The 54,508-nt window shown below is 60.0% G+C and carries 60 protein-coding genes (2 of these 60 only partly in view); 30 read left to right on the top strand and 30 right to left on the bottom strand.

Features of this window, described 5'->3' with window-relative positions:
- A protein-coding gene (gene dcp, locus AC6CWS_RS13740) for a peptidyl-dipeptidase Dcp (RefSeq protein ID WP_080901508.1) crosses the window boundary here: on the top strand, positions 1–605 show its final stretch. Its footprint begins 1,441 nt before the window's first position; 605 of the gene's 2,046 nt are visible here — the last part of the coding sequence; its start codon lies off the left edge, out of view; it ends in the stop codon at positions 603–605.
- Positions 606–658: 53 nt separating this feature from the next.
- Here dcp and AC6CWS_RS13735 read toward each other — a convergent pair whose 3' ends face one another.
- Positions 659–823: a hypothetical protein gene (locus AC6CWS_RS13735; RefSeq protein WP_158238024.1), complete on the bottom strand. Its 165-nt coding sequence runs from the start codon at positions 821–823 to the stop codon at positions 659–661.
- 30 nt (positions 824–853) lie between these two features.
- Here AC6CWS_RS13735 and AC6CWS_RS13730 point away from each other — a divergent pair, with 30 nt between their 5' ends.
- Positions 854–1,456 (top strand): LysE family translocator, encoded by a 603-nt coding sequence (locus tag AC6CWS_RS13730; RefSeq protein WP_065882325.1) that lies wholly within the window; start codon positions 854–856, stop codon positions 1,454–1,456.
- Here AC6CWS_RS13730 and AC6CWS_RS13725 read toward each other — a convergent pair.
- The gene (locus AC6CWS_RS13725) at positions 1,451–2,344 is read right to left on the bottom strand and encodes a LysR family transcriptional regulator (protein ID WP_023289591.1); all 894 of its coding nucleotides are present in this window, start codon (positions 2,342–2,344) and stop codon (positions 1,451–1,453) included. The two genes, AC6CWS_RS13730 and AC6CWS_RS13725, sit on opposite strands and share 6 nt — an antisense overlap.
- 206 nt (positions 2,345–2,550) lie before the next feature.
- On the opposite strand from AC6CWS_RS13725, the gene AC6CWS_RS13720 reads away from it, so the two are divergent.
- A complete protein-coding gene (locus AC6CWS_RS13720; protein WP_023289592.1) occupies positions 2,551–3,087 on the top strand; it encodes a GNAT family N-acetyltransferase in 537 nt (178 codons plus the stop codon).
- Positions 3,088–3,166: 79 nt separating this feature from the next.
- Here the strand turns inward: AC6CWS_RS13720 and AC6CWS_RS13715 are convergent, their stop codons facing one another.
- Together AC6CWS_RS13715 and AC6CWS_RS13710 are read right to left on the bottom strand one after the other, a co-directional pair.
- A complete protein-coding gene (locus tag AC6CWS_RS13715) occupies positions 3,167–3,838 on the bottom strand; it encodes an SOS response-associated peptidase (RefSeq protein ID WP_498256406.1) in 672 nt (223 codons plus the stop codon).
- A gap of 340 nt (positions 3,839–4,178) precedes the next feature.
- Positions 4,179–4,283, bottom strand: a complete 105-nt coding sequence (locus AC6CWS_RS13710) for a YnaM/YnfT family protein (protein ID WP_022065603.1) — start codon at positions 4,281–4,283, stop codon at positions 4,179–4,181.
- Between AC6CWS_RS13710 and AC6CWS_RS13705 the strand changes: the two genes are divergently transcribed.
- From AC6CWS_RS13705 to AC6CWS_RS13695, 3 genes are all read left to right on the top strand, one after another.
- On the top strand, positions 4,234–4,359 hold the full coding sequence (locus AC6CWS_RS13705) for a hypothetical protein (protein WP_369821819.1): 126 nt from the start codon (positions 4,234–4,236) through the stop codon (positions 4,357–4,359). The genes AC6CWS_RS13710 and AC6CWS_RS13705 overlap by 50 nt on opposite strands.
- A 412-nt stretch (positions 4,360–4,771) precedes the next feature.
- On the top strand, positions 4,772–5,245 hold the full coding sequence (locus AC6CWS_RS13700) for an Hsp20 family protein (RefSeq protein ID WP_023289594.1): 474 nt from the start codon (positions 4,772–4,774) through the stop codon (positions 5,243–5,245).
- 168 nt (positions 5,246–5,413) lie between these two features.
- Complete coding sequence (locus AC6CWS_RS13695) at positions 5,414–5,926, top strand: 2-oxo-tetronate isomerase (RefSeq protein WP_023289595.1); 513 nt, start codon at positions 5,414–5,416, stop codon at positions 5,924–5,926.
- Positions 5,927–5,946: 20 nt separating this feature from the next.
- On the opposite strand, the gene AC6CWS_RS13690 is transcribed toward AC6CWS_RS13695, so the two are convergent.
- Complete coding sequence (locus AC6CWS_RS13690; RefSeq protein ID WP_065882330.1) at positions 5,947–7,164, bottom strand: diguanylate phosphodiesterase; 1,218 nt, start codon at positions 7,162–7,164, stop codon at positions 5,947–5,949.
- 397 nt (positions 7,165–7,561) lie between these two features.
- Here AC6CWS_RS13690 and AC6CWS_RS13685 point away from each other — a divergent pair, with 397 nt between their 5' ends.
- Positions 7,562–7,681 carry a small membrane protein gene (locus tag AC6CWS_RS13685; protein ID WP_137910593.1) on the top strand — a complete coding sequence of 40 codons (120 nt, stop codon included), beginning with the start codon at positions 7,562–7,564 and terminating at the stop codon, positions 7,679–7,681.
- Between the two features lie 29 nt (positions 7,682–7,710).
- On the opposite strand, the gene kbvR is transcribed toward AC6CWS_RS13685, so the two are convergent.
- The gene (gene kbvR, locus AC6CWS_RS13680; protein WP_065882332.1) at positions 7,711–8,322 is read right to left on the bottom strand and encodes a LuxR family transcriptional regulator KbvR; all 612 of its coding nucleotides are present in this window, start codon (positions 8,320–8,322) and stop codon (positions 7,711–7,713) included.
- Between the two features lie 311 nt (positions 8,323–8,633).
- Between kbvR and AC6CWS_RS13675 the strand changes: the two genes are divergently transcribed.
- The gene (locus AC6CWS_RS13675; protein WP_044522848.1) at positions 8,634–9,542 is read left to right on the top strand and encodes a helix-turn-helix domain-containing protein; all 909 of its coding nucleotides are present in this window, start codon (positions 8,634–8,636) and stop codon (positions 9,540–9,542) included.
- Between the two features lie 26 nt (positions 9,543–9,568).
- On the opposite strand, the gene AC6CWS_RS13670 is transcribed toward AC6CWS_RS13675, so the two are convergent.
- The 5 genes from AC6CWS_RS13670 to ltnD are packed head-to-tail and all read right to left on the bottom strand — an operon-like array spanning position 9,569 to position 14,569.
- Positions 9,569–10,933: a GntP family transporter gene (locus AC6CWS_RS13670; RefSeq protein ID WP_023289599.1), complete on the bottom strand. Its 1,365-nt coding sequence runs from the start codon at positions 10,931–10,933 to the stop codon at positions 9,569–9,571.
- 56 nt (positions 10,934–10,989) lie between these two features.
- A complete protein-coding gene (locus tag AC6CWS_RS13665; RefSeq protein ID WP_065882334.1) occupies positions 10,990–11,772 on the bottom strand; it encodes an HPr family phosphocarrier protein in 783 nt (260 codons plus the stop codon).
- Positions 11,773–11,776: 4 nt separating this feature from the next.
- The gene (gene otnC, locus AC6CWS_RS13660; RefSeq protein WP_023289601.1) at positions 11,777–12,397 is read right to left on the bottom strand and encodes a 3-oxo-tetronate 4-phosphate decarboxylase; all 621 of its coding nucleotides are present in this window, start codon (positions 12,395–12,397) and stop codon (positions 11,777–11,779) included.
- Positions 12,390–13,655, bottom strand: a complete 1,266-nt coding sequence (gene otnK, locus AC6CWS_RS13655) for a 3-oxo-tetronate kinase (RefSeq protein ID WP_065882336.1) — start codon at positions 13,653–13,655, stop codon at positions 12,390–12,392. Before otnK ends, otnC begins: the two co-directional genes overlap by 8 nt.
- 11 nt (positions 13,656–13,666) lie before the next feature.
- Positions 13,667–14,569 (bottom strand): L-threonate dehydrogenase, encoded by a 903-nt coding sequence (gene ltnD / locus AC6CWS_RS13650; protein ID WP_064154652.1) that lies wholly within the window; start codon positions 14,567–14,569, stop codon positions 13,667–13,669.
- Positions 14,570–14,830: 261 nt separating this feature from the next.
- Here ltnD and AC6CWS_RS13645 point away from each other — a divergent pair, with 261 nt between their 5' ends.
- A complete protein-coding gene (locus AC6CWS_RS13645; protein ID WP_023289604.1) occupies positions 14,831–15,592 on the top strand; it encodes a DeoR/GlpR family DNA-binding transcription regulator in 762 nt (253 codons plus the stop codon).
- A 20-nt stretch (positions 15,593–15,612) separates the two neighbouring features.
- On the opposite strand, the gene AC6CWS_RS13640 is transcribed toward AC6CWS_RS13645, so the two are convergent.
- Positions 15,613–16,473 carry a broad-spectrum class A beta-lactamase OKP-A-11 gene (locus AC6CWS_RS13640; protein WP_063860898.1) on the bottom strand — a complete coding sequence of 287 codons (861 nt, stop codon included), beginning with the start codon at positions 16,471–16,473 and terminating at the stop codon, positions 15,613–15,615.
- A 181-nt stretch (positions 16,474–16,654) separates the two neighbouring features.
- Here AC6CWS_RS13640 and AC6CWS_RS13635 point away from each other — a divergent pair, with 181 nt between their 5' ends.
- The 3 genes from AC6CWS_RS13635 to AC6CWS_RS13625 all read left to right on the top strand — a co-directional run bounded on the left by AC6CWS_RS13635 (position 16,655) and on the right by AC6CWS_RS13625 (position 18,203).
- Positions 16,655–16,786: a hypothetical protein gene (locus AC6CWS_RS13635; protein WP_023289606.1), complete on the top strand. Its 132-nt coding sequence runs from the start codon at positions 16,655–16,657 to the stop codon at positions 16,784–16,786.
- A complete protein-coding gene (locus tag AC6CWS_RS13630) occupies positions 16,770–17,030 on the top strand; it encodes a hypothetical protein (RefSeq protein WP_004205993.1) in 261 nt (86 codons plus the stop codon). The genes AC6CWS_RS13635 and AC6CWS_RS13630 overlap by 17 nt, the downstream gene beginning before the upstream one ends.
- Positions 17,031–17,114: 84 nt before the next feature.
- The gene (locus AC6CWS_RS13625) at positions 17,115–18,203 is read left to right on the top strand and encodes an AAA family ATPase (protein WP_048334864.1); all 1,089 of its coding nucleotides are present in this window, start codon (positions 17,115–17,117) and stop codon (positions 18,201–18,203) included.
- 29 nt (positions 18,204–18,232) lie between these two features.
- Here the strand turns inward: AC6CWS_RS13625 and AC6CWS_RS13620 are convergent, their stop codons facing one another.
- Both AC6CWS_RS13620 and AC6CWS_RS13615 read right to left on the bottom strand, forming a co-directional pair.
- Entirely contained in the window at positions 18,233–19,498 is a 1,266-nt protein-coding gene (locus tag AC6CWS_RS13620) for an MFS transporter (RefSeq protein WP_048334863.1), read from the bottom strand.
- A gap of 54 nt (positions 19,499–19,552) precedes the next feature.
- On the bottom strand, positions 19,553–22,660 hold the full coding sequence (locus tag AC6CWS_RS13615; protein ID WP_065882341.1) for a beta-galactosidase: 3,108 nt from the start codon (positions 22,658–22,660) through the stop codon (positions 19,553–19,555).
- 195 nt (positions 22,661–22,855) lie between these two features.
- Between AC6CWS_RS13615 and AC6CWS_RS13610 the strand changes: the two genes are divergently transcribed.
- Together AC6CWS_RS13610 and AC6CWS_RS13605 are read left to right on the top strand one after the other, a co-directional pair.
- Entirely contained in the window at positions 22,856–23,920 is a 1,065-nt protein-coding gene (locus tag AC6CWS_RS13610; RefSeq protein WP_065882344.1) for a LacI family DNA-binding transcriptional regulator, read from the top strand.
- A gap of 264 nt (positions 23,921–24,184) precedes the next feature.
- Entirely contained in the window at positions 24,185–24,625 is a 441-nt protein-coding gene (locus AC6CWS_RS13605; RefSeq protein WP_023289611.1) for a GNAT family N-acetyltransferase, read from the top strand.
- Positions 24,626–24,679: 54 nt separating this feature from the next.
- Here the strand turns inward: AC6CWS_RS13605 and AC6CWS_RS13600 are convergent, their stop codons facing one another.
- Both AC6CWS_RS13600 and ftrA read right to left on the bottom strand, forming a co-directional pair.
- On the bottom strand, positions 24,680–24,895 hold the full coding sequence (locus AC6CWS_RS13600; protein WP_004205985.1) for a DUF4177 domain-containing protein: 216 nt from the start codon (positions 24,893–24,895) through the stop codon (positions 24,680–24,682).
- Complete coding sequence (ftrA, locus tag AC6CWS_RS13595; RefSeq protein WP_065882346.1) at positions 24,864–25,961, bottom strand: transcriptional regulator FtrA; 1,098 nt, start codon at positions 25,959–25,961, stop codon at positions 24,864–24,866. Before ftrA ends, AC6CWS_RS13600 begins: the two co-directional genes overlap by 32 nt.
- Before the next feature lie 67 nt (positions 25,962–26,028).
- On the opposite strand from ftrA, the gene AC6CWS_RS13590 reads away from it, so the two are divergent.
- The 7 genes from AC6CWS_RS13590 to urtE all read left to right on the top strand — a co-directional run bounded on the left by AC6CWS_RS13590 (position 26,029) and on the right by urtE (position 33,335).
- A complete protein-coding gene (locus tag AC6CWS_RS13590; protein WP_065882348.1) occupies positions 26,029–26,427 on the top strand; it encodes a rhodanese-like domain-containing protein in 399 nt (132 codons plus the stop codon).
- Positions 26,428–26,575: 148 nt separating this feature from the next.
- A complete protein-coding gene (locus AC6CWS_RS13585) occupies positions 26,576–27,679 on the top strand; it encodes a cobalamin-independent methionine synthase II family protein (protein WP_065882350.1) in 1,104 nt (367 codons plus the stop codon).
- A 170-nt stretch (positions 27,680–27,849) separates the two neighbouring features.
- Positions 27,850–29,121, top strand: a complete 1,272-nt coding sequence (gene urtA, locus AC6CWS_RS13580; RefSeq protein WP_004205981.1) for an urea ABC transporter substrate-binding protein — start codon at positions 27,850–27,852, stop codon at positions 29,119–29,121.
- A 61-nt stretch (positions 29,122–29,182) separates the two neighbouring features.
- Positions 29,183–30,757 (top strand): urea ABC transporter permease subunit UrtB, encoded by a 1,575-nt coding sequence (urtB, locus tag AC6CWS_RS13575; protein WP_065882352.1) that lies wholly within the window; start codon positions 29,183–29,185, stop codon positions 30,755–30,757.
- Positions 30,757–31,830 carry an urea ABC transporter permease subunit UrtC gene (gene urtC, locus AC6CWS_RS13570; RefSeq protein ID WP_044522890.1) on the top strand — a complete coding sequence of 358 codons (1,074 nt, stop codon included), beginning with the start codon at positions 30,757–30,759 and terminating at the stop codon, positions 31,828–31,830. The genes urtB and urtC overlap by 1 nt, the downstream gene beginning before the upstream one ends.
- Positions 31,830–32,627 carry an urea ABC transporter ATP-binding protein UrtD gene (urtD, locus tag AC6CWS_RS13565; RefSeq protein WP_023289616.1) on the top strand — a complete coding sequence of 266 codons (798 nt, stop codon included), beginning with the start codon at positions 31,830–31,832 and terminating at the stop codon, positions 32,625–32,627. Before urtC ends, urtD begins: the two co-directional genes overlap by 1 nt.
- A gap of 9 nt (positions 32,628–32,636) precedes the next feature.
- Positions 32,637–33,335, top strand: a complete 699-nt coding sequence (gene urtE / locus AC6CWS_RS13560) for an urea ABC transporter ATP-binding subunit UrtE (protein WP_032452769.1) — start codon at positions 32,637–32,639, stop codon at positions 33,333–33,335.
- 33 nt (positions 33,336–33,368) lie between these two features.
- Here the strand turns inward: urtE and AC6CWS_RS13555 are convergent, their stop codons facing one another.
- A complete protein-coding gene (locus AC6CWS_RS13555) occupies positions 33,369–33,851 on the bottom strand; it encodes a helix-turn-helix domain-containing protein (RefSeq protein ID WP_065882448.1) in 483 nt (160 codons plus the stop codon).
- Positions 33,852–33,980: 129 nt separating this feature from the next.
- On the bottom strand, positions 33,981–35,177 hold the full coding sequence (gene ydeE / locus AC6CWS_RS13550) for an efflux MFS transporter YdeE (protein WP_065882354.1): 1,197 nt from the start codon (positions 35,175–35,177) through the stop codon (positions 33,981–33,983).
- Between the two features lie 195 nt (positions 35,178–35,372).
- On the opposite strand from ydeE, the gene eamA reads away from it, so the two are divergent.
- Complete coding sequence (eamA, locus tag AC6CWS_RS13545; RefSeq protein WP_023289620.1) at positions 35,373–36,272, top strand: O-acetylserine/cysteine exporter; 900 nt, start codon at positions 35,373–35,375, stop codon at positions 36,270–36,272.
- A 48-nt stretch (positions 36,273–36,320) separates the two neighbouring features.
- Here eamA and marB read toward each other — a convergent pair whose 3' ends face one another.
- The 3 genes from marB to marR are packed head-to-tail and all read right to left on the bottom strand — an operon-like array spanning position 36,321 to position 37,409.
- Positions 36,321–36,539 carry a multiple antibiotic resistance protein MarB gene (gene marB, locus AC6CWS_RS13540; protein WP_048297476.1) on the bottom strand — a complete coding sequence of 73 codons (219 nt, stop codon included), beginning with the start codon at positions 36,537–36,539 and terminating at the stop codon, positions 36,321–36,323.
- 34 nt (positions 36,540–36,573) lie between these two features.
- Positions 36,574–36,954, bottom strand: coding sequence for an MDR efflux pump AcrAB transcriptional activator MarA (gene marA, locus AC6CWS_RS13535; RefSeq protein ID WP_004205971.1), 381 nt, complete (start codon positions 36,952–36,954; stop codon positions 36,574–36,576).
- Between the two features lie 20 nt (positions 36,955–36,974).
- On the bottom strand, positions 36,975–37,409 hold the full coding sequence (marR, locus tag AC6CWS_RS13530) for a multiple antibiotic resistance transcriptional regulator MarR (RefSeq protein ID WP_004143563.1): 435 nt from the start codon (positions 37,407–37,409) through the stop codon (positions 36,975–36,977).
- Positions 37,410–37,670: 261 nt separating this feature from the next.
- Here marR and AC6CWS_RS13525 point away from each other — a divergent pair, with 261 nt between their 5' ends.
- On the top strand, positions 37,671–38,339 hold the full coding sequence (locus AC6CWS_RS13525; protein WP_004205969.1) for a MarC family NAAT transporter: 669 nt from the start codon (positions 37,671–37,673) through the stop codon (positions 38,337–38,339).
- Positions 38,340–38,407: 68 nt separating this feature from the next.
- Here the strand turns inward: AC6CWS_RS13525 and AC6CWS_RS13520 are convergent, their stop codons facing one another.
- Positions 38,408–39,607, bottom strand: coding sequence for a sugar transporter (locus AC6CWS_RS13520; RefSeq protein ID WP_032452773.1), 1,200 nt, complete (start codon positions 39,605–39,607; stop codon positions 38,408–38,410).
- A gap of 201 nt (positions 39,608–39,808) precedes the next feature.
- Between AC6CWS_RS13520 and AC6CWS_RS13515 the strand changes: the two genes are divergently transcribed.
- Positions 39,809–40,600: a PhzF family phenazine biosynthesis protein gene (locus AC6CWS_RS13515; protein ID WP_023289623.1), complete on the top strand. Its 792-nt coding sequence runs from the start codon at positions 39,809–39,811 to the stop codon at positions 40,598–40,600.
- A gap of 50 nt (positions 40,601–40,650) precedes the next feature.
- Here AC6CWS_RS13515 and AC6CWS_RS13510 read toward each other — a convergent pair whose 3' ends face one another.
- From AC6CWS_RS13510 to AC6CWS_RS13485, 6 genes are all read right to left on the bottom strand, one after another.
- Positions 40,651–41,328 (bottom strand): SDR family NAD(P)-dependent oxidoreductase, encoded by a 678-nt coding sequence (locus AC6CWS_RS13510; protein WP_065882356.1) that lies wholly within the window; start codon positions 41,326–41,328, stop codon positions 40,651–40,653.
- Positions 41,325–41,798 (bottom strand): NanQ anomerase/TabA/YiaL family protein, encoded by a 474-nt coding sequence (locus AC6CWS_RS13505; protein ID WP_065882361.1) that lies wholly within the window; start codon positions 41,796–41,798, stop codon positions 41,325–41,327. Before AC6CWS_RS13505 ends, AC6CWS_RS13510 begins: the two co-directional genes overlap by 4 nt.
- On the bottom strand, positions 41,795–42,961 hold the full coding sequence (locus AC6CWS_RS13500; protein ID WP_065882363.1) for a sialidase family protein: 1,167 nt from the start codon (positions 42,959–42,961) through the stop codon (positions 41,795–41,797). The genes AC6CWS_RS13505 and AC6CWS_RS13500 overlap by 4 nt, the downstream gene beginning before the upstream one ends.
- Before the next feature lie 3 nt (positions 42,962–42,964).
- A complete protein-coding gene (locus AC6CWS_RS13495) occupies positions 42,965–44,374 on the bottom strand; it encodes a sodium:solute symporter family protein (protein ID WP_065882365.1) in 1,410 nt (469 codons plus the stop codon).
- A 76-nt stretch (positions 44,375–44,450) separates the two neighbouring features.
- Positions 44,451–45,335, bottom strand: coding sequence for a dihydrodipicolinate synthase family protein (locus AC6CWS_RS13490; RefSeq protein ID WP_065882368.1), 885 nt, complete (start codon positions 45,333–45,335; stop codon positions 44,451–44,453).
- A 14-nt stretch (positions 45,336–45,349) separates the two neighbouring features.
- Positions 45,350–46,498 carry an iron-containing alcohol dehydrogenase gene (locus AC6CWS_RS13485; RefSeq protein WP_065882370.1) on the bottom strand — a complete coding sequence of 383 codons (1,149 nt, stop codon included), beginning with the start codon at positions 46,496–46,498 and terminating at the stop codon, positions 45,350–45,352.
- A gap of 184 nt (positions 46,499–46,682) precedes the next feature.
- Between AC6CWS_RS13485 and dtnK the strand changes: the two genes are divergently transcribed.
- The 3 genes from dtnK to AC6CWS_RS13470 are packed head-to-tail and all read left to right on the top strand — an operon-like array spanning position 46,683 to position 49,660.
- Positions 46,683–47,918 carry a D-threonate kinase gene (gene dtnK / locus AC6CWS_RS13480; RefSeq protein ID WP_065882372.1) on the top strand — a complete coding sequence of 412 codons (1,236 nt, stop codon included), beginning with the start codon at positions 46,683–46,685 and terminating at the stop codon, positions 47,916–47,918.
- A complete protein-coding gene (locus tag AC6CWS_RS13475; RefSeq protein ID WP_032452794.1) occupies positions 47,911–48,897 on the top strand; it encodes a D-threonate 4-phosphate dehydrogenase in 987 nt (328 codons plus the stop codon). The genes dtnK and AC6CWS_RS13475 overlap by 8 nt, the downstream gene beginning before the upstream one ends.
- 1 nt (position 48,898) lies before the next feature.
- Complete coding sequence (locus AC6CWS_RS13470) at positions 48,899–49,660, top strand: DeoR/GlpR family DNA-binding transcription regulator (RefSeq protein ID WP_023289632.1); 762 nt, start codon at positions 48,899–48,901, stop codon at positions 49,658–49,660.
- Positions 49,661–49,681: 21 nt separating this feature from the next.
- Here AC6CWS_RS13470 and AC6CWS_RS13465 read toward each other — a convergent pair whose 3' ends face one another.
- Positions 49,682–50,626, bottom strand: a complete 945-nt coding sequence (locus tag AC6CWS_RS13465) for an L-lactate dehydrogenase (protein ID WP_065882375.1) — start codon at positions 50,624–50,626, stop codon at positions 49,682–49,684.
- A 145-nt stretch (positions 50,627–50,771) separates the two neighbouring features.
- Between AC6CWS_RS13465 and AC6CWS_RS13460 the strand changes: the two genes are divergently transcribed.
- A complete protein-coding gene (locus AC6CWS_RS13460) occupies positions 50,772–51,254 on the top strand; it encodes a GNAT family N-acetyltransferase (protein WP_065882377.1) in 483 nt (160 codons plus the stop codon).
- On the opposite strand, the gene ptrR is transcribed toward AC6CWS_RS13460, so the two are convergent.
- Positions 51,208–52,086, bottom strand: a complete 879-nt coding sequence (gene ptrR / locus AC6CWS_RS13455; protein WP_023289635.1) for a putrescine utilization regulator PtrR — start codon at positions 52,084–52,086, stop codon at positions 51,208–51,210. The two genes, AC6CWS_RS13460 and ptrR, sit on opposite strands and share 47 nt — an antisense overlap.
- Before the next feature lie 106 nt (positions 52,087–52,192).
- Between ptrR and sad the strand changes: the two genes are divergently transcribed.
- Positions 52,193–53,578 (top strand): succinate-semialdehyde dehydrogenase, encoded by a 1,386-nt coding sequence (gene sad / locus AC6CWS_RS13450; protein WP_065882378.1) that lies wholly within the window; start codon positions 52,193–52,195, stop codon positions 53,576–53,578.
- Positions 53,579–53,658: 80 nt separating this feature from the next.
- Positions 53,659–54,508 carry the 5' portion of a glutaminase B gene (gene glsB / locus AC6CWS_RS13445; protein ID WP_050534214.1) on the top strand. 77 nt of this gene lie beyond the right edge of the window, so the window shows 850 of its 927 coding nt (coding positions 1–850); the start codon lies at positions 53,659–53,661; its stop codon lies beyond the right edge, outside the window.

The raw sequence follows: 54,508 nt of genomic DNA, 5'->3' as shown, positions 1-54,508 counted from the left end.
CCAGCCAGCGCTATGCCAGCCTCTCCGGGACCAATACCCCGCGGGATTTTGTCGAGTTTCCGTCGCAAATCTTCGAACACTGGGCCAGCCATCCGCAGGTATTCGCCCACTATTCGAAGCACTATCGCTCCGGAGATCCGATGCCGGAGGCGCTGCGCGACAATATGTTGCGTGCGGCAACCTTCAATAAAGGGTATGACATGAGCGAGTTGCTAGCCGCCGCGCTGCTCGATATGCGCTGGCACACGCTGTCGACCACCGGATTTCCGGACGAGGTGGACACATTTGAGCAGAGGGTACTCCGGGAAGAACACCTCGATCTGGCGGCCGTTCCCCCGCGCTATCGCAGCAGCTACTTCTCCCATATCTTTGGCGGCGGCTATGCGGCAGGCTATTACGCCTATCTGTGGACCCAGATGCTGGCCGACGACGGTTATCAGTGGTTCGTGGAGCAGGGCGGTTTGACCCGTGAGAACGGTCAGCGCTTCCGCGACGCGATTTTATCTCGCGGCAATAGCGCTGATTTAGCTGAACTGTATCGCCAGTGGCGCGGGCACGATCCACAGATTGAGCCGATGCTGAAAAATCGCGGGTTGAGCGCATAGGCCATCGGGCGGTGAGAAGCGATCGATTGGGTGTTTTCCTTATCAGGCGCTTTTCACTGGCCATGCTTTGATCGCAGGGGATTGCGCCAGGCGCCGGTCAGGAGAAATAGCGCGAAAATAATCAAATACACATTTAGATAAAAGCCACTTAATCCCGTTGCGATATCGAGGTAGTCTTTCAATAACGTCATGCAGGTGGTAATAAAACCACCTGCCACGATATCTCTCCCTGGAAAACGGATAAATAAATGGTTTTGATCGTTACTATGCTTATGTTTGCGCTGGCCCTGTCATTTTCGCCAGGTCCGGTTAATATGGTTATTATCTCTTCCGGCGCTGCGCATGGATTCAGAAAAACATTTTCTTTCGTCTCGGGCGCCACTATTGGTTTTACATTGTTACTGGTTTTTATTAGTTTTGGACTGTACGCGGCCATCGCAACGCACCCCTGGTTTTTTAGCTATCTGAATATCGTTGGTTCGTTATTTATCTTGTTTCAGGGCTATAAAATTGCTACTTCACATCCGGAATGGACACTGAAAAAAGCACAGGCGCCGGGGTTTGCGCAGGGTTTTTTAATGCAATGGCTCAATCCTAAAGCCTGGGCTGCCTGTGCCTCTGGCGTCGCCTTGTTTTCTGAACCCTCGTCGCGCCTGAGTATATCGCTATTTATTATCATCTACTTTTTTGTCTGCTATCTGTCCCTGGCGGCCTGGGCGATATTCGGTGATAAAATGTCAGCGATTCTCAAAAGCAGAGCACAGATCCGCCTGTTTAATCTGGTGATGGGCGGATTATTGTGCATGACTGCGGGTTACATACTGTATTCGCAGTATATTACCTATTCATAGCGGCTGATGTTCAATGGCATTATAGATATAATTAATCAGTTTATAGGCCGCGCCGCTAACTGAAATATTGCCAGGCCATAGGGCATACACTTTTAGCGGGGCTAATGACCAGTCAGGAAGTAGTTCCTGCATGTCGCCGCGGCGGATATCCTTTTCGCAGAGAAAACGCGGCGGAGCGGCCAGGCCAATTTGTTGTCTGGCAAGGGCATAGGCGGCTTCAACACTATCGACATACACGCCGGGTGTATACTTTATTATCGCCTGTTCGCCGTTGCGATGTCTGAACTCGCGCACATTCTCCCTCATCGTCAGCCCAATCCACGGCATTGATTCAAGCATAGCGGGATGATCAATGGGGGGATAGCGCAGGAGAAAGCCCTTTGCTGCCACCAGCTTTCGCGGCAGAACAAACAGGTGCCGTGCCTTGAGAGCGCTATCGGGGAGCTCGCCAATGCGAAAGGCGACATCAATACTGTCGGCAATAATGTCCTCGCGCAGGTCACTATAAGAAATGCTCAGAGCAATATCCGGGTTCTCTTTAATGAAATTTGCAAGATGGTGAGTGAATGGGCTGTTTAAAAAAACGGCAGGTATGGAAATACGCAGCTTACCGGCTGTGGATACCGAACGTTGCTTAAACTCAATGACGCCTTTTTCATAAAGCTCGAGCATCGACCTGGCGGTCTCCAGCACACTTTCGCCATCTTGTGTTAGAGAAAGCTTTCGGGTATTTCTGTAGAGCAAAGCGCTGTTAAGGTTTTTCTCAAGCCTGGATAAATGTGCGCTTGCTGTTGCGGTCGACAACCCTAACGCCGCGGCGCCGCCTGAAACAGAACCGCTCTCGACAATTTTGGCAAAGACTATCAGGTAGCGGATGTCATCGATCATTTACAGTCCTGTTTTCACTCGGTAACGATATGCGTGGCGCCGACAAAAGGGGATCCCGTTTCCGGATTAACATATCCTATTTTTATTGCCGGAAGTATCTGTTTAATCGCGCTTCTCAGGTCCGCTTGAACAAGTCCCAGGCATCCACCACGGCATGGAGGGTTCGCGAAGCGTCGCGGGCCACCTCACTCGTCAAGGAGATACGTTTGCATATTGAGACTCATCGCCTGCGTCTTCGCCCAGTCATGGCTGAAGATGTCGCCGATCTTTACCGAATTTATGGCGATCCGGCGACTAATACCTTTAACCCCGCAGGACCCTACCCGGATATTGACTATGCCAGTACGGTTCTCCAGCGCTGGCTTGCCCACTGGCACGATCGCGGGTTTGGCAACTGGGCCATATCGGCGCGTGATGCTCCGGAAAAAATCATTGGCTTTGGCGGCTTAACTATTCGTCGCTATAACGATGTCATCCTCAACAATCTTGGCTATCGATTCGCAACAGAAGCATGGGGAAAAGGGCTGGCCACCGACCTCGCGACCTCGGCGGTAAGATATGGCTTCGAGGCGATCAAACTCACGGAGATTTCAGCGGTGGTGAGGGCGAATCACCTGGCCTCGCGAAAAGTGCTCGAGAAAGCAGGCTTGAGGTTCATCAACGAGATTGCCGATATAGAAAATGCGCCGCCGAGTCTGCTTTATTCGTTGACCTTAAGCGAGTGGTTAAGCCAGTCGGGATAACCCGCGGGGGCTTATTGGCAAGGCTGGATCGCACCGCAGCCGGCGCATCAGGCGGGGGATCGGCCACAGAGTTAGGCGCTCACTCTACTGGCTCAATTAACGCTGGCCCCTGATTGTTCAGATTGCCGACCGCCCGCGATACCGCGTGCCAGGTGAAATCGTCGGCGGAGACGCTTCCGTCCCTGGCAATCTCCTCCGCTTCCGCGCCGGTGAGATCCTGCCTCATCCATTCCCGGGCGGCTTCCGACGTCAGGACCAGCGGCCGGCGGTCATGTATATCGACAAGACCGCGATCGGCGGCAGCGGTCACCAGCAAAAATCCTTCGGCGCTGTCCCCGCGTTCGAAGGAGGTGCTGCCAATAGCGGCCATAAATATCGGCTGGCCATCCTTTCGCTGAATGAAGTAGGGCTGCTTTTTGCCTCCGACCTTTTTCCATTCAAACCAGCCATCGGCGAAGCAGATCGCCCGCCCGTGCTGCCACAGCGGTTTGAACATCCTGCTGGTGGCAGCGGTTTCAACCCGGGCATTAATCAGCGGTGATTTATCCCACCATCCCGGCGCATAGCCCCAGTGAACGGGATCGAGGTGGAGTTGCTCATTCCTTTCACTCAGGAGTAACACTTTTGTCCCTGGCGCGACGTTATACCGCCCAATGGGCTCCGGGTCCCAGGGGATATCGCGTTCGGCCTTTTCTGCGAGAAACGCCAGGTATGCTTCCCGCGTCTGCGCTTGCGCAAAACGTCCGCACATCGCCACCTCCAGCCAGATATCTGAAGGAAAGTATAGTTCAGCAGGGAAGGGGCGTGGTTAGACATGATTTTGAAATCATGCGATTGTGAATTCTTTTCGCAGGCTTATAGCTGACGCTTAGGCACATACTACTTAAGTTGCCTACATTGCAGGCCTTAATTCTGGCCTGAACTATATTAATTGAAGTTACACATTCGCCATGTGAATTTTTATTTCGAAAAAGGGTACGCGGGCGCAAATACTGAGTATATGTCGCCTGAACAAGAAGTGTGGATGGGGTAGAGGGTGGTGTATTGACCCGCCGCTGCATCAGGTGAATGGCAACGGCGTCCAAAAAGGATTAGTTATCCGGGTTGTTGGAGATGCCTTTCCATACCATCCCCAGACCGATCAACATCGACGCGAAGAGGGCGAACAGGGTGGTAGAGATAAAAATGCCGGTCATAGTGATGCCTCAGAAAGTGCGTATGCAGGTTATTAGGCACGGAGGGATGAGAAAGGTTCCTTCCCTGACGGCGTAAATTTTCGCCAGTGTCTTCCAACTGGCGCCAGCGAGGCCAAAGTGATGTCGAGGCCGCCGCTGTTGGCGAAACGATCGTCAGGGGAACCGCATTTCTCGTGGCGCTATTGCAGGGCGACGGGTGAGGCAACGCGATTCGGTCGTTGACATCCCCTTGAACAAGTAATATATACATGACGCTTCTGTTTATTGAATGTTAAACAGCATCAGTTATGGGACTCAGAAGCACCCCAGCCCCCGCCGTCTGGCGGGGGGCACTTTGCCACCTGACCTGGTTATTTCTGTCTGTGACTGACGAAGAAATTTTTTTATTTCAGGTCTTGAAAAACGCGCTTTAGCTATTATTTTATAAAGCGGACAAGCAATGCTTGCCTTCATGTTGAGCTTTTGAATGGATATTCAGGAGGTTAATTATGGCACTCAAAACCTTGTCAGCACTCCCGGTATTTGCTGATTCCCTTTTTGCCGATCGCTTTAACCGTATCGACCGTCTTTTCAGCCAGTTAACGGGCGATACGCCGGTGGGGACCTTACCAGCCTACGATTTACAGAAAGTGGATGACAGTAATTTCCTGCTCAGCGTCAGCGTGCCTGGCTGGAAAGATGATGAACTGGAAATAGAGACCGTAGGCGGTAATCTGCATATTACCGGTAAACGCGCGCAAACCGAAAATCATTCCGGAAACAGCCAGGGCTGGATTTATAAAGGCATTCGCCGGGCTGATTTCCAGCTTAGTTTTTCGCTTCCCGAACACGCCCAGATTAATCAGGCGCAGCTGGAGAGCGGGATCTTAAAAATTGCTATCCATCAGGAGATCCCCGAGAGCGAAAAACCGCGCAAAATTGCCATTGAGAACCAGGGGCGGGTGATCGAACACAAAGTGTGATTCCGCTTCTGTGCCGAGGTAGTTCCTTTCAAGGCCCGCGCTGCGGGCCTTTATTTTATCCACTCAAGGTGGCGTAAACGGCCTCCAGGCGACGAGAGAAATCACTATGCTATCCTGTTAACAGGGCAGTGAGGCGGTGATACTTTTCAAATTCGGCGAGGAGTGAGAATGGCTGACGAGATCGATAAAGACGCACAACATACTCATCAACTGACCGCCGAGGTGGCCCGGGCGCTTATCGCGCGCGGCTGGCGGCTCACCACTGCGGAATCCTGCACCGGCGGCAATCTGGCGGCTGCGCTCTGTGCTCAGGCTGATACTGCGGCCTTTTATGATACCGGCGTGGTCACCTTCAGCGATGAAGCCAAGCGCAATGTGCTGCAGGTGCGCGCGGAAACCCTGGCGGAACACAGCGCTGTCAGCGAAGCGTGCGTGAAGGAGATGTCCAGCGGTATGCTGGCGATAGCCGGGGCCGACATCGCCATCGCCATCAGCGGCTATGCGGGACCGGAGGGGGGAGAGGATGGTACCCCCGCCGGCACGGTATGGTTTGCCTGGAACTTTCGCGGCCAGATCGAAACTCAACGGCTGCGCTTTACCGGCGACTGCGAGACAGTGGTGGCGAAAGCGGTGCGCTTCGCCCTGGCGGCGCTGGGTGAAAAGCTCCCCCACTGGCAGTGACGCTGCCGACTACCGCGGCCTTACAGATCCGTTGCCTGACGCGCTATCGGCCAGCAAATTTCCCCGATGCCGTTCAGGCACGGTCGGGAGAAAAGGAACCCCTGAAACAGGCGAATGCCCACCGACTGCAGCCAGCACCACTCTTCCAGGGTTTCGACGCCTTCCGCCACCACCGTGATGCCCAAATCCTCGCAGCAGCGCACGACCGAGGCGACAATCGCCTGCTTGGCGCCGCTGATATGAATATTGCGCACCAGCTCCGCATCCACTTTGATTTTATCGGGCTGAAAGCGGGTCAGTAACGACAGGCCGGAGTAACCCGCGCCAAAGTCGTCGATGGCCAGCTTCATGCCCGCGACGCGCAGCGCTTTGAGCACCTTGCGGAACTGGTCAAAGCAGGTGATCACCTCCGTTTCGGTAACCTCTATCAGCACCTGGTCCGGTCGGAGGCCGGCCGCCAGCAGGCTGTTCATCAGCCAGCCTACGGCGTCAGGGTGGTTATACAGCGAACCGGGCAGCAGGTTAATGGCCAGTTGGTGTTTACCAAGCGGTAACTGACCGGCGAGAGAGAAGGCATACGCTTTGCTCTCGAGGTCGAAACGGTAGCGATCCTCCGCCGGGATGGCGGCAAACATCTCTACAGGAGATCCGCCGGTGGGGCTGCGGATCAGCGCTTCAAAGGAAGAGACCCGCTTTTTGGCCGGCTCGACGATGGCCTGCAGGGCAAACTGGCAAGGTTGATCGGGCAGGTGGCGCGCGATGGCAGTGGCCGGGGCAGGCATCATCGTCCAGCGAGAAGGCTGCAGCGGCTCGGGCAGACAATAGCGCCCACCGTCGGCGATAAAGGCGCTAATCAGGCGGAACATCCGGTCGTTGACCGGATCGGTGACCCCAAACGAGCTAAAGCGCAGGAGCTCCTCCAGCGCGCTGTCGGCTTCGAAAAGACGAAGATCCAGCAGGCGCATTCCGGTGTCGTGAAAACGACGGTAGGCCGAATAGTCGCGCATCAGTTCCACCACGTCGCGATGGCGCGGATCGCTCTGTATCTCGTGGAATAACGACTCAAGATCCTCCTCGCTTCCCTCCAGCACCTGGAAGAACTGCAGCCCGTTAAACAGCAGAATACCGGTGATGCCAAGAGGCATGTTTTTCCCGCTGGCGCGATGAATTAAAGCGTCGAGATCGGTGGGCGGGCGGGCAGGATTAACCTGGCTGCGGTATATCAGGGTGGTTAGCATAATCATTCCGGTCGCTGCGGCAGCGCGTGATGGTCCGCACAGCGCGTATTGAGGGAGGTATGGCCAGACCCCCAGAGAAGTGTGGCTGTTTTTTCTGACATTTAACCAACCGTGATGTCCGCTACGCGGAACGGGAGCTTCACTTTGTGATTACCTTCACTCTACAGGGAATCTGAGGTTTAGCTATCTTTTTCTCATTTACAATGCAAAAGGGGGAATCAGGCCGCTCACTCCTCCTGTGGTATAGGCCCACCTCCTTAAATTATCGGTTAACATTCGCCACCAGGAATTATCCTGCCATTATATTACCCGCTCTCAAAAAGAGATGCTGGTCTTGCCTGATTAAAAGCAAATCCATATTATCAACGTAAGTTTAATTCCTTTTTTCAGGTCTGATATGAGCGACTTATTTATTATTTTGTGTCTGATTTTTTGTCCCGTCATTTCTTTGTGGAGTGGTCTTTCTTATATTCAGGAAAGACGCAAAAGACGCTACGTCTTCCGTTCCAGAAGATAATCTGCAGAGGTAATATAATGACGATTGTATTAACGTCTGGCGAGTAGTTTTACGAGGTTGTTAAATTGCTGGCGGCTGTGCAAATTGAACTTGCTCATAATATTCTTTTTATGCGAGTGAATGGTTTTGTGGCTAATTTTTAGCGCCGCGGCGACTTCATGCGGACTTAGACCAATACTGAACGCGTAAATGACTTTGGTTTGCGCATCGCTGACCGACTTGCAGGCGCAATTGATGCAACGCCGCAGCCGATTGAAGGAGGGGTCATGATGAGGTGGCAGGGAGCGCTGAATCGCGCTGGCTATCTCATCTTTAAGAAGCTGAACGGGAGCGTGGGGAGGCATAAACACCGCCTGACGCAGACAGTTGGGTAAACTCTCTTCGGCGGTAGCTTGTTCATTGTCCTGAAAAATAAAAAGCGTGTATTGCTCTGGGGCATGCTGAAACAGGTCATGACACAGGTACCATTCTCCCGCCACCATTTCCGTGAAGATCACATTAGCTTGCGCCATCCCATCCGCGTTCCATTGTTGAGAAAACTGATACGCTGATCCCCCGTAGGTCTTCATCGCTTCATCCACCAGCTCCGCAATAGCGACTCGCAAATAGTGATTTTTTATATTGATCAAAAAATTCGTCATATAACTTCCCTGTGGGGTATGAAAAAAAGTGTCAGAATAAATTAAAGAATATAATGGTGATGCGCAGGCCTTTTTTAGCTGGGGTAATCTAAGGGATGTTTTTCATTAATGCAATATCTGCCAGGAAAAGTGAGATAACGGTGTGTTGGTATGCGAAAGTTCCTAATAAACAAAATGATAAGTCTATATTAGATGGCGTTTTAAGCGCTTTGGTAATTTTTTATTTTTGCGATGCATAAAAAGCTTAGTGGCAGCCAGTATCTGTTGCTAAAATTAGCGGAGGACAAGATTACAGGAAGTATGTGGTGCTTATGAAGCAAATGCTCTATTTAAAAATGCTGGCGTGGCTGGAGGATAATATCTACTGTAACCCGGCGATCGATGACCTGGCGCAGTATATGGGCTATTCGCGTCGGTTTGTGTACGAGGTGTTTTATCAATATGGCCGGTTACCCATCGGGCAGTATATTCGCCTGCGGCGGCTGACCATCGCAGCGGTCAGTCTGCGTTTAACGCGGCAACCGATCGCCGCCATAGCCTGGCAGTTAAGTTACGATTCGCCGCAGACCTTCTCCCGGGAGTTTAAGAAACGTTTCTCGCTTTCGCCACGGGAGTACCGCTGCGCGGCGCACTGGGACACGGCAAAACTGTTAAAAAAATTCCCCACGGATGATGAGAGCCTGCCTTTGGCTCGGATCTGTTCCCTGCCGGAGCGGGTCTATTATGGCTACCCGATGAAGTATGAACTGCGCCTGTCGGATATGGTGTTGCAAAGTACCGCCAAGACGGCTATCAGACAAAAGGTTGACCGTTTTTTCGCCGCTGGAGGCGGTTCGCTTTCCATACTCTCCGATTACGCGGCAGCGAGTCAAAATGAGCTTAACGTCGAGGTTAACGCCTTTGTCGGTTGTCACGAGGCGCGAAAGCCGTCGTCCGCGTTGACCACCCGGTCGGGGCTGTATGTGGGGGTTGAATTCTACGGCAGCTGGTCACGCTATGCCCGTTTGTCCAGCGATCTCTATCTGGAACAGTTGCCAACGCTGGGGGTAAGCCGTCGGGATGGGCATGACATTGAATGCTTTATGACGCGTCATGCGGAAGGAGGAGAGGCCGAGGAGAAGCGCTATCACGTACGCTATTTTATACCGGTGACGCTGTCAGCGGGAGGCCAGCTGCCGGGCAGCGATAATGAGTTAGTCCCCGCGAAGGGGACACGATAAGGTGGCCGGAGCCACCCGGGTGAATATTACAGTACAAACCACAGCAGCCAGGTGATCAGGAAGCCTGTCACCCCCATGATGGTGGTCAGTACGGTCCAGGTTTTGAGTCCGTCCGGCACCGAGAGCCCGAGATAGCGCGTGACCACCCAGAACCCGGCGTCGTTAACATGCGATAACCCGAGCGAGCCGAAACAGGTCGCCAGCGTCACCAGCACCAGCTGCAGCGGCTCCAGCCCGACAACCGCCTGTGACAGCAGGCCGGAGGTGGTGAGGATCGCCACGGTGGCCGAGCCCTGCGAGGCCCGAAGCACCAGCGACAGCAGGAAAGCGGCGGGCATCAGCGGCAGATGAATCGTCTCCAGCGCCTCGGCTAAGGCATTGCCGATGCCGGAGGCGACCAGCACCCCGCCAAAGGCGCCGCCGGCGCCGGCGACGAGGATCACGTCCGCCGAGGAGGGGATCGCGCTGCCGGTGACTTCTCCCAGCTTTTTCAGGTTCATCCCCCGCCGGATGCCCAGCGTCCAGCTGGCCAGCCCCAGGGAGATCAGCAGGGCGACGGGCGGGGTGCCAATGACGGTCATCAGCTGGCGAATCGCGTTATCCGGCAGCAGCAGGGCCTGACACAGCGTTCCGGAAACAATCAGCACGATGGGCACCACGATCAGCCCGCCGATAACCAGCGCATTCGGCGGCGCCAGTCGGGTCTGCTGGGCGTTGACGGAGAGGTCGGGCACCTCGGCCGTTTGCTGCTGTTCCAGCACGTTAATCGACAGATGATAATGGCGCTGATTGATAGACCGGGCGACAAAATAGCCCACGATACCCACGACGATCGACACTCCAATTCCCGCCAGCATCAACCAGCCGACATCGCTATGCAGAATACCTGCCGCAGCCGCCGCGCCAGGGTGGGTTGGCAATGCCACATGGACGGTTAACATCACTCCGGCCATCGGCAGGCCAAATTTCAGCGGCGACAGATGGGCGACTTTACTGAAGCCGTAAATTAACGGAATGATGATAATAAAGCCGACTTCAAAGAAGACTGGCGTGCCGAGAATAAAAGCCACGATGGTTAAGGCGGCAATAGTCCGTTTAGAACCCAGCACGCCGGTCAGCGTTTTCGCCAGCGATTCGGCGCCGCCGGATATTTCAATAAGCACCCCCAGCATTGATCCCAAAATAATTATGCTGGCGATGTGGCCGAGCAGGCCGCCCATGCCTTTTTCAATGGTGGTAATGATTTTATCCGCCGGAATGCCGGTGGCGAACGCCACCAGCAGGCTGACGATCAGGAGCGCCACAAAAGGATGCGCTTTCGCTTTGATCACCAGCAGGAGCAACAGCACTACGCTGGCTAACGCAATAAGTAACAGCGCCGATGTCGACATAGTTTTGCCTCGGGTATTAACAGGTGTACAGAGAGTTATATTTTTAGAACCGCGCTTTATTTTTTCCGGTAGGGCGAGAACCATTCCAGTCCGGAAAGGGTATCCGCCCTGGGGATATATTCGCAGCCGATCCAACCGTCATAGCCGACGTTATCCAGCAACGCATAGATCCATGAATAATTAATCTCGCCCTCGTCCGGTTCATGGCGGTCGGGCAGGGACGCTATCTGAATATGGCGGTACTGACCGGCATACTCGGTAATAAGATGGCTTAAATTGCCGTCCACTTTCTGCGCATGAAACAGATCTAACTGCACGGCGATGTTTGGCCGGTCGACCCGCTGCGCTATCTCCAGCGTCTGATATTGACTGTGGTAGAAATAGCCCGGTTTGGTCTGCGGATTCAGGGCTTCAATAAGCGCCCGCTTGCCGTGGCGGGCAAAGCACTCGGCGGCGTAGCGCAGGTTATCGAAAAGCTCCGCCTCGCAGGCCGCGCGATCCATCCCCGGCTGCACCACGCCGGCCATAATATGCACCTGCGGACAATCCAGCTGGCAGGCATACTCCAGCGCCAGCTCGATATCACGCCGGGCCTCGGCGCTCCTGCCCGGTAGGGCGGCGAGTCCCCATTCCCCGGCGTTAACGTCGCCGGGCGGGGTATTGAACAGCACCAGCTGCAGCTGGTTTTCCTGCAGGCGCTGTTTAATTTCCCCGGCGGCATACTCATAGGGGAACAGAAACTCCACGGCTTCGAAACCAGCGCGGGCGGCGGCGGCAAAGCGGTCCAGGAACGGCAGTTCGGTAAACAGCATGGATAAATTTGCAGCGAATTTTGGCATGGTTTTATCTCAGTTCATCCACTTCGTCAGCGGTCAGGTAACGGATCTCGCGATTGCCGAGGGTAAACATCAGCCGCGCGGTCTCTTCCAGCTCTTCGGTATTATTGGTGGCTTCGCGCAGCGATGAGCCAGTGACCACCGGACCATGGTTGGCCAGTAAAAAGGCGTTATAGCGCGGCGCCAGGCCGGCCAGCGCCTCGGCAATGCGGTCGTCGCCCGGTCGGTAGTAGGGAACCACCGGGACGTCGCCGACCCGCATCACCACGTAGGGAGTAAAGGGGCGAATACAATTCTGCGGATCGAGCCCCTGCAGGCAGGAGAGCGCGGTCAGATAGTGGCTATGCAAGTGGACGATCGCTTTGCAGGCCGGGTTATGCAAATAGACCGCCCGGTGAAAAGCGATCTCTTTCGACGGTTTGTCGCCGGCGATCCATTCTCCTTGCAGGGTGACCACCGACAACCGCTGGGCCTGCAGCTCGCCCAGGCAGGAGCCGGTCGGCGTCGCCAGCAGGTTGCCGTCCGGCAGCAGGAGCGACAGATTGCCGGCGGAGCCGGTGGCATAACCGCGGTTAAACAACGAGGCGCCAATCTGCACCATCTCATCTCGCAGCTGTTGCTCAGTCATGACAAAACTCCTGCTGGGCACGGGCAAAGAACTGGATATCGCCGAAATTACCTGACTTCAGCGCCAGGGAGAGCGGCTGGCGGGTGTCACGCACCCAGGGAACCCCAGGGGAGATCGTCGGCCCGATATGGAACGCCTCGACCCCCAGCGTCTGCGCCACAATGCTCGACGTTTCCCCTCCGGCCACAATAAACCGGGTGAATCCTTTCTCCTTCAGCGCGGCGGCGAGGGCGGCGAACAGCTGTTCCACCCGTTCGCTGCTGGCCTTGTCGCCATACTGCGCCTGGATCCGCTGCAGCGTTTGCGGCTCAGTCGTGGCATAGACCATCGGCGCCAGCGGCGAATCGCGGTTTGCGTCCACCCAGGCCGCCAGCGTCCCGGCATAGCCCTCCAGATCGGTAAAGCAGGCGCTTAAGTCGACGGCGCGGGCGGGAGCCTGTTCACGATAGGCCGCCACCTGGCTGTTGGTCATCAGCGAACAGGAGCCCGAGAGCACTACCGCCGGGCCGGGCAGCGGCATGCCCGCCTGGGATCCCTCACCCTGGGTTCCGTGGCGCTGCGCCCAGTCGCGGGCGATGCCGATGGCGAGACCAGAGCCGCCGGAGACCAGCTTCATCTCCCGCAGCGCCGCCCCCTGGGTCAGCAAATGCTGTTCACTGAGGGCGTCGAGCACCACATAGCGCACCGCCGGGTCGCTGATTGCCGCCAGCGCTGCAGCGACCGCCTCCGGCCCCTGATCGATAATCGGCCAGGCGATCAGCGCCGCTTTTCCGCCGCCCTGGCGCTCGATTAAGCGGCCCAGGTGGGCATCCTCCATCGGCGTCACCGGATGGTGGCGCATCCCTGACTCATTGAGTAACTGCTGGCCGACAAACAGATACCCCTGATAGACCGTGCGGCCGTTTACCGGCAGCGCCGGGGAAATCACCGTCCGGGTCTCGCCCAGCTCTGCCAGCAGAGCATCCAGTACCGGGCCAATGTTGCCCTGCGCGGTGCTGTCGAACGTGGAACAATACTTAAAATAAAATTGCTGACAGCCCCGGGCCTGCAGCCAGCGCAGGGCCGCCAGCGACTGGCTGACGGCGGTTTCCACCGGGCAGGAGCGCGTTTTCAGGCTGATCACCACCGCTTCGCTGGTCAGCGGCAGTTCGTGGGGCGGTACGCCGTTTAGCTGCACCGTCGCCATGCCGTTGCGTACGAGGAAGCTGGCAATATCCGTGGCGCCGGTAAAGTCATCGGCAATGACACCAAGCTGCATCTTGTCTCTCCTCACTGTTTATGGCCCGGCAGGGTAATGCCGTTGAAGATCTTGATCACCGCGCTGTCATCTTCCCGGCCGAATCCGGCGTTGCTGGCGGAGGTGAACATATTCAGCGCGGTGGTGGCGAGCGGCAGCGGGAAGGTCAGCGCCCGGGCGGTGTCATTCACCAGGCCGAGATCTTTGACAAAAATATCGACGGCGGATTTTGGCGAGTAATCGCCATCCAGGACGTGCTGCATACGATTCTCAAACATCCACGAATTACCCGCCGCGTGGGTCACCACGTCGTACATCGTCTCCAGCGGGATGCCGGCGCGGGCGGCGAGGGCCATCGCTTCGGCGGCGACGGCGATATGCACCCCGGCCAGCAGCTGATGGATGATTTTTACCGTCGAACCGAGGCCAATGTCGCTCCCGATGCGATAGACTTTGCCGGCCACCGCGTCCAGCACTGGCGCGAGGCGGGCGAAGGCGGCATCGCTCCCGGAGGCCATCACCGTCATGTCGCCGGCGGCCGCTTTCACCGCGCCGCCCGATACCGGCGCGTCGAGCATCAATAGCTGGTATTCCGCCAGCGCCGCGGCAATCGCCTGGGCATCGGCGGAGGCGATGGTTGACGACACCATCACCGCGGTTCCCGGCTTCAGATGGGCGGCGAGGCCGCTCTCGCCGAACAGGATCCCCCGAACCTGGGCGGCATTGACCACCAGCAGCACGACGGCATCCAGCTCAGCGGCGAAAGGCACTGCGCTGGGGCCTGCGCCTTTGGCGCCCGCCTCCAGCAGCGCGCGGCAGTTGTCGGGATTGATGTCCACCCCCCAGGTGTTCAGGCCCGCCTGCAGGCAGGCGCGGGCGGCGCCCATGCCCATCGAACCCAGTCCAATCACGCAGACGTTAGTGTGTGCAGTCATGCCGGTCTCCTTGTGAATATTCGTTAATTAATGTGATTTAATGATAGAATAAAGCGTTGCCATGTGAAATTATGTGAGAGTTATCACGAATAACCCACATGAATATAAAAAATTCACAGACGGAAAGTGGCTGCGCGACGGCGATTCTTGCCCTAAAATAGCGTAAAAACAGCGGTCAAGCAGCGATAACAGCACAGGGGATCTTCAGGTTCCCGGCGTGAGTGGTAAACTCTGGTGTGAAAAAATGGTAAGGGGAGAGCGGTGATTCCAATAGAACGTCATCAGCGTATTTTAGCCCTGGTGGAGCAGCGCGGGGCGGTGAGCATTAATGAGCTGACGGAGATCCTCGGCGTGTCCCATATGACTATCCGTCGCGACGTCAGTAAGCTGGAAGAACAGGGGCTGCTGGTCAGCGTCTCGGGCGGCGTGCGCGCCGTCAGCCGGCTGGCCGCAGAGCCCAGTCATCTGGTGAAAAGCACTCTACAGAGTGAGGAGAAACAGGCCATCGGCGCGCTGGCGGCCAGTCACATCGCCAAAAACAGCTGCATCTATCTCGATGCCGGCACCACCACCCTGGCGCTGGCGCGGGCGATCCTCGACCGGGACGACCTGCAGGTGGTCACCAACGATTTTGAGATAACCCAGCTGCTGATCGATGCCAGCCAGTGCGGCGTGATCCACACCGGCGGCACCCTGTGCCGGGAGAACCGCTCCTGCGTCGGCGAGTCGGCGGCGCGGACCTTGCGCCACCTGGCTATCGATACGGCCTTTATCTCCGCCAGCGGCTGGGACAGCCGCGGGATTTTCACCCCTGATGAGAACAAGGTCACCGTCAAGGAGACCGTCAGCCAGGTCAGCGCCAGAAGCATCCTGCTGTGCGACAGTTCGAAATACAATCAGGTGGCCACGTTTATGGCGTTACCCTTGACCCGCTTTACCACCATCATTACCGACCGGCATCTCTCCGATGCTGCCGCCACACATATCGCCCGGCACGCTTGCGAGGTGCTGCGCGCCGGGTAAGGCACGTGACCTTCGCCGGACTAGCGCTGCCAGTGCTCGATCAGCGCCGCGCCTATTCTGGCGATCTGCTGGTTACGCTCGGCCATGGTCGCCGGCGTATCCCGCAGATAGATCACCACGATGCGCTCCGCTTTGCCGTTCGGGCCGAGCAGGGCGACAATGCCGCGTGAGCCCCGCTCGCCGGCCCCGGTTTTATCGGCGATAAACCAGCCCGCCGGCAGCACGGCGCGGATCAGCGGACCGGCCACCTGGTCGTCCACCATCCACTGCAGCAGCTGCTGCTGCGAACGGGCGCTCAGCGCGTGGCTGGTTAGCAGCTTGCGCAGGGTGGCGGCCATGCTGGCTGGGGTGGTGGTGTCGCGCACGTCGCCGGGAAGCGCCTCATTGAGCTCCGTTTCCCAGCGGTCAAGGCGGGTGACGTTGTCACCGATCTGGCGCAGAAAAGCGGTCAATCCCGCGGGGCCGCCAACGCTCTTCAACAGCAGATTGCCGGCGCTGTTGTCGCTCATGGTGATGGCGGCGGCGCAGAGTTCGCCAACGGTCATCCCGTCGGCAAGGTGTTTTTCGCTGACCGGGGAGTAGTCCACCAGATCCTGCTGGCGGTAGCGGATCCGCCGATCCAGCTGTTCGTCTCCGGCATCCACCCGGGCCAGCACCGCGCCGCAGAGCAGCACTTTAAAGGTGCTCATCAGCGGAAAGCGCTCACTGGCGCGCCAGGCGGCCAGCGTGCGGCCGCTGGCCAGATCCATTTCAACATAGCCCACGCGGCCCGCCAGCTGACTTTCGCTGCGTGTAACTTGCTCGAGCGGCGGAGGGCTGGCGAATGCCGCCAGTGGCAGGGCGGCAATCAGGGAGATAAGGCACAGGCGAACATAACGCATAACCGCAATACTTCCTTGAATCAGGGCCATTAAAGGCGAGTAGAGGAGTGATAAAATAGAATAACCTGGCGTTTTGCTGATTCACAATTCCTCTTTTTTCCTTCATCATTTGTCATCTTTTATTTCGAATAATCAATATTTAGCTCAGCCTAAGCACGCTATTTTTTGACTCAAGGCCGCAATGAACTATAAGAAAGTACTTAAGACCGCACTCTGGCTGGCGCCGCTGTTTGCTGACGATACGCCCGCCGCGCTGCGCGGTTTGCCAATGATCTATGCCATCCCGGGAGGAACTGGTGCACCCGATAATTAAGGTCATGCTGGTGGGCGGTAAGGCGGATGGACTGCTGGTCAGCGTCGCCGACGATGCGACCGAGGTCTCAGTGACGCCTGCGCAATACGGTGCGCCGTCCGGCCAGCCGCTCAGCTATCGTATCGTGAGTCAAACCATTGACGATGAACGCTATTTCTTTGGCGTTTTCAGTGACGCCCATCAGGATAGCGATAAGCTGACGCGGGTGGCGCTGACCCGCGGAATGAAAAAAATGTTCTGTTAAACCCGGTCGGAGAGAGGGGGCGATAGTATCCCTGCCGCGGCTTTGCTACTGTGGCAGCCTTCTCTCACCGGGCCAGGACGCATCATGATTCAGTACATCCGTATTCAAAACTTTCGCTCAGTCAGGGATATCGCGCTGGAGCTGGGGCCGCTGAACATTGTCTTCGGCCCTAACGGCTGCGGCAAATCCAATATTTACAACGCTATCCATCTGTTGAGCGCGGCTGCCGACGGCAGGCTGTCGGGATTTATCAGCGAAGAGGGGGGCCTTGAAAATATGATGTGGTCCGGAGATCGTTCTCCCCTCGATCGCCATCCCCGCCGGCTGCAAATCGCCTGTCGGACGGAGAGCTTTGATTATGAACTGCAGGTTGGTTTCCCGGAAAAATTGCCCTATCCGACGCAGTTCATGCTCGATCCCATCGTCAAAGAAGAGAACATCTGGCTGGCGGGCTATTCCCGTCGGCCTTCCTCCCGCGTACTGCAGCGTAAGAATCAGGCGGCGTTCCTCGTCGATGTCGCCGGGGAGAAAAGCACCTTCACCGAGAGTATTTATGAAAACGAGTCGGTGTTCGGTCAGCTTGGCGAGCCGCACCGTTTTCCTGAGGTGTCGCGGGTGCGCGAGACCCTGCGCCGCTGGCGGTTTTACCATGAATTCGCTATCGGCCGCCATTCACCGCTGCGCCAGCCGGCCGTCGGCTACCGTTCGCCGGTGCTCGACAGCGACGGCCATAATCTGGCGGCCGCCTTTCAGACCATTGTCGAGATCGGCGCGGAGGAGATTTTGCACGAGATCCTCGCCGACGCCTTTCCCGGCTGCCAGTTTTACTGTGAAAACGAGCACTCGCGTTTCGCGCTGAAAATGCGCCGGGAGGGGATCCGCCGCCCGCTGCTGGCGGCGGAGATGTCCGACGGCACGCTGCGTTTTCTCTGCCTCGCCGTCGCGCTGCTCAGCCCGCGCCCACCGGCCTTTCTGGCGATCAATGAACCGGAAAACAGCCTGCATCGCGACATGCTCCCGGCGCTGGCCAGGCTGATCGTCGAGGCCTCCCGCTACAGCCAGATCTGGCTGACCAGCCACTCGGCAGAGCTGGCGGATCTCATCGCCGCCGGGGCTGCCTGCCAGCGCTATGCGCTGGAGAATAGCGGCGGAGAGACGCGCATTGTAGAGTGAACCCCGTCATCCCTGACGGGCGCGCCCGGTCAGGCGGGGGTCTGCGTCTCCGCTGTCGGCAGCAGGCTTTTGCCGCCGCGTAAGGTGATGAACGAGAGCAGGGTAAAGCTCAGGGTGATGCAGCCGAGGATCAGATAGGCCTGATGGAAGCCGACGGTGTCGTACATCCGGCCCACCCAGGCGGAAAGTACCACCCCGGACAGCTGTTTCGACAGGTTAAAGCCGATCAGAAACAGGGTGGCTGAGAGCCGCGGGTTAAAGGCGGAGGAGATATATTTAAAGGTCCCGACCAGCAGGAAGGGGATCTCAAACATATGCAGCATCTTGAGGATCACCACTTCCACCGCCGATGAGGCAAAAGACGACCCGAGAATACGCACCGACATGATCATCCCCGCGGTCAGCAGGGCGTTTTTGGCCCCGATACGGTTAACGATGGCCGGGGCGCAGAACATGATCACGGCATTGAGCAGCTCGCCACCGGTGGTGACGAAGCCAAACACTTCGGTACCGCGCTGCGGACTGGCGAAGAAGCTTTTGAAAAAGTTAGCAAATTGCTGGTCAAACACGTCGTAGACGCTGGCGACCCCCACCACATAGACGATAAAGCCCCAGAAGCGCGGCATACGCAGCAGCTCTGCCGCCGTACGCAGCGAAAAGGCCTGGCGATTGGCCCCGAGCGCCTCGATAACCTGGGCGCTGTTGCTGCTTTCCGGACGCGACAGCCAGAGCAGAAGACCCAGCACCAGCGCAAAGCCGGAGGCGATCCAGAAGGTAATATTGGGGTCGATGCCGAACAGCACGCCGGTTATCGAGGCGCACAGCGCCCAGCCGACGCAGCCAGCGACCCGCACTTTGCCATATTCAAAGCGGTTTGCCCGGCTGACGCGCTCGATATAGGCTTCCACCGCCCCGGAGCCGCTGGAGAAAACAATCCCCAGGTAGATCCCGCCCACCAGCGAACCGGCGATAATATTCATCTGCAGCAGCGGGGAGAAAACGAAAATAAAGAACGGCGCGAACAGAATTAACAGCACCGTAATAGTCCACAGCAGATGTTTGCGCAGGCCGAGCTTATCCGACATTAAACCAAATACCGGCTGAAAAATAATCGCGAACAACGAGATGGAGGAGAAGACGATCCCGGTTTCCGTTTTGGTTAAATGGTTAACGTCCGCCAACCACACCGGGAAAAACGGAAAATAGGCCGACATAATGAAATAGTAAAAGAAAAAGAACAGCAGGAAATAGACAAAATTATGCCGTTCTCGCGGCGCCAGTTCAGAGAATTTCATCACCATGATCCCTTGTTATTCTGTTTGTAGGGTGGGGGCTGCCGCCCCCACGGATTAAAGGCAACGCAATGAGACCTCGTACTGCCAGCGCGTTTGGGTCAGGAGCCACTGCGGCAGCACGCTTGGGGTCCAGGAGTCATCGCCTCCCACCCCCATATGCAGGCCGTCAAGGGTGATCCACACGCCGTCTTCGGCCTCCATCTTGTGCCAGTGGTCGGTCTCCATCAGCTGACGGGTGCTCCACGGCTGAACGGAGAAGTGGAAATGACCGCTGACGTGCCAGCGTCCCCAGTCCAGCGCCTGAGTATCACAGCGCAGGCCGTTTTCCGTCGGGAAGATGTAGGGGGTGGTCATCGCCGCCAGCGGCTGCTCCCAGCGGGCGAAGCAGGCGCTGCTCCGCCGGTCGGGGTAGTTCTCATGCGGCCCCAGCCCCAGCCAGCTCACCGGCGCCTGCTGATCCGCCACCTGGAAGTGCAGCCCGACCCGCGGCAGCGGCGGCAGCGTTTCCGCGCGCTCGCCGTCCACCGCCAGCCGCACCGTTCCGTCCGCGGTAAAGCGCAGATGCCAGTGGCTGACAATCACCACCTCGTCGCCGCGCAGGTAGTGCCAGCGGCTGTCGACAAGGGTCTCATTCGCCAGACGCTGGGCGTCGCACTGCACGCAGCGCGCCTCAAGGTCGAACAGGCCGGCGCTTTTCCAGCGCTCCACCCAGGCGTTGGGGTCGATGCGCTCCACTTCGCTGATCCCGATGTCGTTGTCGAGCGGCGCACGGATAAACTGATCCCGCAGGGGGGTCAGCAGCTGCTCCTGACCGCCAACCGACCAGCCACTCAGCAAACCGGTCCGGCGATCGACGGTCCAGCACTGAGTGCCAGCGCGGATCTGCCAGGCCTCATCGCTGACGATAAGAGCCGGGGCGCCGGCTGGCACCGTGGGCGCAGGCAGCGCCAGCGGCGCCGGCAGGGGATACTGCTGCCAGGCGACGCGATGCTCCGCCGGGGACCAGGCTGTCGCCTGGGGCTGGACCACCTCCAGCGTCAGCCACACGGCGCGGGCGCCTGGCGGCAGGATCAGACTGTCGAGCAGCGTTATCTCGTCGCTGCCCTCAGGCGGGAGCGCCAGCGTCAGGTTGCCGTGGTACAGGGTTTCACCAGCCGCCTGCACCTGCCAGCGCAGCGCTTCGTTATCGGTCTGGCGGAACAGGTATTCGCTGGCGATGCGCACCCGCAGCGGCGAGGTCGACAGCAGGGCGAACTGGAAATACTGCTGGGCGTGCTTCGCCTCGACCAGCGACGGATGCGGCGTGCGATCGGGGAACACCAGACCGTTCATACAGAACTGGCGATCGTTCGGCTTATCGCCAAAGTCGCCGCCGTAGGCCCAGCCGACGCTGCCGTCGTCAAAGATTTTGCGGATCGCCTGGTCGGCCCAGTCCCAGATAAACCCGCCCTGCAGCCGCGGATACTCGCGGAAGGCCTGCCAGTAATCGGCGAAGTTGCCGAGGCTGTTGCCCATCGCGTGGGCGTACTCGCAGAGGATCAGCGGCCGCTGCTCGCCGGGCAGGCTGATCCATTTTTTGATCCCCCACTTCGGTACCGCCGGGATCGGCTGGTCGCGTTCGACGCGGGCGTACATCGGACAGATAATATCGGTGGCGGTGGTATCCGCGCCGCCGCCCTCGTACTGCACCGGACGGGTCGGGTCGTTACGCTTCAGCCAGTGGTACAGCGCTTCGTGGTTGCCGCCGCCGCCGGATTCGTTGCCCAGCGACCAGATGATAATGCACGGATGGTTGCGGTTGCTCTGTACCATCCGGGTGACGCGGGCGCTGAAGGCTGGCAGCCACGCCGGATCGTCGGACAGACGATTCATCGGCACCATGCCGTGGGTTTCAATATTGGCTTCATCGACCACGTACAGACCGTAGCGGTTGCACAGCTCATACCAGCGCGGGGCGTTGGGGTAGTGCGAGCAGCGGACGGCGTTAAAGTTGTTCTGCTTCATCAACAGAATGTCCTGCACCATATCCGCCTCGCTGACCACCTGACCGCGTAAATGGTGGTGTTCATGGCGGTTAACGCCGCGGATCAGCAGCGGTTTGCCGTTAAGGCGCAGCAGGCCGTCGGCGATCTCGATGCGGCGAAAACCGATATCCCACGCCTCTGCCTCCAGTAATGCCTCGCCGCGCCACAGGGTGACCACCGCCCGGTAGCAATCCGGGGTTTCCGCGCTCCAGTGCGCCGGCGCCGCCACCGCCAGGGAGAAATCGACCCGTTCGGCGTAACGGCCGCGCTCATCCACCGTCGGGGTGCCTAACGGCTGACGGTGGGCAACGACAGGCTGCTCGCCGCGCCACAGGCTAACCCCGACGCTGAGCCCGGCAAGCGCCGCTTCTGTCGCCTCGACGGTCGCCTGGACCTGCAGAGTGCCGTCGCGGCAGAGGGCGTCAAGGGTCGGCGTCAGCTGGACGTCGCTCAGCCGCTGGTGCGGCTTATTCAGCAGCCACACCGAGCGGAAAATACCGCTCATCCGCCACATATCCTGGTCTTCCAGCCAGCTGCCGGCGCTCCAGCGCATGACCATCACGCACAGGCGGTTGTCGCCCGGACGCAGAAAAGGGCTGAGATCGAACGCAGCCGGCAGGCGGCTGTCCTGGGAATAACCGACCCAGGCGCCGTTGCACCAGAGATGAAAGGCCGAGTTAACGCCGTCGAAAATAATCTGCGTCTGCCCGTCCGCGCGCCAGGCGTCATCGATCGCAACGTGCAGGGAGTAACAGCCGGTTGGGTTATCCTCCGGCACCCGCGGCGGGGTGGTGTCGATGGGGTAGCGGACGTTGGTGTAGATCGGCGCGTCATAGCCCTCCATCTGCCAGTTGGAGGGCACCGGCGTGCCGCGGCTGCCCGGCAGGTCCTGCGTCAGCCACTGCGCATCGACGGCAAACGGGCTGCGGGCGTAAGCAAATTGCCACTCGCCGTCCAGCTGACGACGATGGGGCGAAGGATGATTATCGCGGGCGGCAAGCTCATCGCGCCAGCTGGCGAACGCGGGATGGGCCGGCAGGCGGTTGAGATGGGTAATGGTCTGGTTCTGCCAGTCTTCGCGGGCGAGGACGGCGTGGAAGTCAGGCGCGTGGCGGCGACTGGTATCGCTTATTGGCATAGTAATCCCCGGTAAGTCAGAAAATGTCGATCGCTAAACAGGATGAAGAACGTTATCGGGTAATTTGTTTTTTCCAGCAACGACGGCGGAAATGAAATTGACAGACGATCACGAAAGCGGGGGTAATACGCTGTTTTTTGTCGTGCGTTAAACATAAAATGTTAGCGCACGACATTTTGTCGATGAGGAGAAACTATGCCGCGTCGTACCGCAACCCTGGAGGATGTCGCCCGCGCGGCGGGCGTCTCCCAACAGACGGTCTCCCGGGTTCTGAACCGTCCGGAAGTGGTGTCAGCCCGCACCCGCGAGCAGGTGATCCGCGCGATGCAGACGCTGCACTACGTGCCTAACCGCTCGGCGCAGCTGCTCGCCGGCAAAGCGGCGCCCTCCATTGGGCTGATTACCGCCTCGCTGACCCTGCATGCCCCCTCGCAGATCGCCGCCGCGGTAAAGAGCCATGCCAGTCTGCACCAGCTGGAGGTGGCGATAGCGATGCCAGCGCAGGCCGACTTCGCCGCGCTGCAGGCCCGGCTGGACGAACTGCGCGCCCAGCATATTCGCGGGGTGATCGTCAGCCTGCCGCTGGAGAGCGCCACCGCCGAGCGGCTGGTTAAAGAGAACCCGGATATGGCCTGCCTGTTTCTTGACGTCTCCCCGGAGGCCGATGTCTGCTGCGTGCGCTTCGACCATCGCGACGGCTGCGGAGCCTGCGTGCGCCATCTTTGGGAGCTCGGGCATCGCGAATTTGGCCTGCTGGCGGGGCCGGAAAGTTCGGTTTCCGCCCGTCTGCGTCTCGCCAGCTGGCGCGAGGCGCTGCACAGTCTGAACATTGCCCGTTCAACCACGGTGTTCGGTGACTGGAGCGCCGCCAGCGGCTGGCAGAAAACCTTCGAACTGCTGCACCTCCAGCCGCGGATCAGCGCCATTGTGGTGGCCAACGATCAGATGGCGCTCGGGGTACTCAGCGCGCTGGCCCAGCTCAATCGCAGCGGCAGCCAGGCGGTGTCGGTGACCGGCTATGACGACACCGCCGACAGTCTTTACTTTCAGCCGCCGCTCACCACGGTGGCGCAGGACTTCGATCTGCTGGGCAAACGGGCCGTGGAGCGGCTGATTGCTCTGATGGCAGCCCCGCAGATGCGGATCCGCGAGCTGCTGCCGACCCGGCTCATCGTGCGCCAGTCGGCGTGGCCGCTCGCCGACGCGGAGGACCGGCAACAGACCCTGGCGCAGCTGAAAGCGTTGGTGGAGAGGCTTTAGCCGCAGGCCGTTGAGGATTTATTGAGGTTGACCATGCTAACCTTGGGATCAAACGTAGAGAGGTCAGGATCCTCTGCCTGCGAAAAATGCAAAATACAATCTATCCATGCAAGCATTGATTTACCGCCAGTCACATGGCGGTTTTTTTTTGCATCACCCCCGTTTTCCGCGTTGTTCCGTTGGTTTTTTCGCCTGGCATCCCCGGCGGCGGCATGCTACATCTTTCTTCCGGGATAGATGCCGAACACGGCGGGAGACAAGGTCATGATGGTGATTGAGGGCAAAGAGGCGATTGCGCGGGTAGACTGGCGGCGGGTGCGGACCATCGTCGCCGAGGCCGGGCTGAATGAACGTGATGTTCAGCAGCTGGAGCAGGCGTTTCGCCAGAGCACCTTCTGCTGGTTCGGCTATGAGAACGGTCAGCTGATTGCCGTGGCGCGCGCCATCAGCGACTGCACCTGGAGCAGCTACTTGTCGGATGTGGCGATCGTCCCCGACCGACAGGGGCAGGGTTACGGACAACAGCTGATGCTGGCGGTCCGGGAGCAGCTGCTGCCCTTTGGCAAAATTTTTATCTATGCGGTGGCCGATAAAATCGCGTTCTATCAGCGTTTTGGTTTTGCCATGCTGACCACCGGGATGGTCTGCGCTGGCGAGGAGGGCATGCGCAAAATGCACGAGCAGGGCTATATCCGCCAGCCCTGAGCGCGGATGCCAGGCAACGCCTGGCTTAAGCGTGCAAACCAGGCGCAGGCTCCGTCAGAGGGGCCTTTCAAGCACAAACAGATATGCTTCCCGCGACCAGAACAGGGCGGTACGGCGGCGCTCCACCGACATGGTTTTTACCTCCCAGCCCTCGCGGGTATAGCTGCTGAGAAACTGGCTCATTTTGTCAGGGTCGGCTTTGGCTTCGCCAAAAAACAGGCTGCCCAGCAGGCCCTCTTTATAGATCACTACCCGACACTCTTTCTTCATCATCGACCATCCTGGCGACCGGTTTACTGTGGCTGTCTATTGTCCGTGGCTGCGAGGATTTTGCAATCGGAGAAGTAGCAAACTGTTTACGGTACTGCAGCGGACTTAGCGCGAAGCGCAGGCGAAAATGGTGGCGCAGGGTGCCAGCGCTGGCAAATCCGCAGCGCTCAGCGATCTGGTCGATGCCCATCGTGCTCTCCGTCAGGTGCTGACGGGCGCGCAGCAGACGCTCCTCCAGCAGCCAGCGGGCGGGGGTTTTGCCAGTGGCCTCTTCAAAGCGGCGCAAAAAGGTGCGCGTTCCCATGCCGGCGCGCTGCGCGAGGGAGGCGACGGTGTGGCTGGCGGCGAGATGCTGGTGCAGATAATCAAACAGCTGGCCAAGGCGCAGACTCTCCCGGCTGCGGGCCACCGGACGCAGGACCTGCTGCGCCTGACCGCCATCGCGATGGGGAGAGACCACCAGGCGGCGAGCGACCACATTCGCTGCCTCGCTGCCGAAATCCTCGCGCACCAGATGCAGACAGAGGTCGATCCCCGCCGCGCTGCCGGCGGACGTCATCAGCAAATCATCGCCCACGTAAAGGACATCCTCCACCACCTGGATCTGCGGAAAACGGGACTGCAGCGCCGCGGTGTAGCGCCAGTGGGTTGTCGCCTGGCGGCCATTGAGCAGCCCGGCGGCGGCGAGAACGAACACTCCGGAACAGATGGAGATTATTCGGCATCCGCGGGCGTGAGCGGCGGCCAGGGCGGCGCACAGCGCTTCGGGCACCGGGGCGTCGATGCCGCGCCAGCCCGGGACCACGATGGTCTGCGCCTGGGCGAGAAGCTCAGGGCCGCCGTCGGTCATCAGGCGGACCCCGCCGGTGGCTCTCAAAGGCCCTTCATCGACGGCGGCGACGGCGAACTGGTACCAACGCTCGCCCATTTCCGGGCGCGGCAGGCCGAAGATCTCCACGGCCACGCCAAACTCAAACGTGCACAGGCCATCGTAGGCGAGGGCCACCACGCGGTGAGGTGACAGTGTCACCGAAGGGGTTGTCAGGATGTTAGCGTTTTCTGTCATGGTTGCCGGCAGATAAGGGTAATGGGCGTCAGTAAAGTAGTGTTATCACAGACAAGGAGAAGACGCCATGAGTGTAGTAACCCAATTTACCCCCGCCACCTCCGCCGAGGCTATCCGCTGGTTCCGCCATAAGCTGCATCTCGAGACCGACTGCGCCGATGTGCACAGCGCCCAGCGTGCCGGCGAGGTCGACTTTGTCCTGCTGCACGTGGTCGGCAGCGAGGAGGCCTTCGCCAGGCGTCACCTGCCCGGCGCGCTGCATCTTCCGCACAGCCAGATCAGCGCCGAGAGAATGGCGGCCTGGCCGGCGGAGACCCTGTTTGTGGTCTATTGCGCCGGGCCGCATTGCAACGGTGCCGACGTTGCCGCGCTGAAGCTGGCCGAACTGGGGCGGCCGGTGAAAATGATGCTCGGCGGGATCACCGGCTGGGAAGATGAAGGTTATGCGTTTGACGCCGGTAAGTGAATATTTTTCATGTACCATGAAATATTCTCGTTTGCGGCCCGTCGACCTGCATGCCAGTATCTGGACATATAGCCATCCAGATGTCTAAAAATTCAAATAATGAACTATCACGGTGGGCAACTAACGCGCCCACCGCTAAGGAGACAGCATGCAACGTCAACAGGCCCCGTTCCGCGCAGACATCGTCGGCAGTTTTTTGCGTCCGGACAGTATCAAACAGGCGCGTCAGCAGCTGGCGGAGGGGCTGATCGACGCCGGTCAGCTGCGCGAAATTGAGAATAACGCTATCCGTCATCTGGTCCAGCAGCAGTGCGACTGCGGCCTGCACGTGGTCACCGACGGCGAGTTTCGTCGCGCATGGTGGCATTTCGATTTCTTCGACGGCCTGCAGGGCGTTGAGCGTTACGATGCCGAGCAGGGGATCCAGTTCAACGGCGTGCAGACCAAAGCCCACGGCGTGCGCGTTACCGGCAAGCTGGCGTTCGGCGACCATCCGATGCTGGAGGATTTCCGCTATCTGAAAAGCATCAGCGGCGACGCGCAGCCGAAGATGACCATTCCCAGCCCTAGCGTGCTGCACTTCCGCGGCGGTCGGAAAGATATTGATGCCACCGTTTACCCGGATCTCAGCGACTACTTCGACGACCTGGCCACCACCTGGCGCGACGCGATCCGCGCCTTTTATGACGCCGGCTGTCGCTATCTGCAGCTGGACGATACCGTCTGGGCCTATCTGTGCTCCGATGCCCAGCGTCAGCAGGTGCGCGAGCGCGGCGACGATCCGGATGCGCTGGCGCGCATTTATGCCCGGGTGCTGAACCAGGCGCTGGAGGGCAAACCGACCGATCTGACGGTGGGCCTCCACGTCTGCCGGGGTAATTTCCGCTCAACCTGGATCTCGGAGGGCGGTTACGAGCCGGTGGCCGAGGTGCTGTTTGGCGGCGTCAATGTCGATGCCTTCTTCCTCGAATATGACAACGACCGCTCCGGGGATTTCGCGCCGCTGCGCTTTATTCGTCCCGGCCATCAGCAGGTGGTCCTCGGGTTGATCACCACCAAAAACGGCGAGCTGGAGAACCCGCAGGGGGTCAAAGCGCGTCTCGCCGAGGCGGCGCAGTATGTTCCGCTTGAGCAGATCTGCCTGAGTCCGCAGTGCGGTTTCGCCTCCACGGAAGAGGGTAACGCCCTCAGCGAAGACCAGCAGTGGCAAAAAGTTCGTCTGGTGACCGCCATCGCCGCCGACGTCTGGTAATGCCCTTCTTAGCGCAGCGTTGCACCGTGATGAGGCAACGCTGCCATCTCCTTCCTCTCCGCTCTCCGCCAGCGCCGCATCCCGCTGTTCTCACAACCTGGCACCGTTTTTGCCTTATCACCTCTGGTTAGCTGTTAATTCTTTATTTTTGCGCTACTCAGGAGTGAATCATGCAACGAAGAACGTTATTAAAAGCTTTTGCACTCTCCGCCTCTGTAATGGCTATGGGTCTCTCATTCCAGGCCTATGCCGCCGACACCATTAAAGTCGGGATTATGCATTCGCTCTCCGGGACGATGGCGATTTCCGAAACGCCGCTGAAGGACGTCGCCCTGATGGCCATCGACGACATCAACGCCAAAGGCGGGGTGCTGGGCAAGAAGCTGGAGCCGGTAGTGGTCGACCCGGCCTCCAACTGGCCGCTGTTCGCCGAGAAGGCGCGCCAGCTGCTGGCCCAGGACAAGGTGGCGGTGGTGTTCGGCTGCTGGACCTCGGTCTCGCGTAAATCGGTGCTACCGGTGTTTGAGGAGCTGAACGGCCTGCTGTTCTACCCGGTACAGTACGAAGGGGAAGAGATGTCCCCCAACGTCTTCTATACCGGCGCGGCGCCTAACCAGCAGGCCATCCCGGCGGTGGAATACCTGCTGAGCGAGGACGGCGGCGGCGCCAAACGCTTCTTCCTGCTGGGAACCGACTACGTCTATCCGCGCACCACCAACAAGATCCTTCGCGCCTTCCTGCATGCCAAAGGGATCCAGGACAAAGATATCGAAGAAGTCTACACCCCGTTCGGCTATAGCGATTACCAGACCATCGTCGCCAATATCAAAAAATTCTCCGCCGGCGGCAAAACGGCGGTGGTCTCCACCATCAACGGCGATTCCAACGTGCCTTTCTACAAAGAGCTGGCTAACCAGGGTCTGAAAGCGACCGACGTGCCGGTGGTGGCCTTCTCGGTGGGGGAAGAGGAGCTGCGCGGCATCGATACCAAACCGCTGGTCGGCAACCTCGCGGCATGGAATTACTTTGAGTCGGTCGATAACCCGACCAATAAAGCCTTTGTCGCCGACTATCGCGCTTACGCCAAAGCGCACAAGCTGCCGAATGCCGATACGGTGGTGACCAACGACCCGATGGAGGCGACCTGGGTGGGTCTGCATATGTGGGCGCAGGCGGTGACCAAAGCCGGCACCACCGACGTGGACAAAGTGCGCGACGCCATGGCCGGGCAAACCTTTAAAGCGCCGTCCGGTTTTACCCTGACGATGGATGCCACCAACCACCATCTGCACAAGCCGGTGATGATCGGTGAAATCGAAGGCAACGGCCAGTTCAATGTGGTCTGGCAGACCGATGAGCCCGTCCGCGCGCAGCCGTGGAGCCCGTGGATCCCCGGTAATGATAAGAAACCTGACCATCCGGTGAAAACCGTCAGCCAGTAAGCGCCAGGGCCGACGGGGCGGGAGCGTCGAGCCCGTCGGCCGCTGACCAGAGGAGAACGACATGAACGCATTGCGTCTCATGAGTGTGTTGGCGCTGCTGCTGAGCTTGCTGCCATGGCGGGCGCAGGCCGCGGAGGCGGATGATTTCGTCGCCGCCAGCCGCAGCCAGCAGGCGCAGCTGTTGACCCAGTGGGCGGCAGCGCCGCAGGCAGATCGCCTGCCGTTGCTGCGGGCGTTAACCAGCGAAAGCCTGGTAATGGACGACGGAAAACATGCCTTCCGCGTCCGACAGGGCGGCTTACAACCGCTGGGCGCCGCCGCCGCGCCGCAGGGCGACACCCGGCCGGTCCGTCTGACCAACCGCCTGCGCAATCTGGCTGCCGGCGCGCTGGCCAGCCATCTTATTTTAAGTGACAACGTCACAGATCGAGCGTCCGCGGCGCGCACCCTACAGCGGGAAGCGACCCCGGCCATGGCCGCTCTGCTGCAGCAGCGGCTGAAGGCGGAGAGCGATGATAATGTGCGGGGCCTGCTGGAGGTGGCGCTGGCGCGCCTGCAGTTGACTCAGCCTGAGGCCAGCGCGCGGCTGTCCGCCGTGACGCTGCTCGGCCATTCCGCGGACCCGGAAACCCAGGCGCTGCTGATCCCCTTTACCGATGCCCAGCATGAGCCGGATGCGGCGGTGCGCGAGGCGGCCAGCGACAGCCTGCAAAAGATCAAACATCGTCTGCTGCTCGGCGATCTGCTGGGCCAGGCCTTTATGGGGCTGTCGCTGGGCTCGGTGTTGCTGCTGGCCGCGCTGGGGCTGGCGATCACCTACGGCCTGCTGGGGGTGATTAACATGGCCCATGGCGAGATGTTGATGATCGGCGCCTACAGCTGCTGGCTGGTACAGCAGGTCCTGGCGCAGCTCGCGCCGCAGTGGCTGGCCTTTTATCCGCTGGTCGCGCTGCCGGTGGCCTTCCTGGTCACCGCCGGGATCGGCATGGCGCTCGAGCGCACCATTATTCGTCATCTGTATGGTCGGCCGCTGGAGACGCTGCTCGCCACCTGGGGGATCAGCCTGATGCTTATTCAGCTGGTGCGGATGCTGTTCGGCGCGCAGAACGTGGAGGTGGCGAACCCCGCCTGGCTCTCCGGCGGCGTGCAGGTCCTGCCGAACCTGATCCTGCCGTGGAACCGGCTGGCGGTGCTGGCGTTCGTCCTGCTGGTGCTGTGCTTTACCTGGCTCATCCTGAACCGCACCCGCCTCGGAATGAACGTCCGCGCCGTGACGCAGAACCGGGCGATGGCCGCCTGCTGCGGCGTGCCTACCGGGCGGGTGGATATGCTGGCCTTTGGTCTCGGATCCGGTATTGCCGGGCTGGGCGGCGTGGCGCTGTCGCAGCTTGGCAACGTCGGCCCGGAGCTGGGTCAGGGCTATATCATCGATTCGTTCCTGGTGGTGGTCCTGGGCGGCGTCGGCCAGCTGGCCGGCAGCGTGGCGGCAGCCTTTGGGCTGGGCATTTTCAACAAAATTCTTGAACCTCAGATGGGCGCGGTGCTGGGCAAGATCCTGATCCTGGTGATGATTATTCTGTTTATTCAGAAACGCCCGCAGGGCCTGTTCGCGCTGAAAGGGAGGGTGATTGACTGATGAGCCAACCCATTACCTTAACGCTGGCGCAGCGCGCGCCGCGGCCTCTGCGCTGGCTGGGGATCCTGTTAGTGCTGGGGCTGCTGAGCATGCCATTCCTGGCGCTGCTGCCGGCCTCCCATCCGCTGGCGGTGCCGAGCTGGCTGCTGACCCTGAGCGGTAAAATCCTCTGCTACGCCATCGTGGCGGTGGCGCTGGATCTGGTCTGGGGCTACGCGGGTATGCTATCCCTTGGCCACGGGATTTTCTTTGCCCTCGGCGGGTACGCCATGGGCATGTACCTGATGCGCCAGGCGGCGGGGGACGGTCTGCCGGCGTTCATGTCTTTTCTCTCCTGGAACGAGCTGCCCTGGTTCTGGTGGGGCACGCAGCATTTCGCCTGGGCGATGGCGCTGGTGGTGCTGGTTCCCGGCCTGCTGGCGCTGGTTTTCGGCTGGTTCGCCTTCCGCTCGAAGATCAAAGGGGTCTATTTCTCGATCATGACCCAGGCCTTGACCTATGCCGGTATGCTGCTGTTCTTTCGCAACGAGACCGGGTTTGGCGGTAACAACGGCTTCACCGGATTTACCACGCTGCTGGGCTTTCCGGTCACCGCCACCGGCACCCGGGCGGCGCTGTTTATGGCCACGGTCCTGCTGCTGTTGCTGACCCTGTGGCTGGGCTCGGCGCTGGCGCAGAGTAAGTTTGGCCGCATCCTCACCGCGGTGCGGGATGCCGAGAACCGCCTGATGTTCTGCGGGTATGACCCGCGCGGCTTCAAGCTGCTGGTGTGGACGCTGTCGGCGGTGCTCTGCGGCCTGGCGGGGGCGTTATACGTCCCGCAGGTGGGGATCATCAACCCCAGCGAAATGTCGCCGACCAACTCCATCGAGGCCGCCATCTGGGTGGCGCTCGGCGGGCGCGGCACCCTGATCGGCCCGGTGCTTGGCGCCGGGCTGGTTAATGGCGCGAAAAGCATTTTCACCGTGGCGATGCCGGAGTACTGGCAGCTGTTTCTCGGCCTCATGTTCATCATCGTGACCCTGTTTCTACCCCGCGGGGTGATGGGTCTGCTGCGTCGAGGAGACCGCTAATGCAACCGGATGAAGGACTGTTTACCCGCCAGCTGCCCGGAGATCGCTTCCGTGCGCAAACCGACCCGGTACTGCAGCTGGAGAACATTAACGTCAGCTTTGACGGTTTCCGGGCGCTGACGGATCTGTCGCTGGCGATAGGCGTCGGCGAGCTGCGCTGCGTGATCGGCCCCAACGGCGCGGGCAAGACCACCCTGATGGACGTGATCACCGGTAAAACCCGGCCGCAGAGCGGCAAAGCGATCTATGACCAGTCGGTGGATCTGACTACTCTCGACCCGGTGGCCATCGCCCGCCAGGGTATCGGGCGCAAGTTTCAAAAGCCGACGGTCTTCGAAGCGCTGACGGTGGCGGAAAATCTCGCCCTGGCGATGAAGGGGGATAAATCGGTGTGGGCCAGCCTGCGCGCCCGGCTGAGCAGCGAACAGGACGATCGGCTGAATGAGGTGCTGCGCCTGCTGCGCCTCGACGGCGAACGCTACCGCCAGGCGGGTCTGCTGTCCCATGGCCAGAAACAGTTTCTTGAGATCGGCATGCTGCTGGTGCAGGAGCCGCATCTGCTGCTGCTTGATGAGCCAGCGGCCGGCATGACCGATGCGGAAACCGAATATACCGCGGAGCTGTTTCGCACGCTGGCCGGACAGCACTCCCTGATGGTGGTGGAGCACGACATGGGGTTTGTCGAGACCATCGCCGACCGGGTGACGGTCCTGCATCAGGGCCAGGTGCTGGCGGAGGGGTCGCTGCGGGAGGTGCAGGCCAATGAGCAGGTCATTGAAGTTTATCTGGGACGTTAAGGAGCGCCAATGTTACAGGTGAGTCAGTTACATCAGTACTACGGCGGGAGCCACATCTTGCGCGGGGTGGATTTTACCGCCCGTCAGGGCGAGGTCACCTGCCTGCTGGGGCGCAACGGCGTCGGTAAGACCACCCTGCTGAAATGTCTGATGGGGCTTATTCCGGCGCGCAGCGGCGAGGTGCGCTGGCAGGATCAGAACATCACCCATCGCAAACCGCACCAGCGGGTGCAGGCCGGGGTGGCCTACGTCCCCCAGGGACGCGAGATTTTTCCCCGCCTGACGGTGGAAGAAAACCTGCTGATGGGGCTGTCGCGCTTTCCCGCCCGCGAGGCGCAGCAGGTGCCGGAGGAGATTTACCAGCTTTTCCCGGTGCTTAAGACCATGAGACAGCGGCGGGGCGGTGACTTATCCGGCGGTCAGCAGCAGCAGCTGGCGATCGGCCGCGCGCTGGCCAGCCGTCCGCAGCTGCTGATCCTCGATGAGCCCACCGAGGGGATCCAGCCCTCGGTCATCAAAGAGATTGGCGAGGTGATCCGTCAGCTGGCGAGCCGCGGGGATATGGCTATCCTGCTGGTGGAGCAATTCTATGACTTTGCCGCCGGGCTGGCGGACCACTACCTGGTGATGTCGCGCGGCGCCATCGTCCAGCAGGGAAAGGGCGGAGATATGGAAACCGACGGCGTGCGCGCCCTGGTGACTATCTGATCGGGCCGGCGGCGCGCGCCGCCGGTTTCCAGGCTATTTACGCAGCAGCCGCTGCAGGCGCGCCTGGCGCCAGTTTTTGATCCATTCGCCAAAGACGAACAGACGTAATCCTCTCACCACCAGCAGAGCGCCCCAGATCAGGGCGACCCAGCCGGACCAGTAGTCCTGCGGGTTCGTGTACCGGTTGAACACCGCCAGCAGCACGCAGACCACCAGCGCCACCGACAGCGAACGAAAAAAGCGACTCTCCTGCTGCACCCGGGCTTTCGCTTCCTCTATACGCAGATCCAGCGAAGCTTGCTGACCCGGCGCGCCCTCCCGCGAGGCTTCGCCGCCGATCTCGGCCACCGTCACCTCAAAGACCGCGGCGAGGGCGCTGAGGGTCTCCAGCCCCGGGCGTTCGCCATTCTCAATGCGCTGGATCGTGCGGACGCTGAGCCCCGCCATTTCGGCCAGCTGTTCCTGGGACCAGGCGCGCTGCAGCCGTAATTGTTTGACCTGATTGATGCTGTTCATATTCATATGCTCCATGACGTTCTGCGGATGTAAACCTGTGATGGAGTATGGAAAAGCGGGCCGCCAGCCACCACGACAGCGACCCGACAACGGCCCGACAGTAACCTGACAGCCGCATGTCAGCTGGCGTCAGGCCCTGGCCAGCGGAGAATCCGGCTGCCAGGGACGGGCATTGATCCCCCGGAAAATCATCAGCCAGGCGGCGACAATAGCCACGATAAGAATGACAAACAGCGACCAGTGCGGCAGATGGGTGAGGATCAACCCGGTGAACATCGGGTTGAAGGCCGCGCCCAGCCATCCCAGCGACTGAGCGGAGAAGTAGCTGGCCTTCATTCCCGGCGGGGCGATATGGTCAATCAGCATATACTCGCCGGGGGCATAAATCACCTCGCCAAGGGTGAAGATCGCCGCCGAGATCCCCCACGCCCACAGGCTGGCGCCGGAGAACATAAAGCCCACGAGGCCGATCACAAAGCAGACGGTACCGAAGGTCATCAGCGGGCGGATATTTCTCGCGCTCAGCCGCCGGCCAACGGCGTACTGCAGGGCGACGACCACCGCGGCGTTAACCGGTAGCACCACGGCCACGACTTTCTCGGCGAAGTCGCTGCTGGCGACCACCAGCACGTACTGCGAGATACAGGAGGCGAAGGCGCCGCCGACGAAGGAGGCCAGCAGCCCGGAACAGGTAAACCACAGCAGCGCGCGGTCTCGCAGCAGCACCGAAGGCGTCCAGGCGGCAGCTCCCGGCTGGGCGGCGGCGGCCCCATCCCGCTGGAGAAATAGCTGAATAAACACCAGCGGGAAGGCGGCGCAGGCCGCCGCCAGCCAGAAGGGCAGATTAATGCTGTGCATCACCAGCAGCGTGCCGATAGGCGGCCCGACGGTCCAGCCGATGTTGAGGATGGTGTAGTTCAGCGAGAAGATGCGCGCTTTTTTCTCCGCCGTCAGCCGGTCGGCGAACCAGGCTTTCAGCACGGTGGAAAAGACCGAATAGGCGCAGTTGATCAGCGCAAAGAAGATCACCACCAGGGTCGCGTTATTGACCAGCGGTATCGCGCTGAAACCGAGGATAAATACCAGCACTGACCACACCATATAGCGCTTTTTGTCGAACTTGTCCGCGAGGATGCCAAAGCCCATGCTGAACAGCACGCCGACCACCAGGGCCAGCGACAGGGCGTAGCCGATCACATCCACCTCCAGCTGATAGCGTCGGGTGAGGTAGATGGTCATAAACGGCAGTGTGGCCCCGCGGCCGATAGTCAACAGTAACGACGATGCCAGCAGCGCGATGGTGGAGCGCCGGAGTGTGGTGATCATGATTTCCTTGCCTGTCATGTTGTTATAATTTTATGTCTTCGATCACAAATAACACGGTCATCACGCCTTGTACAGGTCGCCCCGGTCGCGATCGGCACTTCTGAACCTGCCAAAAATAATGATCTATCCTGGCGGCCGCTTTTTCGCTACTTTGATTTTGTTCACAAAAATTCTAATAACGACAGAGGCAGGGGTATGACGAGGAAAGATGGACTGCTGGCGCTGCTGGTAGTGGTGGTGTGGGGGCTTAACTTCGTGGTGATTAAGCTGGGATTGCACAATATGCCGCCGCTGATGCTGGCGGGCCTGCGCTTTATGCTGGTGGCCTTCCCGGCGCTGCTGTTTGTCGCCCGGCCAGCCATTCCGCTGCGCCTGCTGTTGGGCTATGGCCTGACCATTAGCTTTGGCCAGTTTGCCTTTCTGTTCTGCGCTATCGGCCTGGGCATGCCGGCGGGGCTGGCGTCGCTGGTTCTGCAGGCGCAAGCCTTCTTTACCATCATCCTCGGCGCCTTCGTCTTTGGCGAACGCCTGCAGGGCAAGCAGCTGGCGGGGATCGCTCTGGCGATCTTCGGCGTGCTGGTGCTGGTGGAGGGGAGCCTCGGAGGGGAACATGTCCCGCTGGTGGGCTTTATGCTGACCCTGGCGGCGGCGCTCAGCTGGGCCTGCGGCAATATTTTCAACAAAAAAATCATGTCCCAGGCGACCCGGCCGCCGATCATGTCGCTGGTGGTGTGGAGCGCATTGATCCCGGTGCTGCCGTTTATGCTCGCCTCGTGGCTGATCGATGGCCCGCAGTTGATGCTGGCGAGTCTGCGCCAGATCGATGTGCTGACGGTTCTCTCGCTGCTTTACCTGGCGTTTATCGCCACTATTGTCGGCTACGGTATCTGGGGCTCGCTGCTGGGGCGGTATGAAACCTGGCGGGTGGCGCCGCTGTCGCTGCTGGTGCCGGTGGTGGGGATGGCCAGCGCCGCGCTGCTGCTGGGAGAGACGCTGAGCGGACTGCAGCTCGCCGGGGCGGCGCTGATCATGGCCGGGCTCTATATCAACGTTTTCGGTCTGCGTCTGGTGCGGCCGGGCATGGCGCGCGGGTAAAAAAAAGCCCCGGAGACGGGGCTATACACAAGTATGCGTGTAATGGCATCACAGGTCGTGCTGCTGGTAGTACGGCACGCCAAGTTCGTCAGATTTATCATTGCCGGCCGCCATATGATTGAAATCAAACGGCGAGTCGTTATGTTCCGAAGGGATAATCATTGTGTCACGCTGGTTTTGCCGCACCGGCGTGGTGGTTTGCTCCGCATAGCTGAAGCTGGATGCCAGCGACAGAACGACGATGGCTGCGGCAGCGAATAGTTTCATGATTTCCTCAATACGTCTTTAATAATGCAGGCGATTAACAACAGTTATTTAGCGGATGCAGATAGCGGGATTCGCCAGGTACATTCGTTATGCGATATTTGTGGGGCGGAACATCGAAATAGTTTTTAAACGTTCGCGTCAGGGTCTGCTGCGATTCGAAACCGTAGCGTTCCGCCAGGTACAGGATTGGTTCATTGCTCTGCTTGAGCTTTTGCGCAATCTCCGTCAGCTTACGGCTGCGGATGTACTGGCCGAGGGAATGGCCGGTCTCTTTCTTAAACATACGTTGCAGGTGCCACTTGGAGTAACCTGAGCGCTCAGACACTTTTTCCAGCGACAGGGGCGATTCCAGGTTATCCTCGATCCACGACAAAATACTATGGATAGTGATGGCGTCATTATTACGTCTGGACATCATCTTACCTCTTCTTATTTTTACGGCAGGACCTTCTTGAGGAGTTGCTCAAGCATGGCGACTTCGTCCGCCGACAGATTTTTTGTTAACTCCTGGTGTAACTTCTGACCCACAACCTGATGACACTGCTCGCAAAGGGCTGCGCCGTCTGGCGTCAACTGCACCAGCACGCCGCGCTTGTCAGCGGGGTTGGGTAACCGTTCAATCCAGCCTTTACACGCCAGGCGGTCGAGCATACGCGTCATCGCGCCCGGGTCGACGGAAAGCACGGTTTTCAGCTCAACGGGGGTAATACATACCTCGCAACGAATGGAACAGAGCACCCGGAACTGGGTCGCGGTAATATCCATGGGTGAGAGGTAGTCATTGAGCAGGCGATCTTTTTTCTGGTTAACCATCTGGATCAAGCGGCCCAGCGGGATCATCTCGTTGAACAGGTCGCTGGTACTTTTCATGATGGTTGCCCAGGCAATGATTTAGTTGCGAGTGATACTATTGCCCAGGCAATCATAAGTCAACATTATGAATTGGCCGATGCCACGATTTGCTAAAACAAGAAAATTCGACACGGGTCACTGTTTGTGAATTTTCTAACGCTTGTTAATTTTTGGCGAAGGTGATTTATCAGCAGGCTGGCGTTGGAATTGTTGAAGCCGGTATACTCACGGCGTGAAACCATCCTTAAAAAATGAATATTTACGGGACTTTTTTTAACTATGTTTGATTTGTTTAAAGCGATAGGGCTCGGCCTGGCGGTGCTGTTACCGCTGGCGAATCCGCTGACTACCGTGGCGCTGTTCCTTGGCCTGGCGGGCAATATGAACAACGCCGAGCGGAACAAACAGGCGTTGATGGCTTCGGTGTATGTCTTCGCCATCCTGATGGTGTCGTGGTATGCCGGCCAGGTGGTGATGAATACATTCGGCATATCAATACCTGGGCTGCGTATCGCCGGGGGGTTGATTGTGGCCTTTATCGGTTTCCGCATGCTGTTCCCCCAGCAAAAAGCCCACGATTCGATGGAAGCGAAGATCAAATCGGAAGAGCTACAGGATGAGCCAACCGCCAATATCGCCTTTGTGCCGCTGGCGATGCCAAGCACCGCCGGTCCGGGCACCATCGCGATGATCATCAGTTCCGCCTCAACCGTGAAGCACGGCGTGGACTTCCCGGAGTGGGTGGTGCTGGCGGCGCCGCCGATTATCTTTGCCCTGTTGGCGATCATTCTCTGGGGTTGCCTGCGCAGTTCGGGGGCGATTATGCGTCTGGTAGGCAAAGGCGGCATTGAGGCCATTTCGCGGTTGATGGGCTTCCTGCTGGTCTGCATGGGCGTGCAGTTCATTATTAACGGCGTGCTGGAGATCATTTCGACCTGGCATCCCTGACCGCGGTGATGCGCAGAGAGACAAAAGCCCGCCGGAGCGATACCGACGGGCTTTTTTTTGCGGCTCAATCAAGAGTGGTGCGGCTGGTGCTCTTCCAGCGATACCGGCCAGCGACGGAAGATCAGCAGGGCCCAGATCAGGCCTGCCAGCGCCGGGATGGCGCCGATGTAGCCGATGGAGGCCATAGAGAGGTGCAGACTCACCTGGCTGCCTACCAGCGCGCCGGCGCCAATACCGATGTTAAAGATGCCCGAGAACAGCGACATGGCGACGTCGGTGGCGTCCGGGGCGGAGGCCAGCACTTTCACCTGCATGCCGAGACCGATAATCATGATCGCCACCCCCCAGAAGATGCTGAGCAGCATCAGGTGGTGCGGGTTATGCGAGGCCGGCAAAAGCAGCAGCAGACAGGCCAGCAGCAGGCCGATGGCGAGGCTTATCAGCCCCGAAGCGTGCTGGTTACCGAGCTTGCCGAACAGAATGCTGCCAATAATCCCGGCCCCACCGAGGATCAGCAGCAGTACGGTGGCAAAATTGCCGCTCAGACCCGCCACCGTCTGGACGAAGGGTTCGATATAGCTGTAGGCGGTATAATGGGCGGTCACCACCACCACGGTCAGAATGTACACGCTGACCAGCGCCGGGCGACGGAACAGCACCGGCAGGCTTTTCAGCGAGCCTGAGTGTTCGCTCGGCAGCGTCGGCAGCAGTTTCACCAGGCAGGCCAGAGTGGCTAAGGCGCCGAGGCCGATCGCCAGGAAGGTCATCCGCCAGCCAAAATACTGGCCGATGATGCGGCCGATCGGAATGCCAAACACCATCGCCAGCGCGGTACCGGTGGCGATCAGGCTCAGCGCCTGCGCCCGTTTGCCCGGGGGCGCCATGCGGATGGCCAGCGCCGACGTTATCGACCAGAACACCGCATGGGCGAAGGCGATGCCGATGCGGCTGATGACCAGCACGTCAAAATTCCATGCAAAGAACGACAGCACATGGCTGGCGATAAACAGAATAAACAGGCCGATGAGCAACCGCCGACGCTCCACTTTGCTGGTCAGCAGCATAAACGGCAGCGACATTAACGCCACCACCCATGCGTAGATGGTCAGCATCATGCCCACCTGGGCGGTTTCCATGCCGAAGCTGTCGGCAATATCCGACAGCAGACCGACCGGGGCAAATTCTGTGGTGTTAAAAATAAACGCGGCGATGGCCAACGTCACGACACGTAGCCACGCTACCTTGCGTGAGACCGTATTCGTAGTCATAAGCTCTGGACTGGTGATTCAGGGGAAGATGTGACGCTGATCTTAAAACGTTTGCTGGCGAAAAGACAATCATTTTGTGATCTGTATCTCATTTCACTGCAAACGGCCAGGTGCGGTTAAGCAATTAATTTTGCTATGGATAGTGTCAGGGGGGCGCTTTTATGTCATGTTGAAGGAAAGTAAAAAAAGTAAGGACAGTGTATGCAGGAAATACAATTTTATCTGGTCGATGCTTTCAGCGATAAAAACTTCGGCGGCAATGCCGCGGCCGTTTGCCCCCTCAGCGAGTGGTTAGCCGACGATGTGCTGCTGAAAATGGCCCAACAGCATAACCAGTCCGAAACGGCGTTCTTCGTCCGCACCGACGAAGGCTATGAGCTGCGCTGGTTTACCACCCTTGGCGAGATCAACCTCTGCGGCCACGCCACCCTGGCGACGGCGCACGTTATTTTTGAATATCTCGACCATCCCTCGGCGACGATTACCTTTAGCACCCGTTTTGTCGGCGACCTGCGGGTGACCCGCAGCGGCGACTGGCTGACGCTCGACTTCCCGGCGTGGACGACCACCCCGGTGGCCAATCCGCCGGCGGACCTGCTGGCCGGGCTGGGCCTCGAGGCGGCCGTCGAGGTACGGGAAGGGCGCGATTATCTGGTGCTGCTGGCGGATCGCCGGCAGGTTGAAGCGGTGCAACCGGACATGGCGCGCCTGCAGACGCTCGGCAAAATGATCTGCGTGAGCGCGCCGGATGAGGAATATGACTTTGTCAGCCGCTTCTTCTGCCCGGGAGAAGGGGTGCCGGAGGATCCGGTGACCGGCTCCGCCCACAGCATGCTGATCCCCTGGTGGGGCGACAAACTGGGGAAAACCACCATGATGGCGCGCCAGGTCTCCGCCCGCGGCGGGGATCTGCGCTGCCAGTGGCAGGGCGACCGGGTGCTGATCGGCGGCCAGGCCACCACCTATCTGCGCGGGACTGTCTATTTACGTTAATCCTCACCGCCGCGTCGTTCCGTTGTCCGGGGACGGCGCGGCGTGCGTCATCAGGCAAGGGAGGCGCCACCGCACATCACCAGCTCCTGTCCGGTCATCGCCGATGCGCCCTCACTCAATAACCAGCTTATCAGCGAGACCACCTCCTGCGGGGTAATGAGCCGCCCCAGCGGCGGCAGCCGCGGCGGAGAGCTTTCCCTGCCAGGCTGATGGAGCATCGGCGTATCGGTTGCCCCGGGCGCCACCACGTTGACCGTCACCCCAGCGGGCGCCAGCTCTGCCGCCCAGCTTCTGGCAAGGGCGACCAGCGCGGCTTTGGTGGCCGTATACTGGGAACGACCCGCTGCGCCTCGTGATGTACGGCTTCCCAGCAGAACAATCCTCCCGCCCGGCTCCATGGCCGGGGCGAAGTGATTGACCAGCGTTTGTGCCGCGTCGACATGTAAACGCCACAGCGACTCGCCGCGCAGTGGATCAAGATTGCCCAGGGGCGCGGCGGTCATCGAACCCGCGGCGTGGAAGATGGCCTGAGGAGGCTCAATCTGTTCCAGCGCCGCCAGCAGCGCGCTGCGTTGGCTGACATCGACCTCCAGATGGCGAAAGTTCGGCTGTGAGAAGGGCGGCAGCGAACGGCTCATGCCGACCACCTGCCAGCCGTCCTCCAGCAATTGCCTCACCACCGCGGCGCCGATTCCGGAACTGGCCCCGGTGACTATGGCCCGCTTCATTGCGCCTCCAGCATCGCTGTCGGTATCTTGAATACCGCCTTTCTGACCGGCGCTGGCGTCGAAACCGCACACAGCGCCTGGTGCGGTTCGCCGGGGTAAAAGACCGCGAAGTCGCCGGGACGCAGCAGAATAGAGACACTCTCCGGGGCCGGCTGACAGAGATAGAGGTCGGGCTTAAGCTCATTATCCTGCGGGCGCATCACGGCAGCCATGCCCGCCTGGATCCGCTCTTCGCCGGCCAGGATGACCTGTATATCCGCCCACTGGCGATGATATTCCGTATGCCGCTCGGCCGCAGGCTGGGTTTGCGCCACGCCGAGGGTGCAGAACCACGGCGCGCCGTCGGGCTGGAAGCGGCCATCCTCTCTGGCGCTCAGGGCGGCCAGCGAACAGGCCTCGCTGCTCAAAAGCTGCTTTAACGCCGGCGGCAGACCAGCCTGGTGCAGCGCCTGCAGGGTACCGATAATCATGCGCTTTCTCCTTTCACCCACTGTGGCGAAACGCGAACATACTTGATCGCCTGACGGTACCAGGTGTAGGCGATATGCAAATTACCGTCTGCTCCCTGTTTGATGCTGGGGTAGGAGAACTCCCGGTTCAGCTTCTGCTCCGAATTATTGGTCATGCAGTAGCCGTCGCCCTCGTCAAGATTACGCAGCCACGGCCAGCTTTTGCCGCCGTCAGGCGAGATCGCCACCGTCATCGGCGCGCGGGGCGCGCCCCAGAAGGCGCTTTTTCCGGTTGTTTCCGGCTCCTTACGGCCATCGTCATCCGCAATTTCATCGTACAGTGAGGCTCGGCGTTCGGTGGCCCCGGCGGCGCTCATATTATTAAACACCAGCGCCAGTTCGCCATTGTCGAGAGTCGTCGCCTGAATGGACGAGTTGTTGTTCGGCAGCGTCGTTGGCACCGGCGCAGACCAGCTTTCACCCTGGTCGCTGGAGCGGCTGAACCAGATGTGATCCGCCCAGCGACTGCGAAAGAAGGCCGCCAGTCCGCCGTCGGGATGCGCGGTGATGCTCATATGGACGCAGCCAAGACTCTCCGGGACCGCCACGTCGCGCCAGCTTCTGCCGCCGTCGGAGGAGATCTTCACCGCGCTGACGTCATTATTACCCACCCATTTCTCGCCGGGTGCAGTGCGGCAGTAAAACACCGGCAGCAGCCAGCTGCCGTCAGGCATGACGCTAATCGGCTGGCGAATAAAGGTACCGGGCTGATCCAACAGGGTGTCGATGGGTCCCCAGCTTTGCCCGCCGTCGTGTGACTGGCGGTAGCGCACAATGGCGGTATCCTGGTTGCCGGCGAATTGCGCCGTCCATAACAGCCACACTACCTGGTCCGGCGCCTGAAACAGCACCGGATTTTGTTCCGAGCGGTCAGGATCGTCGGAGAGCTTAACCGCTTCGCTCCAGCGATCGCTGCCGGGGGCTAACCGCGAACCCCAGATCGAAATGTCGGCTTTCCCCTCCTGGGAGCCGCCGAACCAGACGCACATCAGGCTGCCATCATCCAGCTGAAGCAGGTTGGCGGCATGATTTTGCGGGCAGGCGCTGGGGAGCATCGCCCATGCGATATGTTCATCTTGCTGGTGCTGGCGAATGACGCCGTCGAAAGAAGGAATTGCGGACATGTTTTAGACTCCACGTTGCTCAACAGGGGCAGGGGATGATTGTGATTTATTCGGGATCAGGCGATCGATGACCATAATGATCGCCGGGGTCGCCAGGGCGACATACATGTTATTGATGCCGAACGGATCGCCAAGTAAATACCAGACGGAGGTCACCACGCAGGCGCCGATCAGACCGGCATTGGCGCCGCGGGTGCTCCTGAAGAAGGGGGCATAGAAGGCGATGACCGCCACTACGGTAATGGACAGGCGGATGGCGCGGGTGAAGAAGGAGAGTTTCAGCACTTCCGGCACCAGCAGCACAAAGATCAGCGGCAGGAAGCCGATAATTAACGATGCCCAGCGCGTGGCTCTGAACTCCTGGTCCGGAGTTGGGTTACGCCATGGTACGTAGAAATCTTTCACCACCAGCGAGGCAATGGCCAGAGCAACGGTACTTACGCTGACGAATATCGAGGCCACAAGTGACGTTGTCACGAGTCCCGCCAGCCAGGGATTCATGTCCTGCAGAAATACCGGCAGGGCGTACAGGCTGTTGATTTCCGGATGCAGATACTTCGCCGCCACGCCGATGATGGCGATGGCAAGGGCGATGGGCAGGCAGAAAAAGAAGGCGATCCACGTGGAGCGCTTTGCTGACCGGACGTCTTTGGTGGAGCTGATCGCCTGGATAACAAACTGGGTGCAGAAGATGGAGCCGATAGTGCCGATAAGCCAGGCGAAGATAGTGCCAGCGCCAATGTTGCCATCCCACGTCCAGTAGTAATCCGGCATCTTCGCAATCATCGGCGTGAAGCCGCCGGTTTTGGACAGAGCAAAACCCAGAATGATCAACAGACCAGCGTATTTTAACGCGCTGTGTAACATGGTGACCCAGGCGACGCCTTTCATGCCGCCGAAGGCGAAATAGAAGGTACTGACGATGGCGGTAATAAAGGCGGCCACGGGTAAGTTGACTTTTAAGACGGTGGAAATAGCCGCGGCGCCGCTGACGTAGTTGCCCACGTTAACCAGCAACAGCGCATAAATCATGATCAGGGAGATAATATTTTTGGTACTGGTGCCATATTTCTCAGCGATAGCCCCGGATATGGTGATTTTCCCGGTGTTATAGATGCGCTTTACCAGAATCAAACCGAACAGCGGGAAGCCGATGGCCGCCCCCAGCACGGACCATGAGGCGGCAATTCCGCTCTCAAAGGCGGCCTGAGCGGTACCGATGGTTGATTTGGCGCCAATATATTCCGACATCAGTAATATACCGACAATAAAGGCCGGCATGGCGCGCGAGCCTTCCATAAAATCCCCGGAATTCTTACTACGAATACGGAATGTCAGCCAGGTGGTAAACAGAATATAGGCAATGACAATGCCGACAATAATAAAGGTATCTTCAGCGGTAAAATGATTCATCTTAGCCTCTCTCTGGGCGTACGAATCCTGGGTACGGCGGTACCCGGTCTGTTTTATTTACGAAACGCAGCGGGTATTACGCTAAATAACGGGCAATGATGCCGCGTATTTCCTGCAGCTGCTGGTCACTAAACTGCACCGCGTAGCGGCTGTCGCCCACCTCATGGCCCATCAGCTGCAGCGCTTTTTTCACCGCCGCAGGTGAGAACGCTACCTTGTACAGGTCGGTGCGCAGGCCCGTTACCCGCTCCTGCGCCTGGCGCGATCCGGCGATATCTCCAGCATGGAACAGCGACCAGATAGCGTTGATCTCGGCAGGCGCGACGTTGGCAAGCCCCGAGATGCAGGCTGAGCAGCCGTCGACAAACCCCTGATGGATAAGCGAGTCCGGGCCGTTGAGAACGTCGAAACCGTCAATGTCGCGTACCGCGTCAAGAAAGCCTCTCAGACTGTCGTAGCTGCCAGCGCTATCCTTGATGCCAATGATATTGTCGTGCTGCGCCAGCTTACGCGCTGTCTCCGGCGCAAGGGTGTTACCGGTGCGGGCGGGAATGTTGTAAAGAAAGAGCGGGACGCTCAGCGCGTCGGCGATCGCCGTATAGTGGTTTATCAGCTCTTCCTGCTTCAGGGGCACGAACCACGGGGTAATGGCCGATACCGCGTCAACCCCGAGGCGGGCGATCTGCTGGCCAAGCCGGCGGGTCTCCCGCGTGGAAACCTCCCCGATGTGGGCTACCACCGGCGCGCGACCGGCGGCCGCCTCCACGCAGGTTCTGGCGACGGCGATCTTCTCTTCCTCATTGAGGACAAAAAACTCGCCGTTGGTGCCGCCGCAGAATATGCCGTTGCCCGCGGCGATCTGGCGCTGCACCTGATGCTGCAGCGCTGGCAGGTTAAGGGCTCCCTCGGTGGTAAAGGGGGTAACGATGGCGGTGAGTACGCCGCTAATGGCTCTCCTCATTTGATTTTCTCCTGTTAGGCATGTTCCGGAAACAGCGTCTGGTAGATAGCCGCGATCTCTTCACGGCTGACGCTGCAGGGGGCGTTATTCATCAGGCGTTTAACGTTCTGCGCCGCCGCGCTGAGGGCGGGGATGCTGTCTGCGGGAACGCCGAGCGCGGCGAGGTTATCGGGCAGCGGTAAGCGTTTGACCAGCGCCGCCAGCCATGCCACCAGCGCATGGGATTTCTCTTCCTCGCTGAGGGTGAGGTCCGCGTCGGGGATCAGATCCCAGACCTGAGCGAACTTCGCCACCGCGTGGGGGCGGACCACCCGCATGCAGGGCGCCAGCAGAATGGCGTTGGCCACCCCGTGCGGCAGGTGCCAGGTGCCGCCGAGCGGATAGGAGAGCGCATGCACCAGATGGGTGCCGGCATAGTTGATCGCCGCGCCGCCGTACCACGAGGCCCAGAGCATCTCCAGCTTCGCCGTCAGATCCTGCGGCTGATCCACCGAGCGTTCGATATGACGCACCAGCTTGTGTAAACCGATTAACGCCGCGTTATCGCTTATCGGGTTGGCCACGGTGGAGGTGAAACACTCCAGCAGATGGCACAGAGCATCGATCCCGGTCGAGGCTGCGATGCTGGCCGGCATGCTGGTGGTCAGCTCCGGCAGCAGGGCGACGTAGTCCGGGAGCAGCACCGGGGAGATGATCCCCACTTTGGTCTGCTGCTCGGGGATCGCCAGAATAGCGTTCGGCGTTGCTTCGGAGCCGGTCCCGGCGGTGGCAGGGATCAGCAGAGAGCATAGCCGTCGTTGCGGCTGTTCACCCGCCAGCAGGGCCGTCAGAGTGGGGGCTTGCGGATGCAGCAGCACCGACAGCAGTTTCGCCACGTCCAGCACGCTCCCACCGCCAATGCCGACGACCATCTGCGGTTGAGAAGCGCCCAGCTGGCTGACGATCTCCGCCACATCCTGATGACTGGGCTCGGCAGGCACACTGTTAATGACCTCAACCTGGCGCCCGTCAGCCGCCAGCAGACGCTGGATCGCCCGGGTCGCCTCCAGCGCCCCGACGTTCTGGTCGGTCACCAGCAGGATACGGGTTTTATCTGCCAGCAGCGGGAGCAGGGCCGATGAGGCGCCAGCCCCGCTGATGATCGTGCTGTGTATCGTCGCCACGCGTTTCTCCTTGGTAGTGGTTGATTGAATTCAATCATTCACGAGTCGTTCTACTCGTCTGGTGGGGAAAAGTTATAATTTATACGGCGGTTTAATAACTTGAGCTTGCTCACATTTAATCAAATATGATTGAATATAATCAAATTCAGGTTTGCAACGTTTACAACGACCACAAGGCAGGACAATGAAAGACGGCAATAACAGCGTGCTGGTGCTGGCAGATGACTTTACCGGAGCCAATGACGCCGGGGTCAGCCTGGCGGAGGCGGGCATGTCGGTAGAAGTGGCATTCTCCGCCGGGCAGGCGTCATCCGCCCGGGCGTTAATACTCAACAGCGACAGCCGGGCGATGACCGCCGGTGCGGCCGCCGACAAGGTCACCGCTCTGCTGCGCGGCGCGGCGCGATTCGCCCCGCGCTGGCAGATAAAGAAGATCGACTCCACGCTGCGCGGCAACCCCGGCGCCGAACTGGAAGCGATGATGACGGCGCAGGGCTGCCGGGTGGCGGTTGTGGCGCCGGCTTACCCGGCGGCCGGGCGGCATACCCGGGACGGACGCTGCTATGTACACGGGATACCCCTCGATCACACCGAATTTGCCAGCGATCCGAAGACGCCGGTTAGCCGGGCGGATATTGCCGGCATTCTCGCCATGCAGAGCCGGCTGCCGAGCCGGTCGCTGAGCGCCGCCCAGCTTCCGGGAGCGTTAGCGACGGCGGGCGAAGCGAGGCAGGTACTGATTATCGACGCCTGGGAAGACAGCCATCTGGACCAGGTGATTGACGCCGTCGCTCCTCATGCGCAGGAGACCCTGCTGGTCGGCTCGGCAGGCCTTTGCGAGGCGCTGGCGCGCCGCCTGCGCCGCAGCGAGCAGGGGCCGCTGCTGGCGGTGGTCGGCTCGATGAGCGAGATGGCGCAGCGCCAGGTCGCGGCGCTGCAGGCTCATTCCCGAGTGAGAAAGATCGAAATTGATGTCGAACAGGCCTTTAGCGGATCGCCGAAGGAGGAAGCCTCGCGGATCGCCGAGGTGCTGCGTGAGGGTGATCACTGCGTGGTGACCACCCGCCCGAATAACGCCGTCCGGCACGGGATTGAAGCTCAGTGCCGCGAACGCGGTCTCAGCCGTGCGGCCTACGGGGAGCACATCTGCGCCTGGCTTGCCGACGTTACGGCACAGGCGGTGGCGCTGTGCCCCCCTGGCGCGCTGTATCTCTCCGGTGGCGATGTGGCCATCGCCGTGGCTCAGGCGCTCGGCGCCAGCGGTTTTCAGATCCGCGGCCGGGTCGCGGAGTGCGTCCCATACGGATACTTCCTCGGCGGCCGCTGGTCGCGGCCGGTGATGACTAAAGCCGGAGGATTCGGCACCGACACCACGCTATTACATGTTGTGAATTTTATTGAGGAGAAACTGAGTGTCTAACATCATTGCAGTCACAATGGGCGACCCGGCAGGGATTGGTCCGGAGATTATTATCAAATCCCTCGCCGAAGGGGCGCTGAGCGGCGCGCCGGTGGTGGTGGTGGGCTGCGCGCAGACGCTGCGGCGTATCCTGGCGTTGAACATCACCCCGCGGGCGGAGCTGCGCATCATTGACCATCCCGCCGAGGCAAGCTTTGCCCCGGCGACGATTAACGTCATCGATGAGCCGCTCAGCGACCCGCAGGGGCTGCGTCCTGGCGAAGTGCAGGCCCAGGCCGGGGATCTGGCGTTTCGCTGCATTAAGCGGGCGACCCGCCTCGCGCTGGAGGGCGCCGTCGCGGCCATCGCCACCGCGCCGTTGAATAAAGAGGCGCTGCATCTGGCGGGGCATGCTTTTCCCGGCCATACGGAACTGTTGGCCCACCTGACGCAAACTACCGATTACGCCATGGTGCTGTATACCGAAAAGCTTAAGGTTATCCATATCACCACCCATATCGCCCTGCGCCAGTTCCTTGACACCCTCAACCAGCCGCGGATTGAAACAGTGATCGGCGTGGCGGATCGCTTTCTGCGCCGGGTCGGCTATCAGCGTCCGCGCATTGCGGTCGCCGGCGTGAACCCGCACGCCGGGGAGAACGGCCTGTTTGGCGATGAAGAGATCCGCATCGTCGCCCCCGCGGTTGCCGCCATGCGGGAGCAGGGAGTGGAGGTAACCGGCCCCTGTCCGCCGGACACGGTGTTTATGCAGTGTCATGAGGGGATGTACGACATGGTCGTGGCGATGTATCACGACCAGGGGCATATTCCGCTGAAGCTGCTGGGATTCTATGATGGGGTCAATATCACCGCCGGGCTGCCGTTTATCCGCACCTCTGCGGATCATGGCACCGCGTTTGATATTGCCTGGACAGGTAAAGCGAAGTCTGAGAGCATGGCAACCTCCATTGAGCTCGCCATGCACATCGCGCAGGAATAACATGAAGGGATATAACCGGTTAGAGCAGATTATGGACTTCCTGAAAAGCCATAATCTGGTGACAGTCGACCAGCTGGTGGCGGCGACCAACGCCTCGCCAGCCACCATTCGCCGCGACCTGATCAAACTCGATCAGGAAGGGGTGATCAGCCGCACGCATGGCGGGGTGACGTTGAACCGGTTTATTCCTGCCCAGCCGACGACGCTGGAGAAAGCCCAGCGCAGCCCGCTGGAAAAGCAGGCGATCGCCAGCGCGGCGGCAGCGCTGGTGAAAGCCGGCGACGCCATTGTGCTTGATGCCGGCACCACCATGATTGAACTGGCGCGGCAGATCACCCATCTGCCGCTGCGGGTGATCACCAGCGATTTACATATCGCCCTGTTTTTGTCGGAATTTAAGCAGATTGAAGTGACGATTATCGGCGGGCGCATCGATGACAGCAGCCAGTCGTGCATCGGCGATCACGGCCGCCGCCTGCTGCAGACCATCTGGCCCGATCTCGCCTTCGTCAGCTGCAACGGCTGGGACCTTGAGAAAGGGATCACCGCCCCGACGGAGGAGAAGGCCGCCCTGAAACGCGATCTGATGGCCAATGCCCGCCGGCGCATTCTGCTGGCGGACAGCTCCAAATACGGCGCCTGGTCACTCTTCAACATTGCCCCGCTGGAGTCGTTGACCGATATCGTCACCGACGGCCACCTGCCGGAAGCGACCCGCGAGGCGCTGGTGACCCTTTCCCCTCAGCTAATCATTGCCGACTGATCCAGACGCGGCCGTCTGCCGTCAGGGCAGACGCGCGATATTGGCTTTGATCACCGCAACCGACTGGCTGAACTTCGCCTGTTCTTCGCCGGCCAGTCGCAGTTCGATAAACTGCTCCACGCCCCCCTGGGCCAGCACCGCCGGCACCCCAGCCGCCGCGCCGCTGACCCCGTACTCACCGTCAAGAATGCAGGAGACCGCCAGCGCGCGGTGGCTGCCGGTAAAAATATTGCGGCAGATCTCGGCGATGGTGCCTGCCACGCCATATTCCGTACAGCCTTTGCCGGCGTAGATCTCAAACCCCAGCTTGCGCACTTTGTCGGCCATCGCCTCCCGGTCGAGCGGCCGGCCGGTGCGTTGCTGGTAGAGGTCGGCGATCGGCGTGCCATATACCGAGGAGTGCGACCATACCGGAAACTGGGTATCGCCGTGCTCGCCGAGGATAAAAGCGTCGATGCTCTGGGCGCCAATGTTCAGCTCCTGCGCCAGCAGACGACGCAGGCGGGTGGTATCCAGCCAGACGCCGGTGCCCAGCACCTGGCTGCGCGGCAGGCCGGAGAGCTGCCATACCTGCCAGGTGATGATGTCACACGGGTTGGTGGCCACCAGGAAGATGCCGTTAAACCCGTTGGCCATCATGGTCGGCACAATGCTCTTGACGATTTTCGCGGTAGTGGTCAGTTCATCGAGACGGCTCTGGCCGGGGCGCAGCGCGCCGCCGGAGACGGTGATCACCGCGATGTCGACATCGGCGCAGTCGCTGGCCTCGCGGGTGGAGATGGTCATCATCCCCGGCAGATAGGCCGCGGCGTCGCTGAGGTCCTGAGCGTGGGCCTCGGCGCGCGGCTGGTTAAGGTCGACGAGGATCAGCTCCTCACAAATGCTCTGGTTGAGCAGGGCGTAGGCCGCTGACGCGCCGACGTTACCGGCGCCAATAATCATCACTTTACGGGCTTTGGTGCGCATATTCAGGTCTCAAAAACGGACGGCAGGGGATAAAGTTACTGCGTTTCAGTTAGTTAGCGCAAGTGGCGGGCGGCAATATAAGTTAATGCTATGGCGGTAACCGTTCCGGGGCGCGCTACAGTGGCGTAAAAAAAGGAGCTCACCTATGTATACCATCACCGACATCGCCCCCACCGACGCCGAATTTACCGCCCTGATTGCCGCCCTCGACGCCTGGCAGGAGACACTCTACCCGGCGGAGAGCAACCATCTGCTGGACCTCGGTCAGCTGCCGCCGGAGACAGTGATCGCCCTGGCGATCCGCAGTCCGCAGGGCGAAGCCGTTGGCTGTGGGGCTATCGTCCTCAGCGAGGAAGGTTTTGGCGAGATGAAGCGGGTCTATATTGATCCACAGCATCGTGGGCAACAGCTGGGAGAAAAGCTGCTGGCGGCCCTGGAGGCGAAAGCGCGCCAGCGCGACTGCCATACTCTGCGCCTGGAGACCGGCATCCATCAGCATGCGGCCATCACCCTCTATACGCGTAACGGCTATCAGACCCGCTGCGCGTTTGCTCCCTACCAGCCCGATCCGCTCAGCGTCTTTATGGAGAAACCGCTGTTTGCCGATCTTCGTTCAGCAGTGCTATAAACGCTTCCAGCTGGCGGGTTTTGGCGCCCCGACGCCACACCAGCCAGGTGGTGAGCCAGCGCCACTCTTCCGCCAGCGGCCAGGCGGAAACCTGCTGATGGCCCGGCATACTCTCCAGCATACTGCGCGGGATCAGCGCCAGCCCAGCGCCGGCGATCACGCAGGCCAGCATCCCGTGATAAGACTCCATCTCATGGATCCGGCCCGGAGTGGCTCTGTCGGCATGGAACCAGCTCTCAAAATGCCGGCGGTAGGAACAGTTGGCGCGAAAAGCGTAGACATTAGCCCCGTTCACTTCGCTGGCGCGGGCGATGGGCGCGTGGCCGTAGGGGGCGACGATCATCATCTCTTCAGGGAACACCGGCAGCCCCTCCAGGCCCGGGTGCACCAGCGGTCCGTCAACGAACGCGGCGCTCAGGGCTCCCTCCAGCACGCCGTCGATCATCGTCCCGGAGGGGCCGGTGGAGAGGGCGAGATGAATTTTCGGGTAGCGCTGATTAAAGTGGGCCAGGGTGGTGGGGATCCGCACCGCCGCGGTGCTCTCCAGCGAACCGAGAGAGAACAGTCCCTGGGGTTCGTCGCCCGCCACTACCATTCGCGCCTCGTCCACCAGGGCGAGGATCTGCTGGCTGTAGCGTAAGAAGCTGTGGCCCGCGGGCGAGAGGCGCAGCCGCTGGTTCTCGCGGATAAACAGCTCAACGCCAAGATCCGCCTCCAGCTGGCGGATGCGGGTGGTGAGGTTGGACGGCACGCGATGCACTTTCTGCGCCGCCTGGGTAATGCTGCCGGTGCTGGCGACGGCGTTAAACATCTCTAGCTGAGTCAGGTCCATACTATTCTTCTTTTGTGAATGCGTTGCTTAATATTATTCATTTTCAATGAATGGAAAGGTAAGCCAGAATACGTTCACTTCGCAAGCAACGAGAGAGAGAATAACGATGAATTTATCTGCAACGCACGCCGTCTCCGTCAACCCGACTACCGGCGAGGTGGTCTCCTCGCTGCCGTGGGCCAGCGAACGCGAGGTCGACGCGGCTATCGCTCTCGCCGCGGCGGGCTATCGCCAGTGGCGTCAGACGCCGCTCGCCGCACGCGCCGACGCGCTGCGCCGCATCGGGGCCGAGCTGCGCGCCCGCGGTGAAGAGGTGGCCCAGACGATCACTCTCGAGATGGGCAAACCGATTGCTCAGGCTCGCGGCGAGGTGGCGAAATCCGCCAATCTCTGTGACTGGTATGCCGAACATGGCCCGGCGATGCTGGCGACCGAAGCCACGCTGGTGGAAAATAACCAGGCGGTGATCGAATATCGTCCGCTGGGGGCCATTCTGGCGGTGATGCCGTGGAACTTCCCGGTCTGGCAGGTGCTGCGCGGCGCGGTGCCGATCCTGCTGGCCGGCAACAGCTACCTGCTGAAGCACGCCCCGAACGTGATGGGCAGCGCCCGCCTGCTGGGCGAGATTTTTGCCGCCGCCGGCCTGCCGGAGGGCGTGTTTGGCTGGGTCAACGCCACCAATGACGGCGTTACGCAGATTATCAATGACGACCGCATCGCGGCGGTGACCGTCACCGGCAGCGTCCGCGCCGGGAAAGCGATTGGCGCTCAGGCGGGCGCAGCGTTGAAGAAATGCGTGCTCGAGCTGGGGGGATCCGATCCCTTTATCGTTTTGAATGATGCCGATCTGGATGAAGCGGTGAAGGCCGCCGTCACCGGCCGCTATCAGAACAGCGGCCAGGTGTGCGCCGCGTCGAAGCGCTTTATCCTCGAAGCCGGCATTGCCGAGGCCTTCACCCGCAAATTTGTCGACGCCGTCGCGGCGCTGAAGATGGGCGATCCGCGCGACGAGCAGAATTACGTCGGGCCGATGGCGCGATTCGATCTGCGCGATGAACTGCACCAGCAGGTAACGGCGACCCTCGATGAAGGCGCAACCCTGCTGCTGGGGGCGGAAAAAATCGAAGGGGCGGGCAATTACTATGCGCCAACGGTCCTGGGCAACGTCACCGCCGGCATGACCGGCTTCCGCCAGGAGCTGTTTGGTCCGGTCGCGACCCTGACCACCGCCCGTGACGCAGACCATGCGCTGGCCCTCGCCAACGACAGCGAATTTGGCCTGTCGGCAACGGTCTACACCACCGACGAGGCGCAGGCCCAGCGCTTTGCCCGCGAGCTGGAGTGCGGCGGTGTCTTCCTTAACGGCTACTGCGCCAGCGACGCCCGGGTGGCTTTCGGCGGCGTGAAGAAGAGCGGTTTTGGTCGTGAACTGTCGCATTTTGGCCTGCATGAGTTCTGCAATGCGCAGACCGTCTGGAAAGACCGTCGCTAATCTGCGTTTGCCCCTGACGACCGTCGTTCTCGTCTGCTATACTCGCCCACCAAAATTCGACGGTGGGCAAGGAGCCGCGTGTGGCGACGGTGATCAATAACGCAATGCTGGAAGCCATTCTGGCAGAAATCAGGCCGCTGATTGGCCGCGGTAAAGTGGCGGATTATATTCCGGCGCTGGCCAGCGTCAGCGGCGATAAGCTTGGCATCGCTATCTGTACGGTGGACGGGCAACATTTTGCCGCCGGCGATGCCCATGAACGATTCTCCATCCAGTCGATCTCCAAGGTATTGAGTCTGGTGGTGGCCATGAACCACTATCAGGAAGAGGAGATCTGGCAGCGGGTGGGGAAAGATCCCTCCGGTCAGCCCTTTAACTCGCTTCTGCAGCTCGAGATCGAGCAGGGCAAACCGCGCAACCCGTTTATCAACGCCGGGGCGCTGGTTGTCTGCGACATGCTGCAGAGCCGGCTCAGCGCGCCGCGCCAGCGAATGCTGGAGATTGTCCGCCGCCTGAGCGGCGTGGCCGATATCGCCTACGATCCGCTGGTGGCCCGCTCTGAGTTTGAGCATTCGGCGCGCAACGCCGCTATCGCCTGGCTGATGAAATCCTTCGGCAACTTCCATAATGATGTCGCCACCGTGCTGCAGAACTATTTCCACTACTGTTCGCTGGAGATGAGTTGCGTCGAGCTGGCGCGAACCTTTCTGTTTCTCGCCGACCGCGGCATTGCCCCGCATCTCGAAACGCCGGTTATCGCGCCGATACAGTCCCGCCAGGTGAATGCCCTGATGATGACCAGCGGCATGTACCAGAACGCCGGCGAGTTTGCCTGGCGCGTCGGTCTGCCGGCGAAATCGGGCGTCGGCGGCGGAATTGTGGCAATTGTGCCGCAGGAGATGGCGATCGCGGTCTGGAGCCCGGAGCTTG

The organism is Klebsiella sp. M041, from assembly GCF_059759695.1.
The sequence above is the reverse complement of the archived record's forward strand: the minus strand, read 5'-3'. Positions and strand labels throughout refer to the sequence as shown.

Bases quoted from the DNA above. Each gene is read 5' to 3' on its own strand.
- AC6CWS_RS13665 (WP_065882334.1), bottom strand. From the start codon at position 11,772: ATGCCAAAATTCGCTGCAAATTTATCCATGCTGTTTACCGAACTGCCG.
- urtC (WP_044522890.1), top strand. From the start codon at position 30,757: ATGAGCCAACCCATTACCTTAACGCTGGCGCAGCGCGCGCCGCGGCCT.
- marA (WP_004205971.1), bottom strand. From the start codon at position 36,954: ATGTCCAGACGTAATAATGACGCCATCACTATCCATAGTATTTTGTCG.
- AC6CWS_RS13500 (WP_065882363.1), bottom strand. From the start codon at position 42,961: ATGTCCGCAATTCCTTCTTTCGACGGCGTCATTCGCCAGCACCAGCAA.
- AC6CWS_RS13465 (WP_065882375.1), bottom strand. From the start codon at position 50,626: ATGCGCACCAAAGCCCGTAAAGTGATGATTATTGGCGCCGGTAACGTC.
- AC6CWS_RS13620 (WP_048334863.1), bottom strand. From the start codon at position 19,498: ATGAAATTCTCTGAACTGGCGCCGCGAGAACGGCATAATTTTGTCTAT.
- AC6CWS_RS13515 (WP_023289623.1), top strand. From the start codon at position 39,809: ATGCAGGAAATACAATTTTATCTGGTCGATGCTTTCAGCGATAAAAAC.
- AC6CWS_RS13685 (WP_137910593.1), top strand. From the start codon at position 7,562: ATGAGCGACTTATTTATTATTTTGTGTCTGATTTTTTGTCCCGTCATT.
- AC6CWS_RS13555 (WP_065882448.1), bottom strand. From the start codon at position 33,851: ATGAACAGCATCAATCAGGTCAAACAATTACGGCTGCAGCGCGCCTGG.
- urtE (WP_032452769.1), top strand. From the start codon at position 32,637: ATGTTACAGGTGAGTCAGTTACATCAGTACTACGGCGGGAGCCACATC.
- eamA (WP_023289620.1), top strand. From the start codon at position 35,373: ATGACGAGGAAAGATGGACTGCTGGCGCTGCTGGTAGTGGTGGTGTGG.
- AC6CWS_RS13695 (WP_023289595.1), top strand. From the start codon at position 5,414: ATGGCTGACGAGATCGATAAAGACGCACAACATACTCATCAACTGACC.
- AC6CWS_RS13605 (WP_023289611.1), top strand. From the start codon at position 24,185: ATGATGGTGATTGAGGGCAAAGAGGCGATTGCGCGGGTAGACTGGCGG.
- AC6CWS_RS13590 (WP_065882348.1), top strand. From the start codon at position 26,029: ATGAGTGTAGTAACCCAATTTACCCCCGCCACCTCCGCCGAGGCTATC.
- marR (WP_004143563.1), bottom strand. From the start codon at position 37,409: ATGAAAAGTACCAGCGACCTGTTCAACGAGATGATCCCGCTGGGCCGC.
- urtA (WP_004205981.1), top strand. From the start codon at position 27,850: ATGCAACGAAGAACGTTATTAAAAGCTTTTGCACTCTCCGCCTCTGTA.
- marB (WP_048297476.1), bottom strand. From the start codon at position 36,539: ATGAAACTATTCGCTGCCGCAGCCATCGTCGTTCTGTCGCTGGCATCC.
- AC6CWS_RS13615 (WP_065882341.1), bottom strand. From the start codon at position 22,660: ATGCCAATAAGCGATACCAGTCGCCGCCACGCGCCTGACTTCCACGCC.
- sad (WP_065882378.1), top strand. From the start codon at position 52,193: ATGAATTTATCTGCAACGCACGCCGTCTCCGTCAACCCGACTACCGGC.
- urtD (WP_023289616.1), top strand. From the start codon at position 31,830: ATGCAACCGGATGAAGGACTGTTTACCCGCCAGCTGCCCGGAGATCGC.
- ptrR (WP_023289635.1), bottom strand. From the start codon at position 52,086: ATGGACCTGACTCAGCTAGAGATGTTTAACGCCGTCGCCAGCACCGGC.
- AC6CWS_RS13470 (WP_023289632.1), top strand. From the start codon at position 48,899: ATGAAGGGATATAACCGGTTAGAGCAGATTATGGACTTCCTGAAAAGC.
- AC6CWS_RS13495 (WP_065882365.1), bottom strand. From the start codon at position 44,374: ATGAATCATTTTACCGCTGAAGATACCTTTATTATTGTCGGCATTGTC.
- AC6CWS_RS13635 (WP_023289606.1), top strand. From the start codon at position 16,655: ATGAACTATAAGAAAGTACTTAAGACCGCACTCTGGCTGGCGCCGCTG.
- AC6CWS_RS13520 (WP_032452773.1), bottom strand. From the start codon at position 39,607: ATGACTACGAATACGGTCTCACGCAAGGTAGCGTGGCTACGTGTCGTG.
- AC6CWS_RS13490 (WP_065882368.1), bottom strand. From the start codon at position 45,335: ATGAGGAGAGCCATTAGCGGCGTACTCACCGCCATCGTTACCCCCTTT.
- AC6CWS_RS13715 (WP_498256406.1), bottom strand. From the start codon at position 3,838: ATGTGCGGACGTTTTGCGCAAGCGCAGACGCGGGAAGCATACCTGGCG.
- AC6CWS_RS13675 (WP_044522848.1), top strand. From the start codon at position 8,634: ATGAAGCAAATGCTCTATTTAAAAATGCTGGCGTGGCTGGAGGATAAT.
- otnC (WP_023289601.1), bottom strand. From the start codon at position 12,397: ATGACTGAGCAACAGCTGCGAGATGAGATGGTGCAGATTGGCGCCTCG.
- AC6CWS_RS13525 (WP_004205969.1), top strand. From the start codon at position 37,671: ATGTTTGATTTGTTTAAAGCGATAGGGCTCGGCCTGGCGGTGCTGTTA.
- ydeE (WP_065882354.1), bottom strand. From the start codon at position 35,177: ATGATCACCACACTCCGGCGCTCCACCATCGCGCTGCTGGCATCGTCG.
- ltnD (WP_064154652.1), bottom strand. From the start codon at position 14,569: ATGACTGCACACACTAACGTCTGCGTGATTGGACTGGGTTCGATGGGC.
- urtB (WP_065882352.1), top strand. From the start codon at position 29,183: ATGAACGCATTGCGTCTCATGAGTGTGTTGGCGCTGCTGCTGAGCTTG.
- AC6CWS_RS13700 (WP_023289594.1), top strand. From the start codon at position 4,772: ATGGCACTCAAAACCTTGTCAGCACTCCCGGTATTTGCTGATTCCCTT.
- otnK (WP_065882336.1), bottom strand. From the start codon at position 13,655: ATGCAGCTTGGTGTCATTGCCGATGACTTTACCGGCGCCACGGATATT.
- AC6CWS_RS13690 (WP_065882330.1), bottom strand. From the start codon at position 7,164: ATGCTAACCACCCTGATATACCGCAGCCAGGTTAATCCTGCCCGCCCG.
- AC6CWS_RS13600 (WP_004205985.1), bottom strand. From the start codon at position 24,895: ATGAAGAAAGAGTGTCGGGTAGTGATCTATAAAGAGGGCCTGCTGGGC.
- AC6CWS_RS13505 (WP_065882361.1), bottom strand. From the start codon at position 41,798: ATGATTATCGGTACCCTGCAGGCGCTGCACCAGGCTGGTCTGCCGCCG.
- AC6CWS_RS13625 (WP_048334864.1), top strand. From the start codon at position 17,115: ATGATTCAGTACATCCGTATTCAAAACTTTCGCTCAGTCAGGGATATC.
- AC6CWS_RS13510 (WP_065882356.1), bottom strand. From the start codon at position 41,328: ATGAAGCGGGCCATAGTCACCGGGGCCAGTTCCGGAATCGGCGCCGCG.
- kbvR (WP_065882332.1), bottom strand. From the start codon at position 8,322: ATGACGAATTTTTTGATCAATATAAAAAATCACTATTTGCGAGTCGCT.
- AC6CWS_RS13610 (WP_065882344.1), top strand. From the start codon at position 22,856: ATGCCGCGTCGTACCGCAACCCTGGAGGATGTCGCCCGCGCGGCGGGC.
- AC6CWS_RS13730 (WP_065882325.1), top strand. From the start codon at position 854: ATGGTTTTGATCGTTACTATGCTTATGTTTGCGCTGGCCCTGTCATTT.
- AC6CWS_RS13460 (WP_065882377.1), top strand. From the start codon at position 50,772: ATGTATACCATCACCGACATCGCCCCCACCGACGCCGAATTTACCGCC.
- AC6CWS_RS13725 (WP_023289591.1), bottom strand. From the start codon at position 2,344: ATGATCGATGACATCCGCTACCTGATAGTCTTTGCCAAAATTGTCGAG.
- AC6CWS_RS13585 (WP_065882350.1), top strand. From the start codon at position 26,576: ATGCAACGTCAACAGGCCCCGTTCCGCGCAGACATCGTCGGCAGTTTT.
- AC6CWS_RS13710 (WP_022065603.1), bottom strand. From the start codon at position 4,283: ATGACCGGCATTTTTATCTCTACCACCCTGTTCGCCCTCTTCGCGTCG.
- AC6CWS_RS13640 (WP_063860898.1), bottom strand. From the start codon at position 16,473: ATGCGTTATGTTCGCCTGTGCCTTATCTCCCTGATTGCCGCCCTGCCA.
- ftrA (WP_065882346.1), bottom strand. From the start codon at position 25,961: ATGACAGAAAACGCTAACATCCTGACAACCCCTTCGGTGACACTGTCA.
- AC6CWS_RS13670 (WP_023289599.1), bottom strand. From the start codon at position 10,933: ATGTCGACATCGGCGCTGTTACTTATTGCGTTAGCCAGCGTAGTGCTG.
- dtnK (WP_065882372.1), top strand. From the start codon at position 46,683: ATGAAAGACGGCAATAACAGCGTGCTGGTGCTGGCAGATGACTTTACC.